At 67.4% G+C, this 55,039-nt stretch carries 55 protein-coding genes; 33 read left to right on the forward strand and 22 right to left on the reverse strand.

Annotated elements, in window-relative coordinates; all coding sequences use genetic code 11:
- Window positions 1-40: 40 nt before the first annotated feature.
- The 6 genes from ACXJJ8_RS14880 (at window position 41) to ACXJJ8_RS14905 (ending at window position 6,678) form a co-directional block, all read left to right on the forward strand.
- The gene (locus tag ACXJJ8_RS14880) at window positions 41-754 is read left to right on the forward strand and encodes a response regulator transcription factor (RefSeq protein ID WP_499031629.1); all 714 of its coding nucleotides are present in this window, start codon (window positions 41-43) and stop codon (window positions 752-754) included.
- Window positions 755-761: 7 nt separating this feature from the next.
- Window positions 762-2,036, forward strand: a complete 1,275-nt coding sequence (locus ACXJJ8_RS14885; protein ID WP_499031631.1) for a sensor histidine kinase — start codon at window positions 762-764, stop codon at window positions 2,034-2,036.
- Window positions 2,037-2,130: 94 nt separating this feature from the next.
- Window positions 2,131-3,669, forward strand: a complete 1,539-nt coding sequence (locus ACXJJ8_RS14890; protein WP_499031634.1) for an efflux RND transporter periplasmic adaptor subunit — start codon at window positions 2,131-2,133, stop codon at window positions 3,667-3,669.
- A complete protein-coding gene (locus tag ACXJJ8_RS14895) occupies window positions 3,666-4,382 on the forward strand; it encodes an ABC transporter ATP-binding protein (RefSeq protein WP_499031637.1) in 717 nt (238 codons plus the stop codon). Before ACXJJ8_RS14890 ends, ACXJJ8_RS14895 begins: the two co-directional genes overlap by 4 nt.
- The gene (locus tag ACXJJ8_RS14900; RefSeq protein WP_499031639.1) at window positions 4,379-5,614 is read left to right on the forward strand and encodes an ABC transporter permease; all 1,236 of its coding nucleotides are present in this window, start codon (window positions 4,379-4,381) and stop codon (window positions 5,612-5,614) included. The genes ACXJJ8_RS14895 and ACXJJ8_RS14900 overlap by 4 nt, the downstream gene beginning before the upstream one ends.
- 35 nt (window positions 5,615-5,649) lie before the next feature.
- Window positions 5,650-6,678: an isoaspartyl peptidase/L-asparaginase family protein gene (locus ACXJJ8_RS14905; protein ID WP_499031643.1), complete on the forward strand. Its 1,029-nt coding sequence runs from the start codon at window positions 5,650-5,652 to the stop codon at window positions 6,676-6,678.
- A 13-nt stretch (window positions 6,679-6,691) separates the two neighbouring features.
- On the opposite strand, the gene ACXJJ8_RS14910 is transcribed toward ACXJJ8_RS14905, so the two are convergent.
- On the reverse strand, window positions 6,692-7,189 hold the full coding sequence (locus ACXJJ8_RS14910) for a VOC family protein (protein WP_499031646.1): 498 nt from the start codon (window positions 7,187-7,189) through the stop codon (window positions 6,692-6,694).
- A gap of 142 nt (window positions 7,190-7,331) precedes the next feature.
- On the opposite strand from ACXJJ8_RS14910, the gene ACXJJ8_RS14915 reads away from it, so the two are divergent.
- From ACXJJ8_RS14915 to ACXJJ8_RS14950, 8 genes are all read left to right on the forward strand, one after another.
- Entirely contained in the window at window positions 7,332-7,712 is a 381-nt protein-coding gene (locus ACXJJ8_RS14915) for a diacylglycerol kinase (protein WP_499031649.1), read from the forward strand.
- A 32-nt stretch (window positions 7,713-7,744) separates the two neighbouring features.
- On the forward strand, window positions 7,745-8,479 hold the full coding sequence (locus ACXJJ8_RS14920) for a TerC family protein (RefSeq protein ID WP_499031651.1): 735 nt from the start codon (window positions 7,745-7,747) through the stop codon (window positions 8,477-8,479).
- A 153-nt stretch (window positions 8,480-8,632) separates the two neighbouring features.
- On the forward strand, window positions 8,633-9,226 hold the full coding sequence (locus ACXJJ8_RS14925; protein WP_499031819.1) for a LemA family protein: 594 nt from the start codon (window positions 8,633-8,635) through the stop codon (window positions 9,224-9,226).
- 13 nt (window positions 9,227-9,239) lie between these two features.
- Entirely contained in the window at window positions 9,240-10,124 is an 885-nt protein-coding gene (locus tag ACXJJ8_RS14930) for a TPM domain-containing protein (RefSeq protein WP_499031654.1), read from the forward strand.
- A 5-nt stretch (window positions 10,125-10,129) separates the two neighbouring features.
- Entirely contained in the window at window positions 10,130-10,615 is a 486-nt protein-coding gene (locus ACXJJ8_RS14935) for a TPM domain-containing protein (RefSeq protein WP_499031656.1), read from the forward strand.
- Between the two features lie 57 nt (window positions 10,616-10,672).
- Window positions 10,673-11,542, forward strand: a complete 870-nt coding sequence (lgt, locus tag ACXJJ8_RS14940; protein WP_499031821.1) for a prolipoprotein diacylglyceryl transferase — start codon at window positions 10,673-10,675, stop codon at window positions 11,540-11,542.
- Window positions 11,543-11,557: 15 nt separating this feature from the next.
- A complete protein-coding gene (gene thyA, locus ACXJJ8_RS14945) occupies window positions 11,558-12,391 on the forward strand; it encodes a thymidylate synthase (RefSeq protein WP_499031658.1) in 834 nt (277 codons plus the stop codon).
- 81 nt (window positions 12,392-12,472) lie between these two features.
- Window positions 12,473-13,108 (forward strand): response regulator, encoded by a 636-nt coding sequence (locus tag ACXJJ8_RS14950; RefSeq protein WP_499031660.1) that lies wholly within the window; start codon window positions 12,473-12,475, stop codon window positions 13,106-13,108.
- Here ACXJJ8_RS14950 and ACXJJ8_RS14955 read toward each other — a convergent pair.
- Entirely contained in the window at window positions 13,087-13,770 is a 684-nt protein-coding gene (locus ACXJJ8_RS14955) for a response regulator (protein ID WP_499031663.1), read from the reverse strand. The two genes, ACXJJ8_RS14950 and ACXJJ8_RS14955, sit on opposite strands and share 22 nt — an antisense overlap.
- A 189-nt stretch (window positions 13,771-13,959) precedes the next feature.
- On the opposite strand from ACXJJ8_RS14955, the gene ACXJJ8_RS14960 reads away from it, so the two are divergent.
- Both ACXJJ8_RS14960 and ACXJJ8_RS14965 read left to right on the forward strand, forming a co-directional pair.
- A complete protein-coding gene (locus tag ACXJJ8_RS14960; RefSeq protein ID WP_499031666.1) occupies window positions 13,960-14,625 on the forward strand; it encodes a response regulator transcription factor in 666 nt (221 codons plus the stop codon).
- Between the two features lie 120 nt (window positions 14,626-14,745).
- Window positions 14,746-15,381: a response regulator gene (locus ACXJJ8_RS14965; RefSeq protein WP_499031668.1), complete on the forward strand. Its 636-nt coding sequence runs from the start codon at window positions 14,746-14,748 to the stop codon at window positions 15,379-15,381.
- On the opposite strand, the gene ACXJJ8_RS14970 is transcribed toward ACXJJ8_RS14965, so the two are convergent.
- Window positions 15,382-17,100 carry a PAS domain-containing sensor histidine kinase gene (locus ACXJJ8_RS14970; protein ID WP_499031671.1) on the reverse strand — a complete coding sequence of 573 codons (1,719 nt, stop codon included), beginning with the start codon at window positions 17,098-17,100 and terminating at the stop codon, window positions 15,382-15,384.
- Window positions 17,101-17,263: 163 nt separating this feature from the next.
- Between ACXJJ8_RS14970 and ACXJJ8_RS14975 the strand changes: the two genes are divergently transcribed.
- The 4 genes from ACXJJ8_RS14975 (at window position 17,264) to ACXJJ8_RS14990 (ending at window position 21,385) form a co-directional block, all read left to right on the forward strand.
- A complete protein-coding gene (locus tag ACXJJ8_RS14975; protein WP_499031673.1) occupies window positions 17,264-18,010 on the forward strand; it encodes a hypothetical protein in 747 nt (248 codons plus the stop codon).
- Window positions 18,011-18,020: 10 nt separating this feature from the next.
- On the forward strand, window positions 18,021-18,530 hold the full coding sequence (locus ACXJJ8_RS14980; protein ID WP_499031674.1) for a glycine zipper family protein: 510 nt from the start codon (window positions 18,021-18,023) through the stop codon (window positions 18,528-18,530).
- A gap of 77 nt (window positions 18,531-18,607) precedes the next feature.
- The gene (locus tag ACXJJ8_RS14985; protein ID WP_499031676.1) at window positions 18,608-20,887 is read left to right on the forward strand and encodes a patatin-like phospholipase family protein; all 2,280 of its coding nucleotides are present in this window, start codon (window positions 18,608-18,610) and stop codon (window positions 20,885-20,887) included.
- Window positions 20,888-20,905: 18 nt separating this feature from the next.
- Window positions 20,906-21,385 carry a dihydrofolate reductase gene (locus ACXJJ8_RS14990; protein WP_499031679.1) on the forward strand — a complete coding sequence of 160 codons (480 nt, stop codon included), beginning with the start codon at window positions 20,906-20,908 and terminating at the stop codon, window positions 21,383-21,385.
- Here ACXJJ8_RS14990 and ACXJJ8_RS14995 read toward each other — a convergent pair.
- The 6 genes from ACXJJ8_RS14995 to lptD are packed head-to-tail and all read right to left on the reverse strand — an operon-like array spanning window position 21,370 to window position 28,251.
- Complete coding sequence (locus ACXJJ8_RS14995) at window positions 21,370-22,260, reverse strand: symmetrical bis(5'-nucleosyl)-tetraphosphatase (protein ID WP_499031681.1); 891 nt, start codon at window positions 22,258-22,260, stop codon at window positions 21,370-21,372. The two genes, ACXJJ8_RS14990 and ACXJJ8_RS14995, sit on opposite strands and share 16 nt — an antisense overlap.
- 24 nt (window positions 22,261-22,284) lie before the next feature.
- Window positions 22,285-22,668: a Co2+/Mg2+ efflux facilitator ApaG/CorD gene (gene apaG / locus ACXJJ8_RS15000; RefSeq protein WP_499031684.1), complete on the reverse strand. Its 384-nt coding sequence runs from the start codon at window positions 22,666-22,668 to the stop codon at window positions 22,285-22,287.
- A gap of 31 nt (window positions 22,669-22,699) precedes the next feature.
- Entirely contained in the window at window positions 22,700-23,494 is a 795-nt protein-coding gene (rsmA, locus tag ACXJJ8_RS15005; protein ID WP_499031687.1) for a 16S rRNA (adenine(1518)-N(6)/adenine(1519)-N(6))-dimethyltransferase RsmA, read from the reverse strand.
- Complete coding sequence (gene pdxA / locus ACXJJ8_RS15010; RefSeq protein WP_499031689.1) at window positions 23,491-24,471, reverse strand: 4-hydroxythreonine-4-phosphate dehydrogenase PdxA; 981 nt, start codon at window positions 24,469-24,471, stop codon at window positions 23,491-23,493. Before pdxA ends, rsmA begins: the two co-directional genes overlap by 4 nt.
- A 1-nt stretch (window position 24,472) precedes the next feature.
- The gene (locus ACXJJ8_RS15015) at window positions 24,473-25,891 is read right to left on the reverse strand and encodes a peptidylprolyl isomerase (RefSeq protein ID WP_499031692.1); all 1,419 of its coding nucleotides are present in this window, start codon (window positions 25,889-25,891) and stop codon (window positions 24,473-24,475) included.
- Window positions 25,888-28,251: an LPS-assembly protein LptD gene (lptD, locus tag ACXJJ8_RS15020; protein WP_499031824.1), complete on the reverse strand. Its 2,364-nt coding sequence runs from the start codon at window positions 28,249-28,251 to the stop codon at window positions 25,888-25,890. Before lptD ends, ACXJJ8_RS15015 begins: the two co-directional genes overlap by 4 nt.
- A 209-nt stretch (window positions 28,252-28,460) precedes the next feature.
- Here lptD and msrB point away from each other — a divergent pair, with 209 nt between their 5' ends.
- Entirely contained in the window at window positions 28,461-28,892 is a 432-nt protein-coding gene (gene msrB, locus ACXJJ8_RS15025; protein WP_499031695.1) for a peptide-methionine (R)-S-oxide reductase MsrB, read from the forward strand.
- On the opposite strand, the gene ACXJJ8_RS15030 is transcribed toward msrB, so the two are convergent.
- From ACXJJ8_RS15030 to ACXJJ8_RS15040, 3 genes are read right to left on the reverse strand one after another with little or no spacing between them, the layout of a single operon-like run.
- Window positions 28,889-29,812 carry a histone deacetylase family protein gene (locus ACXJJ8_RS15030; RefSeq protein ID WP_499031826.1) on the reverse strand — a complete coding sequence of 308 codons (924 nt, stop codon included), beginning with the start codon at window positions 29,810-29,812 and terminating at the stop codon, window positions 28,889-28,891. The genes msrB and ACXJJ8_RS15030 overlap by 4 nt on opposite strands.
- Window positions 29,812-30,375, reverse strand: a complete 564-nt coding sequence (locus ACXJJ8_RS15035; protein ID WP_499031697.1) for a cob(I)yrinic acid a,c-diamide adenosyltransferase — start codon at window positions 30,373-30,375, stop codon at window positions 29,812-29,814. Before ACXJJ8_RS15035 ends, ACXJJ8_RS15030 begins: the two co-directional genes overlap by 1 nt.
- A gap of 21 nt (window positions 30,376-30,396) precedes the next feature.
- A complete protein-coding gene (locus ACXJJ8_RS15040) occupies window positions 30,397-30,984 on the reverse strand; it encodes a DUF6580 family putative transport protein (protein WP_499031699.1) in 588 nt (195 codons plus the stop codon).
- A 68-nt stretch (window positions 30,985-31,052) separates the two neighbouring features.
- Between ACXJJ8_RS15040 and ubiH the strand changes: the two genes are divergently transcribed.
- Both ubiH and ACXJJ8_RS15050 read left to right on the forward strand, forming a co-directional pair.
- Window positions 31,053-32,261 (forward strand): 2-octaprenyl-6-methoxyphenyl hydroxylase, encoded by a 1,209-nt coding sequence (gene ubiH, locus ACXJJ8_RS15045; protein ID WP_499031701.1) that lies wholly within the window; start codon window positions 31,053-31,055, stop codon window positions 32,259-32,261.
- Complete coding sequence (locus tag ACXJJ8_RS15050) at window positions 32,258-33,451, forward strand: FAD-dependent oxidoreductase (protein ID WP_499031704.1); 1,194 nt, start codon at window positions 32,258-32,260, stop codon at window positions 33,449-33,451. The genes ubiH and ACXJJ8_RS15050 overlap by 4 nt, the downstream gene beginning before the upstream one ends.
- 57 nt (window positions 33,452-33,508) lie before the next feature.
- On the opposite strand, the gene ACXJJ8_RS15055 is transcribed toward ACXJJ8_RS15050, so the two are convergent.
- From ACXJJ8_RS15055 to ACXJJ8_RS15075, 5 genes are all read right to left on the reverse strand, one after another.
- Window positions 33,509-34,042 carry an EF-hand domain-containing protein gene (locus ACXJJ8_RS15055; RefSeq protein ID WP_499031706.1) on the reverse strand — a complete coding sequence of 178 codons (534 nt, stop codon included), beginning with the start codon at window positions 34,040-34,042 and terminating at the stop codon, window positions 33,509-33,511.
- A gap of 88 nt (window positions 34,043-34,130) precedes the next feature.
- Window positions 34,131-35,195, reverse strand: coding sequence for a 23S rRNA (cytidine(2498)-2'-O)-methyltransferase RlmM (gene rlmM, locus ACXJJ8_RS15060; RefSeq protein WP_499031709.1), 1,065 nt, complete (start codon window positions 35,193-35,195; stop codon window positions 34,131-34,133).
- A 2-nt stretch (window positions 35,196-35,197) separates the two neighbouring features.
- Window positions 35,198-35,773: a nucleoside deaminase gene (locus ACXJJ8_RS15065; protein WP_499031711.1), complete on the reverse strand. Its 576-nt coding sequence runs from the start codon at window positions 35,771-35,773 to the stop codon at window positions 35,198-35,200.
- On the reverse strand, window positions 35,773-36,093 hold the full coding sequence (locus ACXJJ8_RS15070; protein ID WP_499031713.1) for a hypothetical protein: 321 nt from the start codon (window positions 36,091-36,093) through the stop codon (window positions 35,773-35,775). The genes ACXJJ8_RS15065 and ACXJJ8_RS15070 overlap by 1 nt, the downstream gene beginning before the upstream one ends.
- On the reverse strand, window positions 36,090-37,844 hold the full coding sequence (locus tag ACXJJ8_RS15075; RefSeq protein ID WP_499031715.1) for a glutamine--tRNA ligase/YqeY domain fusion protein: 1,755 nt from the start codon (window positions 37,842-37,844) through the stop codon (window positions 36,090-36,092). Before ACXJJ8_RS15075 ends, ACXJJ8_RS15070 begins: the two co-directional genes overlap by 4 nt.
- A gap of 139 nt (window positions 37,845-37,983) precedes the next feature.
- Here ACXJJ8_RS15075 and ACXJJ8_RS15080 point away from each other — a divergent pair, with 139 nt between their 5' ends.
- The 4 genes from ACXJJ8_RS15080 to ACXJJ8_RS15095 all read left to right on the forward strand — a co-directional run bounded on the left by ACXJJ8_RS15080 (window position 37,984) and on the right by ACXJJ8_RS15095 (window position 42,020).
- The gene (locus ACXJJ8_RS15080; RefSeq protein WP_499031717.1) at window positions 37,984-38,250 is read left to right on the forward strand and encodes a putative signal transducing protein; all 267 of its coding nucleotides are present in this window, start codon (window positions 37,984-37,986) and stop codon (window positions 38,248-38,250) included.
- A 101-nt stretch (window positions 38,251-38,351) separates the two neighbouring features.
- Window positions 38,352-40,424 (forward strand): diguanylate cyclase, encoded by a 2,073-nt coding sequence (locus ACXJJ8_RS15085; protein ID WP_499031720.1) that lies wholly within the window; start codon window positions 38,352-38,354, stop codon window positions 40,422-40,424.
- A 37-nt stretch (window positions 40,425-40,461) separates the two neighbouring features.
- The gene (locus ACXJJ8_RS15090; protein WP_499031722.1) at window positions 40,462-41,118 is read left to right on the forward strand and encodes a glutathione S-transferase family protein; all 657 of its coding nucleotides are present in this window, start codon (window positions 40,462-40,464) and stop codon (window positions 41,116-41,118) included.
- Window positions 41,115-42,020, forward strand: coding sequence for a DMT family transporter (locus tag ACXJJ8_RS15095; RefSeq protein ID WP_499031724.1), 906 nt, complete (start codon window positions 41,115-41,117; stop codon window positions 42,018-42,020). Before ACXJJ8_RS15090 ends, ACXJJ8_RS15095 begins: the two co-directional genes overlap by 4 nt.
- 4 nt (window positions 42,021-42,024) lie before the next feature.
- Here ACXJJ8_RS15095 and ACXJJ8_RS15100 read toward each other — a convergent pair whose 3' ends face one another.
- Together ACXJJ8_RS15100 and oxyR are read right to left on the reverse strand one after the other, a co-directional pair.
- Complete coding sequence (locus tag ACXJJ8_RS15100) at window positions 42,025-42,657, reverse strand: hypothetical protein (protein WP_499031726.1); 633 nt, start codon at window positions 42,655-42,657, stop codon at window positions 42,025-42,027.
- Window positions 42,654-43,616, reverse strand: a complete 963-nt coding sequence (gene oxyR, locus ACXJJ8_RS15105) for a DNA-binding transcriptional regulator OxyR (RefSeq protein ID WP_499031729.1) — start codon at window positions 43,614-43,616, stop codon at window positions 42,654-42,656. Before oxyR ends, ACXJJ8_RS15100 begins: the two co-directional genes overlap by 4 nt.
- Window positions 43,617-43,766: 150 nt before the next feature.
- On the opposite strand from oxyR, the gene ACXJJ8_RS15110 reads away from it, so the two are divergent.
- The 6 genes from ACXJJ8_RS15110 (at window position 43,767) to pip (ending at window position 52,875) form a co-directional block, all read left to right on the forward strand.
- Complete coding sequence (locus tag ACXJJ8_RS15110; RefSeq protein WP_499031731.1) at window positions 43,767-44,303, forward strand: peroxiredoxin; 537 nt, start codon at window positions 43,767-43,769, stop codon at window positions 44,301-44,303.
- Between the two features lie 81 nt (window positions 44,304-44,384).
- A complete protein-coding gene (ahpD, locus tag ACXJJ8_RS15115; RefSeq protein ID WP_499031733.1) occupies window positions 44,385-44,918 on the forward strand; it encodes an alkylhydroperoxidase, AhpD family in 534 nt (177 codons plus the stop codon).
- 166 nt (window positions 44,919-45,084) lie between these two features.
- Window positions 45,085-48,162 carry a TonB-dependent receptor gene (locus ACXJJ8_RS15120; protein WP_499031736.1) on the forward strand — a complete coding sequence of 1,026 codons (3,078 nt, stop codon included), beginning with the start codon at window positions 45,085-45,087 and terminating at the stop codon, window positions 48,160-48,162.
- Window positions 48,163-48,302: 140 nt separating this feature from the next.
- On the forward strand, window positions 48,303-50,996 hold the full coding sequence (locus ACXJJ8_RS15125) for a M1 family metallopeptidase (protein WP_499031738.1): 2,694 nt from the start codon (window positions 48,303-48,305) through the stop codon (window positions 50,994-50,996).
- A gap of 46 nt (window positions 50,997-51,042) precedes the next feature.
- Window positions 51,043-51,891 (forward strand): peptide chain release factor N(5)-glutamine methyltransferase, encoded by an 849-nt coding sequence (prmC, locus tag ACXJJ8_RS15130; RefSeq protein WP_499031741.1) that lies wholly within the window; start codon window positions 51,043-51,045, stop codon window positions 51,889-51,891.
- Window positions 51,892-51,933: 42 nt separating this feature from the next.
- Window positions 51,934-52,875 (forward strand): prolyl aminopeptidase, encoded by a 942-nt coding sequence (gene pip, locus ACXJJ8_RS15135; RefSeq protein WP_499031828.1) that lies wholly within the window; start codon window positions 51,934-51,936, stop codon window positions 52,873-52,875.
- Here pip and ACXJJ8_RS15140 read toward each other — a convergent pair.
- The 3 genes from ACXJJ8_RS15140 to ACXJJ8_RS15150 are packed head-to-tail and all read right to left on the reverse strand — an operon-like array spanning window position 52,872 to window position 54,955.
- On the reverse strand, window positions 52,872-53,429 hold the full coding sequence (locus tag ACXJJ8_RS15140) for an NUDIX hydrolase (RefSeq protein ID WP_499031743.1): 558 nt from the start codon (window positions 53,427-53,429) through the stop codon (window positions 52,872-52,874). The two genes, pip and ACXJJ8_RS15140, sit on opposite strands and share 4 nt — an antisense overlap.
- A 9-nt stretch (window positions 53,430-53,438) precedes the next feature.
- Complete coding sequence (locus ACXJJ8_RS15145) at window positions 53,439-54,365, reverse strand: 5'-3' exonuclease (protein ID WP_499031746.1); 927 nt, start codon at window positions 54,363-54,365, stop codon at window positions 53,439-53,441.
- Window positions 54,362-54,955, reverse strand: coding sequence for a nitroreductase family protein (locus ACXJJ8_RS15150; RefSeq protein ID WP_499031748.1), 594 nt, complete (start codon window positions 54,953-54,955; stop codon window positions 54,362-54,364). The genes ACXJJ8_RS15145 and ACXJJ8_RS15150 overlap by 4 nt, the downstream gene beginning before the upstream one ends.
- Between the last annotated feature and the right edge of the window lie 84 nt (window positions 54,956-55,039).

Here is a 55,039-nt window from a genome sequence, read left to right on the forward strand (position 1 = left end):
CACCTTCACGAACCTGAAGACCCACCCAGGAGCCCCTCCCATGCGCAGCAGTGAAGAACCCGCTGGCCTCGTCCTCATTGTCGAAGACAACCGCAACATTTCGGAAATGGTCGGCGAGTACCTCGAAGGCCGGGGTTTCGAAGTCGACTATGCCTCCGACGGGCTCGACGGCTATCGCCTCGCGGCCGAGAACAGTTACGACGTGATCGTCCTCGACCTGATGCTTCCGCGCCTGGACGGCCTGGAAGTGTGCAAGCGCCTCCGCGAGGAAGCGCGCAAGTCGACGCCGGTCCTGATGCTGACCGCCCGCGACACCCTCGACGAGAAGCTCACGGGCCTCGGCGTCGGCGCCGACGACTACCTCACCAAACCCTTTGCGATCCAGGAACTGGAAGCGCGCCTGCGCGCCCTGATCCGCCGCGAGCGCCGCCAGGTCGGCGCCGAAGTGCTCAAGGTCGCCGACCTCGTGCTCGACCCGGCCTCGCTGCGCGCCACGCGCGCCGGCAGCGAACTGCAACTCTCGCCGATCGGGCTGAAGCTGCTGACCATCCTGATGCGCGAATCGCCGCGCGTGGTGAGCCGCCAGGAAATCGAGCGCGAAATCTGGGGCAATGGCCTGCCCGATTCCGACACGCTCCGCAGCCATCTGTACAACCTCCGCAAGACCATCGACAAGCCGTTCGAGAAGCCCCTGCTGCACACCGTGCAGAGCGCCGGGTACAGGATCGCGGATATCGAACAGCCCCCGGCCTGAGGTTCCAGTGCCCCAAGGGTTGCCACGCAAGATCCGGATCGCCTTTCTTCTCCAGGTGGTGCTGGTCAGCCTCGCGGTCGTGATCGCGGGCTGGCTGGTGTCGCTGGTGATACGGGTCGGATTCGTCCGCTCCGCCTCGGAAGCCGAGGCGGCGGACTTCTTTGCGCAAAAGGCGAACAACTCGGCGTACGCGTTGCCGCACGGGCGCAACTTCAAAAGCTGGTTCGTGCCCGACGGCGACATGCCGGTCGGGTTGCCCGCAGGCATCGCGCAGTTGCCCGTCGGCCACCACGACCTGCGCACGCGCGACCTCCAGGTCCGCGTGGCGAAGGGCGGGGGCGGCACGCTCTACATCGTGTACGACCAGGACCGCATCGACCGGCTGATGTATGCCTACGCGGTGCTGCCGGTCGCTTTGGGGCTGGCCGCCGTGTTCGCGGTGTCGCTACTGACCTATCGCGTGTCCAAACGGTTGGTCACGCCGGTCAACTGGCTCGCGCGCGAAGTGGCGGCCTGGGATCCACGACAACCGAACATCGATGCGCTCGCACCGCATCGCCTGCCGGCGGACATCGGGAGCGGCGAGGCGCGACAACTCGCGAAGGCCCTGCACACGCTGGGCGAACGCGTCGAATCCTTCGTCGCGCGCGAAAGAAACTTCACCAGGGATGCAAGCCATGAGCTGCGCACGCCGCTGACGGTGATCCGCGTGGCTGCGGATCTTCTCGAAGCCGAGCGCGATCTCAGCGCACGCGGCGAGCGATCGCTCCGTCGCATCCAGCGCGCGAGCCGCGACATGGAAGCGGTCATCGACGCCTTCCTGATCCTCGCGCGCGAAGCCGACATCGAACCGCAGTCGGAGCATTTCGTGGTGTCGGACATCATCGACGAGGAAGTCGAGAAGGTGCAGCCGCTGCTCCACGGCAAGCCGGTGGCGCTGAAAGTGATCAAGGACGCCAGCCCGGAATTGCACGCGCCCTCGCGCGTGCTCGCGGTGATGGTCGGCAACCTGCTCAGCAATGCCTGCCAGTACACCGACCAGGGCGACATCGAAGTGCGCATCGGCAAGGACCGCGTGACCGTGCGCGACACGGGCATCGGCATGACGCGCGAAACGCTGCAGCGTGCTTTCGATCCGTTCTATCGCGCCGACCAGGACACGGGCGGCATGGGGCTGGGGTTGTCGGTCGTGCGTCGCCTTGGCGAACGCTTCGGCTGGCCGGTGGTGCTCGAGAGCGTGCCCGGCAGCGGCACGTTGGCGACGATCCAGTTCGTTCCCTGAACCGCGGAACCTTGCGCGTGGCGCGTGGTCAACGCGCCGCGCTACCGTGCGTTCCCGCCGTCGACACCCCTCCCCCCGGATCCAAGCTTTCCGCATGCCTGCTTCCCGTCCCGCGCCCGCCCGCAAGAAGCGTTTCGCCCTCCCGCCGCGCTCCGTGGCGGTGGTCCTGGTCCTCGTTGCGCTCATCACCGTTGGTTGGTGGTGGACCCAGCGCAACGCGCAGGCCGCGCAAGGCGCGTTCCGCACGGCTGCCGTGGAGCGCGGCGACATCCGCGTGGCGATCTCCGCAACGGGCACGCTCAGTGCGATCTCCACGGTCGATGTCGGCAGCCAGATCTCCGGCCAGGTGACCGACGTGCTGGTCGATTACAACGATCGCGTCAGGAAGGACCAGGTGCTCGCGCGCATCGACCCGAGCACGTACCAGGCGCAGATCGCGCAGGGCGCGGCGTCGGTGTCCAGCGCTCGCGCCAATCTCGAAACCGCGCGCGCTTCGCTCGCCAACGCCGAAGCCGATTACACGCGCAAGGCCGGCCTGTCGAAGGATCAGCTCATCGCGCGCAGCGATCTGGACCTCGCCAAATCCGCGCGCGACCAGGCACGCGCCCAGGTCGCCGCCGCGCAGGCGCAGATCACGCAGCAGCAAGCCTCCACGCAGACCTCGCAACTCAACCTGCAGCGCACGGTGATCCGCTCGCCGGTCGACGGCGTGGTGCTGACGCGTTCGATCGAACCGGGCCAGACCGTCGCTGCGAGCCTGCAGGCGCCGGTGTTGTTCCAAATCGCCGAAGACCTCTCGAAGATGGAGATCGTGCTGCAGATCGACGAGGCCGACATCGGCCAGGTGAAGTCGGGCCAGGGCGTGAACTTCACCGTCGATGCGTTCCCCGATCGCGCCTTCCGTGGCACGGTGCAGCAGGTGCGCCTGTCGGCGACCAACACGAGCAACGTGATCACCTATCCGGTGGTCGTGTCGGTGGACAACCGCGACGAAGTGCTGCTGCCCGGCATGACCGCGAACGCGGAGATCGAAGTCAGCCGCCGCGACGACGTGCTGAAACTCCCGAACGCGGCATTGCGCTTCAAGCCTGCGGACGATGCGACGTCCAGCGATGCCACCCCCGGCCAATCGCGCGGCGCGCTGGCCGGCGAACTGCCGAAACTCGCCGCGTCGTTGCGGCTGGATCCCGCGCAACAAGCGGCCTTCGACGGAGCGCTCGAGCAGATGCGCGCTCGCATGGCCGCGCGCCAGGCGCCCGCGGCAACGCAGCAGGGCGGCGGCAGTGCGCTGTTCGGTCGCGGGCCGGGCGGCGGCACCGCGGGCGGCAACAACAACGGTGGTGGCGCGAACCCGGCGATGCGGCAGAAGATGCTGGAGCGCTTCAACCAGCAGTTCGCCACGTTCCGCGCGACGCTCCGCGACCAGCAGCGCACGCAGTGGGATGCGGGTGTCGCGGGCCTGGTCGGTGCGCGTCGCGCGCCGATCTACAAGCTCGTCGACGGCAAGCCGCAGATGGCGATGGTGCGCGTTGGCGTGTCGGATGGGTCGAACACCGAAGTCTCGGGCGACATCGCCGCGGGCGACACGATCATCGTCGGCGCCGAACGTGCTCCGCAGAAGTCCGCGCAATGAAGTCCCTCCTCCGTGATCCGGAGCGCGATGCGTCGGTGATCGAAACCCGGGCGCTCGGCAAGGTCTACGCCGAAGGCAGCGAAGCGGAAGTCGTCGCGCTGCGCGACGTGGACCTGCGCATCGGGCGCGGCGAATTCGTCGCGATCATGGGGCCGTCGGGTTCGGGCAAATCGACCTTGATGAACCTGCTCGGTTGCCTGGACACGCCGAGCAACGGCACCTACCGGTGCGCCGGCGTGGATGTCGCATCACTGGATGCCGAAGGGCGCGCGCGACTGCGGCTGGAGAAGATCGGTTTCGTCTTCCAGGGCTTCAACCTGTTGCCACGGATGGATGCGCTGGAAAACGTCGCGATGCCGATGGGCTACGCGAACGTGCATCGCGACGAGCGACTGCAGCGCGCGCATGAAGCGCTCGAAGCGGTCGGACTCGGCAATCGCGAGCATCACCGCCCGAGCGAGATGTCGGGCGGCCAGCAGCAACGCGTCGCGATCGCACGCGCGCTGATCAATCGTCCGCCGATCCTGCTGGCCGATGAACCCACCGGCGCGCTCGATTCGAAAACCGGCGAGGAAATCCTCGCGCTCTTCAAACGCCTGCAACAGGAAGACCACACGGTGGTGCTGATCACGCACGATCCGGATGTCGCGCACCATTGCGACCGCATCTTCACGATGCGCGACGGCCTGTTGACCGAAGAGGCGCGCGCATGAATCCGATGGAAATCCTGCGCACCGCGTTCTACGCATTGCGCGGCAACTGGATGCGCAGCGCGCTCACTTCGCTCGGCGTGATCATCGGCATCGCGGCGGTGATCGTCATGGTGTCGGTGGGGCAGGGGACGCAGGCGGAGATCGACAAGATGGTGGCGGGGCTCGGTTCCAATCGCCTGGACATCAGCGCCGGTTCGGGCCGCGGGTTCGGTGGCGTGCGCATCGGCAGCGGCAACACGTTCACGCTCACCGAAGACGATGCGCACGCGATCCGCAGCGAGATTCCCGAAGTGCAGTACGTCGCCGGCAGCCTGCGCGGCAGCAGCCAGCTGGTGTACGCGGAGAACAACTGGTCGAGCAGTTGGCAGGGCGTGGAAGCCGACTGGTTCGACATCAACGGGTGGAAGATCGCCAGTGGAGCCGGGTTCGATGCGCGCGCGTACACGGGTGCGGCGAAGGACGTGATCCTCGGCGAAACGGTGCGGCGCCAATTGTTCGGCGAAGACGATCCGCTCGGGCAGACGATCCGCATCGGGCGCGTGCCGTTCACCGTGGTCGGCACCTTGAAGCCGAAGGGACAGGGAGGCTTCGGGCAGGACCAGGACGATGTCGTGGTCGTGCCGCTGCAAACCGCGCGCCGCCGCCTGATGGGCGCGAACGGCCTGCCGCCCGGCGCGGTGATGCAGATCGCCCTCGGCGTGGCGAATGCGAACGACCTGGATTACGTGCAGGGCGAAGTGGAAGGCTTGTTGCGGCAGCGGCACAAGATCCAGCCGGGCGCCGACGACGACTTCAACGTGCGCAACATCGCCGAGATCATCAGCACGCGCACGGCCACCACCAATCTGATGTCGAAGCTGCTCGGTGCGGTGGCGACGATCTGCCTGGTCATCGGCGGCATCGGGATCATGAACATCATGCTGGTGTCGGTGACCGAGCGTATCCGCGAAATCGGTTTGCGCATGGCGGTCGGCGCGGGACCGCGCGATGTGCGCAGGCAGTTCCTCGCCGAAGCGATGCTGATCTCGATGATCGGCGGCGTCATCGGCATCGCCATCGGGATTGCAGGCGCACTGCTGGTGGGCAAGTTCAGCGACCTGCCGGTGCAGGTGAACGCGAACGTCGTGGGCCTGGCGGCGGCGTTTTCGATCGCGACCGGGTTGTTCTTCGGCTACTACCCGGCGCGCAAGGCCTCGCTGCTGGATCCCATCGAAGCGCTGCGACAACAGTAGCGCTATGCTCCGGCGCATGCCTTCCGGAGAACGACATGCGCCGCCACTCACTGCTTGCCCTGGCCCTGCTGTCCTGCGCCTTCGCGACGACCGTGCACGCTGAAGCGTCCGCCAAACCGAAGACCGCACTCGTCATCCACGGCGGCGCGGGCGTGATCGAACGCGGCTCGATGTCGAAGGAAGAAGAAGCGCAGGTCCGTGCCGCGCTCGGCAAGGCGCTCGACGCGGGCAACGCGGTCCTCTCCGGGGGCGGCAGCGCGCTCGATGCGGTCGTCGCCACCATCCGCGTGCTCGAGGAAGACCCGCACTTCAACGCGGGCAAGGGCGCGGTGTTCAACGCCGACGGGAAGCACGAACTCGACGCCTCGCTGATGGAAGGGCATACGCAGCGCGCCGGTGCGGTCGCAGGTGTGACGACGGTGCGCAGCCCGATCAATCTCGCGCGCGCGGTGATGGAACATTCCAGTCACGTGATGCTCGCGGGCGCGGGCGCGGAAAAGTTCGCCGATTCGCAGCCGGACATCGAACGCGTGCCGAACGCCTGGTTCGACACCGACAACCGGCGCAAGCAACTCGAAGACGCGCAGGCCGCTGAGAAAGCCAACAAGCAAGCCGGTGTCGATTTTCCGGGCACGCATTTCGGCACCGTTGGGGCAGTGGCGCTGGACGCACAGGGCCACATCGCCGCGGGCACGAGCACCGGTGGCATGACCAACAAGCGCTACGGTCGCGTGGGCGATTCGCCGATCATCGGCGCGGGCACGTGGGCCGATGCACGCTGCGGCGTATCGGGCACGGGCTGGGGCGAGTTCTACATCCGCGCGGCGGTCGCGCACGACATCTGCGCGCGCGTGGCCTACAAAGGCGATTCGCTGGCGGTGGCCGCCGAAGAAGTGGTCGACAAGATCGTGCCCGCGATGGGCGGCGACGGCGGCGCGATCGCACTCGATGCGCAGGGCAACATCGCGATGCCGTTCAACACTGCGGGCATGTATCGCGCGTGGATCAAGCCGGATGGTTCGCGCGGCGTCGCGATCTATCGCGACGAAGCTTCGAAGCACTGATCAAGCGCATGCGTCAGGGAATGTCGGCCTGCGCGGATTGCGCCTTCGACCATTCCTTCATGCGCGAAGCGAGTTCCTCGGGGGAGACATCTTCCTTGTGCGTGCCCAGCGTCCACTTGTGGCCGAAGGGGTCGATCACCGTGCCCATGCGGTCGCCCCAGAACTGATCGGCGAGCGGTTTGTCCATCGAGGCACCGGCCTTGACCGCCTGGTCGTAGGCCGCGTCGCAGTCCGGCCCGTAGATGACGAAGCTCGTCGTCGCGCCGCCGCGGCGTTTCGGGCCGAGCGCACCCATGTCCGGCCACTCGTCGCAGAGCATCAGGTTGGTGTCGCCGATGCGGATCTCGGCGTGGCCGATTCGTTCGGCGCCGTCGGGGCCTGGGACGGGCAGTCGGTAGAGTTCCTTCGCCCCGAATGCGGCCGTGTAGAAATCGATGGCCCGCGCCGCGTCATCCACGATGAGGTAGGCATTCACGGTGTGATAGCCCTCGGGAATGGGGCTGACGGCCATGGCGGCACCTCCGGCTGGGAAGCGCGCACCGTGCGCCGGCAAACGTTACGGGTCGGTGACCGGGACCTTTCGCGGTCGCCGTGGCCCGCGTCGACGTGGCAGAATCCCGGCTTCTTGCGGTTCGCCGCGTCCGATGATCGTCATGGCCGACCAATTCGGGCATATGCCCCGCGGTCCCGGAAGGATCCTGAAGGCGGCGACGTGGTCGATGCAGGGCCTGCGGGCGGCGTGGCTCCACGAGTCGTCGTTCCGGCTCGAGGTCTGCCTCTTCGCCGTGCTCGGCCCGCTCGGGCTTTGGCTCGGGCAGTCGGGCGTCGAGCGCGCGCTGCTGGTCGGCAGCGGGTTGCTGGTGATGGGCGTGGAATTGTTGAACTCGTCCATCGAAGCGGTGATCGAACGTTATGGCCCGGAGTTCCATGAACTGGCCGGGCGCGCGAAGGACATGGGCTCGGCGGCGGTGTTCGTGCTGATGCTCAACTTCCTGCTGGTGTGGGGCCTGATCCTGGGTCCGCGGTACTTCTGACGACGCTGTAACCGAATACGTAGAGGAATCCGATGTTCGATTGGTTGGCCGACCCACAGGCCTGGCTCACCTTGTTCACCCTGAGTGCGATCGAGATCGTGCTCGGCATCGACAATCTCGTGTTCATTTCGATCGCAGTCAGCAAGCTGCCGCACGAGAAGCGCGAGAAGGCGCGCAAGTTCGGCATCGCGGTCGCGTGCATCACCCGCATCCTGCTGCTGCTCACGCTTGCGTGGCTCGCGGGCCTCACGTCCGACCTGTTCTCGCTGTTCGGCCAGGGCATTTCGATGCGCGACCTGGTGCTGATCCTCGGCGGCGTGTTCCTGGTGGTGAAGGGCATCATGGAGATCCGCGACCTCGTGGCCGGCGAGGACGAAGCGGAAGACATCCACACCAAGCCATTGGCGTCCTTCGGCATGGTGATCGCGCAGATCGCGATCATCGACATCGTCTTCTCGCTCGACTCGGTCATCGCCGCGGTCGGCATGGCCAACCACACGACGATCATGGTCGGCGCGATCCTGCTGGCGGTCGCCGTGATGCTGCTGGCGGCCACGCCGCTGGGCCACTTCATCGAGCGCCACCCGACGATCAAGATGCTGGCGCTCGCCTTCATCGTGCTGGTGGGTGCGTACCTGGTCCTCGACGGCTTCGAAATGCACATCCCGAAGGGCTACCTCTACGGCGCGATGGGCTTCTCGGCCCTGGTCGAATGCCTGAACCTCTGGGCCCGGCACCGATCCGCCCGGCGGAGCCTGGCGCCCTGACCGGCCCGCACCCCCGACGGGGTGCGGCGCCGTCTTGATTGCGGCGACACACCGCCGGTGATGGAATGCCGCGTCCCCCACGCGGAGCTCCCTGCCATGCGATCGATGTCCCTGCGCCCCACGTCGAACGTTTCGACGGGCCTGCGCGCCCTGATGCTCGTGTTCGTGCTGACGCTCCTCTCGGGCTGCGGCTACAACCAGATCCAGTCGAAGGACGAGGCGACCAAGGCCGCCTGGTCTGAAGTGCTGAACCAGTACAAGCGCCGCGCCGACCTCATCCCCAACCTGGTCAACACCGTGAAGGGCTATGCCGCGCAAGAGCGCGAGGTCCTCATCCGCGTGACCGAAGCGCGCGCGAAAGTCGGCCAGATCAACGTCAACGCCGAGGACGCCGCTTCGCTGGCGGCATTCCAGAAGGCGCAGGGCGATCTGTCCCAGGCGCTCTCCCGCCTGATGGTGGTGACCGAGAACTACCCGAACCTCAAGTCCGACCAGTCCTTCCGCGACCTGCAGGCGCAACTGGAAGGCACGGAAAACCGCATCACGGTCGCGCGCGGCCGCTACATTTCGTCCGTGCAGGACTACAACACCTACATCCGGCAGTTCCCGCAGAACTTCACGGCGAAGATGTTCGGGCACAAGGAAAAGCCGAACTTCACCGTCGAGAACGAAGCGGCGATCTCCAATGCGCCCAGCGTCGACTTCGGCGCGGCGAACCCTGCGCCGCCGGCCGCGTCGACGCGTTGATGCCTTCGTGCTGATGCGTCGTTTCCTCGCCACGTGGCTGGCGTGCCTGCTGTTCGCATGCGCGCCGGCCTTCGCGCAGCAGCTCGCCGCGATCCCCGCGCTCGACAAGCCGGTGATCGACACGACGGGCACGCTCGATTCCACGCAGGTATCCGCGCTGGATGCGCAGGCGCGCGCGCTGCGGCAGCGCAAGGGGTCGCAACTGCAGATCCTGCTGGTGCCGACCACGCAGCCGGAAACCATCGAGCAGTACACCGTGCGCGCGTTCGAGCAGTTCAAGCTCGGGCGCAAGGGCGTGGACGATGGCGTGCTGATCGTCGTGGCGAAGGAAGACCGCCGCGTGCGCATCGAACCGGGCTACGGGCTCGAGGGCGCGATTCCCGATGCGATCGCCAACCGCGTGATCCAGGAATACTTCGTGCCGAAATTCCGCGCCAACGACTACGGCGGCGGATTGATCGACGGGAGCGCGGCGCTGGTGAAACTGATCGACGGCGAACCCCTGCCCGCGCCGATGGCGGACAACGCCCCCGCGCGCGATGGCGGCGGCGGCCACAACTTCCTGTTCGCCTTGTTCGCCGCATTCCTCGTTGCCCAGGTGGCCCGCGGGATATTCGGCTTCCTGCCGGCGGGCATTCGCGGGATCGTCGGCGGCGGGGTGGCGGGCGGCATCGCCTGGCTGATCGCGGCCAGCCTGGTCGCCGGTGGCCTCGGCGGCGTCATCGGCTTGTTCATCGGGCTCGCCGGCAATGGTCCGCGCGGCCGCTTCGCGCGCCACGGCGGTTGGGGCGGCATGGGCGGCGGCGGCTTCGGCGGTGGCGGCTTCGGCGGTGGCGGCGGTGGCTGGTCGGGCGGCGGCGGCATGAGCGGGGGCGGCGGCGCCTCCGGGAGCTGGTGATCGCCATGCGCCTGCTTCGTCATCTGTTCGCACCCTCCGCCCAGGCCTGGCTGCCGGCCGACGCGATGGCGCGCATCACCGCGGCCATCGACGCCAGCGAGCTGCAACATTCGGGCGAAATCTGCTTCGCAGTCGAACCGGCGCTGCACTGGCGCCACGTGTTGCGCGGCACCGATCCGCGCGAACGCGCCGAGCAGGCCTTCGCCAAGCTGCGCGTGTGGGATACCGAGGCCAACACCGGCGTCCTGCTCTACGTCCTGCTGGCCGACCACCGGCTGGAGATCGTCGCCGACCGCGGGTTGCGCGGCGTCGATCCGGCGGCGTGGCGCGCGGTCTGCGCCACGATCGAAGCAGGGCTGCGCTCCGACGATCCGGCCACTGCGATCGTGCGCGGGATCCAGGCCATCTCCGGCCTGTTGGCCGAACATGCGCCGCGCATCGCCGGGCGCGAAGACCGCGACGAGCTCCCCAACAAACCGCGCTTCCTCTAACGCGCGATGTTGCACAATTGGGCGACGCCCGCCGACGGATTTCCCGCCTTGCACGACTTGACGTACCTGCTCCAGGCCGATCCGATCGCCTTCGCGATCGGCCCGCTCAAGATCCACTGGTACGGCTTGATGTACCTGCTCGGTTTCGCCGTCGCCTGGTGGCTCGGCAACCGCCGAGTGCGCGCCGGCCGCCTGCCGGGCGTGGATTCGCAGGGCTTCGGCGACCTGATGTTCTACGCGATGGTCGGCGTCGTGCTCGGTGGGCGCCTGGGTTACATCCTCTTCTACGACCTCCAGACGTACATCGCGCATCCCCTGCAGATGCTCAAGGTGTGGGAAGGCGGCATGAGTTTCCACGGCGGTTTGCTGGGCGTGGTCGTCGCGGTGTGGTGGTGGTCGCGCAAGCACGCGTTGCACGTGGTGGACACGCTGGAGTTCGTCGCGCCGCTGGTGCCGCCCGGCCTGGGGTTCGGGCGCCTGGGCAACTTCATCAACGGTGAGTTGTGGGGCAAGGAAACGGGCGCGGGTTGGGGCGTCGTGTTTCCTTCCTCGCTCGAAGCGAAGTACCGCGCCCTGTCGCCCGACGCATTGCGCGGGCTGTTCGACAGCGGCGCGCTGAATGCCTTTGCGCGCCATCCCTCGCAGCTGTACCAGGCCTTCCTCGAAGGGCTCGTGTTGTTCACCGTGCTGTGGGTGTATTCGCGCAAGCCGCGGCCCCGTTATGCGGTGGCCGGCCTGTTCGTGCTGCTGTACGGCGTGTTCCGTTTCCTCGTCGAATTCGTGCGCGTGCCCGATGCGCAACTGCAATACCTCGCCTTCGGCTGGGTCACGATGGGCCAGGTGCTGAGCCTGCCGCTGATCGTCCTCGGCCTGGTGTGGTTGTGGATGTCGCGCCGCGCGCCGACGCTGCAGCCGCGCGTCGCCTGATTTCCGGAGCTTGAGATGCGCCAGTACCTCGACCTGATGCGCGAAATCCTCGAACACGGCACGCCCAAGGGCGATCGCACGGGCACGGGCACGCTGAGCGTGTTCGGGCGGATGATGCGGTTCGACCTACGCGAGGGCTTCCCGCTGGTCACGACCAAGAAGCTGCATCTGAAATCCGTGATCCACGAGCTGCTGTGGTTCCTGCAGGGCGACACGAACGTGCGCTCCCTGCAGGAGCGCGGCGTCACGATCTGGGACGAATGGGCGGCCGAGGACGGCAGCCTGGGCCCGCTGTACGGCGCGCAATGGCGAAGTTGGCCCACGCGCGATGGCGGGACGATCGACCAGATCACCGCGCTGATCGACGGCCTCCGGAAGAAACCGAACTCCCGCCGCCACATCGTCAGCGCCTGGAACGTCGAATATCTTCCCGACGAATCGCGCAGCCCGCAGGACAACGTGCGCGACGGACGCATGGCGCTGGCCGCGTGCCACACCCTGTTCCAGTTCTACGTCGCCGATGGGCGCCTGTCGTGCATGTTGATGGCGCGCAGCCAGGACTTCCTGCTCGGCACGCCGTTCAACATCGCCAGCTATGCGTTGCTGGTGCACATGGTGGCGCAGCAGTGCGACCTGGAGGTCGGTGAATTCGTCTGGGTCGGTGGCGACGTCCACCTGTACAACAACCATCTCGAACAAGCGCGCCTGCAACTCACGCGCGAGCCCCGTCCGCTGCCGAAACTGGCGATCCTGCGGAAACCGGCGTCGATCTTCGACTACGTATTCGACGACTTCGAGATCCGCGACTACACCCCGCACGCGGCGATCAAGGCCCCGATCGCGGTGTGAAGCGTCCTTGCCCTTAAGGGAGCCTTTGACCCGTCATCCGGCGGGCGTATGCTCGCCGCGCCAGGGTTTCAGGGCTCGCGCATGCGCATTCTGGTTGCAGACGATCACCCCATCATCTGTGTCGCGCTCGGCGAAATGTTGCGCGTGGCCTTCCCCTCGACGCTCGAGGGCGTCGATATCGTCGTCGACAGCGATGCGCTGCTCACGCACCTGGGCAGCGACGTGCCGTGTGCCTTGCTCGTGCTCGACCTGTTCATGCCCGGCGCCGTCGGCAGCATCCCGTTGCTCGAACACGTCGTCGCGCTGCGGCCCGGCCTGCGCGTGGTGACCTACACCGGCGCCAACCAGCCGATGCTTGCGCAGCAGGCGCTGTCCGCCGGTGCGCGGGCCTTCGTGTCGAAGGCGAGCGGGCCGGAAGTCGCGCTCGATGCGATCCGCGCCGTGCTCGACGGGCACGTGTTCGTCGACCCGCGTATCGACCTGGACGTCGCGCGCAAACATCCCTGGCACATGCTGACACCGGGCGAACGCGGGGTCATCGTCGCGCTCGCCAGCGGCCACCATCTGCACGGCATCGCGCTGGACAGCGACCGCAGTTACAAGACGGTCACCGCGCACAAGTACAACGCGCTGCGCAAACTGCAGCTCGACTCCAAGACCGATCTCAAGCACTACCTTTCGCAGATCGGACTGGGTTATCTGCTCGGCTCGCATTGAAGCGCCGATGATGCGGCGTCGAGCTGGGCTTGGACGAGGTCGAGCGCGGCTTCGAGTGCTGCGTTGCTCCACTCCTCGCAACCGGCTTCGCCGCGCGCGCACGCGGCCGCGACGTCGTTCTCGCCGAGCATCATCGCCGCGCCCTTGATGCGATGGAACATCGCGCGCAATCGCACGAGGTTGCCATCGCGCAAGGATGCACGCGCCTCGCGAAGATCCTGCTGCGAGGTGCCGACGAACAGATCCCACTGCACCACGTTGCGTGCGTGCGTCGGCTGCGCCGGCGCGCGGGCGCGCAACAAGGTGCCAAGCAACGTGTCGAGCGTGGACAGCGGAATCGGCATGGGCAGGCAGGCGCGCATGCCGGTCTGCATCGACAGCGGTGTATCGAGCGCGGCGTCGTTGCTGTAGCCGACGATGGGACAGGCATCGAGGCCGCGCGCGATGGCGAGATCGTTCATGCGCGCGGCGAGCGAGAAGCCATCGGTGCCCGGCATGCGGCACGCGGCGACGACGAGGTCGAACCGGGCGGCGTCGAGCAGTGCGAGCGCCTGTTCCGCATCGTCCACGCACAGCGGCGCATGGCCGAGGGTGGCGAGTTGTTCGGCGACGACGAGGCGATTGAGCGGATGCGCGTCGACGACGAGGATTCGATGCGGCATGCGAACTCCGGTTGCTGGAACAGCGAGCCCAGCATCGTGGCGGATTTACGTCCCTGCAAGGCGGCCGAATCGTGCATCGGGGAAAACCTCAGGGAATTCGGGGAAGTTTCCCAATAGCTGTTTCCACCTAATCGCGCGTAGTTTGGAACTGTCGTCACCTCTGGGACGAATCGGCAGGGAGACAGGGCAATGAATGGGCTCGCGGATTTCGAAAAAAGCGTCAACGCGATGGCAATGAACGAAGGGCTGGTCCACGTGGTGGACGAGGATGCATCGGTGCGCGAGACCTTGCGGCGGATGCTGGAAGCGGATGGTTTCGCGGTGCGCTGCCATGCGAGCGCAGGCGGTTTCCTTGCGGCGTGGCCGTCGGCGCCGGGCTGCGTGCTGCTCGACGTGCGCATGCCGGGGCCGGACGCGTTCGACCTGCAACTGGCCCTGGCGTATCGCCACGACGCGCTGCCGGTGGTCTTCATGGGCGCCTACGGCGACCTGCCGATGAGCGTGCTCGCGCTCAAGCGCGGCACGGTGCATTTCGTCGCCGAGCCGATCCAGCGCGAGGCCTTGCTCGTCGCCGTGGGCAAGGCGGTCGAGCGCAGCCAGGCGCAGCGGGAGCTCGACTGCCGCCGCCGCGCGATGCGGGAACGCTTCCTGACGCTCACCGTGCGCGAGCGCGCAGTGTTCGAACAGGTGACCGCAGGGCGCCTGAACAAGCAGATCGCAGCGACCCTGTGCACCTGCGAGCGCACGGTGAAGGCGCATCGCGCCAACATGATGCAGAAGTTGCAGGCGCATTCGGTGGCCGAGTTGGTGCGCATCGCCATCCACATCGAAGCGGACGCAGAAGTCGCCGCCTGAACTCGCGCCGTTTTCGTTTCACCGCGGTTACGCGATGCCGCACATGTCGGTTGTTCCGCATCCCGCGCCGCTGGCACGCTGGGTTCGCGCGCAAGACCGCGCGCGCTTCCCCGAACGGCCATGCACCGACTCATCGTCGCCGACGACCATCCCATCGTCTTCCGCGCGGTGCGCGACGCGCTGCCGTCCGGCGGATTCCGCATCGTCGCCGAGTGCACCGATGCGGCAGCCGCATTCGCGGCGGTGCACGCGCATACGACCGCCACGCATCCGGTCACGCTGGTCCTGGACCTGCAGTTGCCCGGTAGCGGCGTCGCCGTGTTGCGACGCCTGCGCGCGCAACAGGTGCCCGCGCGCGTGCTGGTGCTGTCGGGCGAAGAGGAACGCGCCGGCGGCCTGCGTGCATTGCGCGCAGGCGCCGATGGTTACGTTCCGAAGACCGATTCGCTGGCCGATCTTTCGCTGGCCATCGATCTGGTCGCGCGCGGCAAACGTTTCTTCCGACCCGTGGTCACGGCCGGCACCAGCCACGGCGCGCAGGATGACGACACCTTGCTCGGCAGCCTGAGCGATCGCGAATACGGCGTCCTCAAGGGACTCGCCGAAGGCCGCACCAACGGCGAGATCGCCTTCGACCTCGCATTGACACCGAAGAGCGTCAGTGCGTGCCGCAACAAACTGATGCGCAAGCTCGCCCTGGACAACCTGCCGGCATTGATCGCATTCGCGCGCCTGAACCACGTGACGCACGACTAGTCATTCCACGCGCACCACGAGCCCGGCGAGCGCCGCGGCCAGTTTGTCCACCTGGAAGGGCTTGGCGAGGTACGCATCCATCCCGGCGGCGAGGCAGCGCTCCCGCTCGCCCTGCATGGCATTCGCAGTGAGGGCGAGAATCGGGAGGCGCGTGCGCTTGCGCGCTGCTTCCTGCGCGCGAACGCGTTCGACCAGGCCGTAACCATCCAGGCGCGGCATGTGGCAATCGGTGATCAGCGCCGCATAGCGTGCGGCGAGGCCCGCATCGGACAACACGGCCCACGCGGCTTCGCCATCTTCGGCCATGTCGCATTCCCAGCCGAGTTTGGCCAGTTGCCCGGCGATCACTTCGCGATTGACCGGATGATCTTCCGCCAGCAGCGCGCGCAGGCCGCGCGGCGGACGAACCGCCATTGCCACGGGCGCATTGCGCGCCGGCATGGCCGCGGCCACCAGCGGCAGCGTCACCGTGAAGCAACTGCCCGCACCGGGCGCGCTCTGGCAGGTGACCGTGCCGCCCATCAATTCGGCCAGCCGCTTCACGATGCTCAGTCCCAGGCCGGTCCCGCCGAACCGCCGCGTGGTGGCCGCATCGGCTTGCTCGAAAGGCCGGAACAACTGCGCCATCGCCTCGGGCGTCATGCCGATCCCGGTGTCGCGCACGCACAGTTGCAGCGCGCTGCTGTCGACGCACGCCTCCACCGTCACGCGACCGCCGGCGGTGAACTTGACCGCGTTTCCCGCAAGGTTGAGCAGGATTTGCCGCAGGCGCACGGGGTCGCCGACGATGGCCGGCGGGACGTCCGCGTGCAGCTGCACGTCGATGCGCACCTTGCGCGCCTTCGCCTGCGGCGCGAGGGAGGCGCACACTTCGTCGATCAGCGGACGCAGCGCCACCGGCACGTGTTCGAGATCGAGCTTGCCGGCTTCGATCTTCGAGAAGTCCAGGATGTCGTCCAGGATGGTGAGCAGGGCGACGGACGACGCGCGGCAACTGTCGAGCAGGCGTTGCTGCGCGGGCTGCAAGGGCGTATCGCCGAGCAGGTCGATCATGCCGAGGACGCCGTTCATCGGCGTGCGGATCTCGTGGCTCATCATCGCCAGGAAGCGGCTCTTCGCCGCCGCGGCCGCACGCGCTTCTTCGACGGCATGCGCGAGTTGCTGCTGCACGCGCCGCTCCTCGGTGAGGTCGATGGCGATGCCGACGATGCCGATCGCGCGCCCCCGGGCATCGAACACCGGCTTCTTCCGCGCGCGCACGTCGCGCAATTCGCCGTTGATGCGCATGCGCTCGTCGAAGCTGCGTGCCTCGCTGGAAGCCAGCAGTTGCCGATCCTGCGAGACGAAGCGATCGTGCAGGCGCTTGCCGAACAGCTCGCGGTCGTTGCGGCCGGTGATGGCATCCACGTCGCGTTCGAACGTGGTTGCGAAGGCGCGGTTCACGCGGCGATAGCGCAGCGTCGTGTCCTTGAAGAACAGGATGTCGGGCACGGCGTCCAGGATCGATTGCAGCGTGCGTTCGTTCGCGTTGTGGCGACGACGCCGGCGAAGGTCGGCGACCGACAGCACGGCGAGCGCCCCCATGCCGAGCAGCGTGAACGCGCGCTCGTGCCAATGGTGCGAGACGAACCAGAGCGCGGTGCCCATTGCGCAGATGAGCAGCGGCGTGGCGAGGCCGGCGTCGAGCTGGCGACGGAGGCGATGGCGCAGGGTTGGCATGCGCCGAGCATAGGCGCGTCGATTGCGGCACGCGGCGCCAAAAGTGCAAGCGCGAAATCTCGCGCTCCATTGCGCCGGATTCGGCCGCTCGTTGCCCTTTGGGCCAATGTCGCGCATGGGCGGCGTTCGAAAGAATCGGCTTCCACCCGACAGGAATCACGGCATGGACCGGTTGTTGCGCTCACGTGTTGCAGGCCTGCTGTTGTGCTTCACGCCCTTCGCAGCCAGCGCAGCGGCCCCCGATGGCGCGTGGGACTGGGTCGTCGCGCCCTACGCCTGGTCGGCGAGCATCGGCACGGACGTCAGCACGCACGCGCCGCCGACCGGGGCCAGCACGGACACCGCGTTCCCGGATGTCGTCGACATCCTCGATGGCGTGTTCGAAGTGCGCGGCGAAGGCCAGGGCGATGCCTTCGGCGCGTTCGCGGACTTCACCTACTTCGGGCTCGCCGACGAAAACCAGCGTCGGTTCCAGCGCACCGAGTCGGACATCGACATGCGGCTGTTCGAAATCGCCGCGGTGTGGAGCCCGGGTGAAACGCGTTTCACCGGGTTCGAGAGCTTCGCCGGCGCGCGCGTGATCGACCTGGATTACACGCTGCAATTCCTGCCGGACAATCCAGCCTTCGCGCCGCACGTGATCGATCGGGGCGAGACGTTCTACGACTTCATGGTCGGCGCACGCTATACGTGGGTGTTTTCGGACCACTGGTCCCTCACGCTGCGCGGCGATGGATCGTGGGGCGACACGGAGGGCACCTGGAACGCGAGCGTGCTCGGTCAGTACCGCACCCGCCACGGCAGTTGGGCCTTGGGCTACCGCTATCTCGACGTCGACCTCGAGGACGCGGGCGACACGCTGAGCGTGACGCTCGACGGCCCCGTGATTGGTTACGCCTTCCGCTTCTGAGGAGTCTCCCATGCGCGCATTCCTGACATCGTTCACCGTCGTGTTGTTCGCCGTCGCCGTCCTTCCGGCGTCGGCGCAGAAACCTTCGGCCTATCCCGCCAAGGGCCAGTCGGCCGACCAGAAATCGCAGGACGATGCAGCCTGCGCGTCTTGGGCGAAGCAGGACACGGGCATCGATCCCGCCGCCACGGCAGCAACGCCGACCACGGCCACCGGCCCGCAGGGCGAGCGCGCGCGGGGCGCCGTGCGCGGCGCCGCCGCGGGCGCGGTGATCGGCGAAGTGCACAACGGCGACTCCTCCGACGGGGCGAAGATCGGCGCGACCGCGGGCGTGGTCGCCGGAGGCCGCGCCGCACGCCGCAACCAGGCGGCGCGCAGCAAGCGCAACAGGCACAGACCGACGCGTCCGCCAAGTATTGGAACGCGTGGGGTGCGTGCATGTCGGGCAAGGGATATTCCGTCAGCTGACACGCGTCCGCGGGCATCGGCACAGGGCATCCTCCTGCACCGGCTCCAGTAAAAGTACGCTCGACAAGCCGACCGGGTCGGGCGATACCATCGGCCCAACCTCGGCGGGCCCTGGGCGAAGGAGGCCGGATGCAAATGCTGCGCGCGGGATGGATCGCAGTGCTGTTGGCGGCGTGGTCGGTCGGAAGTCCCGCATTCGCTCAGCAAACGCCCGCGCAGCCGGCGGTGCCGGTGGCGACTTCGGCGATGCCTGCCAAGGCCTCGTGCGGCGCGCGCGAGCCCGGCGACACGCGGCCGCGCATCGGCCTGGCCCTCGGCGGCGGCGGGGCGCGCGGCGTCGCGCACATCAGCGTGCTCAAAGAGCTCGAAGCACTGCACATCCCGGTCGATTGCATCGCAGGCACGAGCATGGGGGCCCTGGTCGGCGGGCTGTATGCATCGGGCCGCTCGACGCAGGACATGGAGCAACTGATCCTCTCCACCGACTGGAAGCGCCTGTTCGACGACACCGTGCCGCGCGAGGAACGCTCGTATCGCCGCAAGCACGACGACCGCGACGGGCTGGCCACCGTTGGCGTCGGCATCAGTGGCGGGCGCGTGCGCGTCTCGCCGGGCCTGTTGCAGGGCGAACGCATCCTGTCGATGTTCGAACGCGAAACGCTCGGCGTGAGCGAGATCGACGATTTCGACAAACTCCCGATTCCCTTCCGCGCCGTGGGCACCGACCTCAACACCGGCCAGCCGGTCGTGCTGGACTCGGGCAGCCTGCCGATGGCGATGCGCGCGAGCATGTCGTTGCCGGGCATCTTCCAGCCGATGCAGATCGACGGAAAAGTGCTCATCGACGGTGGCGTCGCCAACCAGGTGCCGATCGACATCGTGCGCGCGATGGGCGCCGACATCGTCATCGCCGTGGACGTCGGCACGCCGCTGGAAACACTCGACCGCAACGCCAGCCTGTTGCAGGTGGTCTCGCAGATGAGCGGCATGCTCACGGTCGGCAACACGCAGCGCATGCTCGCGACGCTGGGCGATGGCGATGTGCTGATCGTGCCGAAGCTGGGCGCGGACGTGAAAACCGGCGACTTCGAAAAGGCGGCCCGTGCGCTCGAAATCGGCGACGACGCGGCCATCGCCGCACGCCCGCAACTGGCGCATCTCTCCGTCGCGCCGGACGCGTATCTCGCATGGCAGCAACACCGCCCCGTGCCGGCGGCGTCACCGCCCGTGATCGCTTTCGTGACGCTCGACAACGAGACGCCGTATTCCGACGCCTTCCTGCTCTCGCAGCTCGACATCGACGTCGGCAAGCCGCTCGACACGCAACGCATGGAAGACAAACTGATCCGCGTCTACAGCCTCGGCACGCTCGCGAGCATCACCTACGATGTCGTGCGCGAAGACGGGAGGACCGGCTTGCGCGTGCATGCGCGGCAGAAGCCGCAGGGGCCGAACTACCTCCAGCTCGGTTTCACCCTGAGCAGCGACTTCAAGGGCACGTTCGAAACGTCGCTGCGCGCTGCGATCCTCGTCACACCCTTGTCGGAAAACGGCGCGGAAGGGCGTGTGACCGCGACGGTGGGCACCGAGCCGTCGCTGATGGGCGAGTACTACCATCCCTTCGGCAAGACGAATCGGTGGATGACCTACACCCGCGCCGGTTACTTCAACCCGAACTACCATGTCTTCGACGCCGAGGGGAACGACGTCGCCGAGTACGACGTGCGCACCTTCCTCGTCGACTTCCAGTTCGGCCGCGAGTTCGGCAACTACGGTGCAGCCGGTCTCGGCATCCAGCGCGGCACGGGCCGCGCGGAAGTGGAAACCGGCGATCCGACGTCGCCGAGCTTCGATTTCGATTCCGGCCGCGCCTATGCATTCGTCAGCGTCGATCGCGCGGACAGCCTGTATTTCCCGCGCAAGGGTTACTGGGGGAATCTGTCGTACACCGTCGCGCGCGAAGGCCTGGGCAGCGACACCGACTACGACTCGATCGATTTCGACGTCATCGGGGCCAAGCCGTTCGATCGACACGCGATGCAATTCGGCGCGTCTTACCACGCCACCCTCGACGGCGAGCTGCCCATCCAGGACCGCTATCGCCTCGGCGGGCGCGGCAAGCTCGCGGGTTTCCGCACGAACGAACTCACCGGGCAGGACTACGCGCTGGTGTTCGTCGGGTACACGTACCAGTTGGCGGAGGTGTTCGGGCGCTCGGCGCTGGTGGGCGGCACGATCGAATACGGGAACGCCTGGGAGAACCGTTCGGACATGGCGTGGAACGACGGCATCCTCAACGCGAGCGCCTACCTGGGCTTCGACTCCTGGTTCGGGCCGATGCTCTTCGGCTACGGCTGGCGCGAAGGCGGCGACGGCGTGTTGTTCCTGGAGATCGGCCGCACGTTTTGAGCAGGCATACTGGGTGGCATGAAGCTCTCGCTCATCGCCGCACTCGACGATCGCCGCGCGATCGGCAGGGGCAATGCCTTGCCGTGGCACCTGCCCGCGGACCTCAAACGTTTCAAGGCGCTCACCCTCGGCAAGCCCGTGCTGATGGGGCGCAAGACGGCCGAGTCGATCGGTCGCGCGTTGCCCGGTCGACGCAACCTCGTACTCACGCGCAGCGGGCGCGTGCCCTTCGACGGGATGGAAGCGGTGGGATCGGTCGAAGCGGCCATCGCCACCGCGGACGAGGTGTGCGTAATCGGCGGAGGCGAGGTCTATGCGCTGGCGTTGCCGATGGCCACGCACCTGCACCTGACGCATGTCGACACGGTGGTCGAAGGCGCGGATGCGTTCTTTCCGGCGTTCGATGCGAACGATTGGCGCGTCGTGTCGCGGGAAGGGCATCGGATCGACGACAAGCATGCGCTCGCATTCGAGTTCGTGGACTACGAGCGGGCCTGATCCTTGCGGCGATCGCCGGCGTGATACGGCGGCCTGGCATTCGGCGGTGATGCGGGCACATCGCGGCCGGCGACCTGCGCCAGGCGCAGTTCGTCGGTGTCCAGTTGCAACGCCGTAAGTTTGCCGCCCCACACCGCACCGGTGTCGATCGCATGCACGCCGTGGCCGATGAACAACCCAAGCGTCGACCAGTGGCCGCACACGATCTTCAGGTCGCGCTGCGCACGGCCCGGCACTTCGTACCAGGGATACAACCCGGGCTGCTGCGTGCCCGGGGCGCCCTTTTCCTCGAAGGCGATGCGCCCGCGCGGCGAGCAATAGCGCAGGCGCGTGAACACGTTGATGATCGCGCGGTCGCGTTCCATGCCGGTCAGGCGCGGCGACCAGGCGGGGCGGTCGCCGTACATGTTCTTGAGCAATTTGCGGAACTCGTCGCCGCGCAGTTTGTGCTCGATTTCGTTGGCGTGCTTCTGCGCGAGTTGCGTCGTCCATTTCGGCGCGAGGCCCGCGTGCACCATCATCCAGCCCAGGTCGCGGTCGGCGTGCACCAGCGGTTGCATGCGCAACCAGTCGAGCATTTCGCGCGCGTCTTCGGCGAACAGCACGCGCTGCAAATCCGCATTGACCTTGCGCTGTTCCTCCGGGCGTCGCTCACCGATCGCGAGCAAGGACAGGTCGTGGTTGCCGAGTACGACGACGCTCTGCGCGCGCAGCGAATGCACCAGTCGCAGGGTTTCAAGCGATTGCCCGCCGCGGTTCACCAGATCGCCGCAGAACCACAGGCGATCGGCCGCGGGATCGAACTTGATGCGTTCGAGCAGGCGTTGCAGCGGGTCGTAACACCCCTGCAGGTCGCCGATGGCCCAGGTCGTCATTGGCGTCGCATCCGTGCGTCCGCGTCAGTGCAGCGTGCGCGGCGTGGTGAGCGTGAAGACGGGGATCGGCGCCGCGAAGCGCGTCCCGTCGTCGGCCAGCATGTCGTAACTGCCACGCATCGTGCCCAGGCTCGTTTCCAGCACCGCGCCGGAGGTGTATTCGAAATCTTCGCCGGGGCGCAGCCAGGGCTGTTCGCCCACCACGCCTTCGCCCGTCACTTCCTCGATCTTGCCGTTCGCATCGGTGATCACCCAATGACGGCCGAGCAGCCGCGCGGGCACCTTGCCGCGATTGCGGATGTGGATGGTGTACGCGAAAACGAAGCGGCCCTCGTCGGGAGCGGATTCCTCGTCGAGGAATCGGGTGGCGACATCGATGTCGAAGGCGTAATCGGTGGTGCTCGTCATGCCCACAGTTTAGCCCGAGCGGTGCTGAATGCTAGGCGGCGGGCAGGTTCGCCAGGCGGACGAAGCCGGCCACGTCCACTTGTTCGGCGCGTGCATCCGGGCGCAGCCCGGCCGCTTCGATCATCGCCGAATCCGCCACGCCATTCAGTGCATTGCGCAGTGTCTTGCGGCGTTGGCCGAAGGCGGCGCGCACCACGTTCGCGAACCGCTTGCGATCGTGCACCGCGATGTCTTCACGCGGCAGCGGCACCATCCGCACGACGGCCGAGTCGACCTTCGGCGGCGGCTTGAACGCACCCGGCGGCACCTTGAACAGCGGCGTGACACGGCAGTACGCCTGGAGCATCACGCTCAGGCGGCCGTAGATCTTGCTCCCAGGCCCGGCGGCCATGCGGTCGACCACTTCCTTCTGCAGCATGAAGTGCATGTCGCGGATGACCGCGGCGTGGTCGAGTGCGTGGAAGAGGATCGGCGAGGACAGGTTGTAGGGCAGGTTGCCCACCAATCGAATCTGCGAGTCGCCCGCGAGCGCCGTGAAATCCACCGTGAGCACGTCGCCCTGCACGATGGTCAACGCGCCGTGCGGCTGCGCCGCTTCGGTCAGCGGTGCGATGAGGTCCCGATCGAATTCGATGACGGTCAGCGTGCCGTGGCGATCGAGCAAGGGGAAGGTGATCGCCCCCTGGCCCGGGCCGATCTCGACGAGGCGATCGCCGGGTTTGGGATCCACCGCCTGCACGATCTTCGCGATGATCCCTTTCTCGTGCAGGAAGTGCTGCCCGAGGTGTTTCTTCGCCTCGCGCTGGAACGTCGGCTTCTCGCTCATGCAATCACCTTCGCACGCGCGAGGCGCGCACAGGTGTCGACCGCGGCGAGGAGACTCGACGGATCGGCGATGCCGCGGCCCGCGAGATCCAGGGCCGTGCCGTGGTCGACTGCCACGCGCGGATAGGGCAGGCCGAGGGTGAGGTTCACCGCCTGTTCGAAGCCGCTGAATTTCAGCACCGGCAATCCCTGGTCGTGATACATCGCCAACACCGCGTCGCAATCGCGCAGCTTCGCGGGCAGGAACGCGGTGTCGGCAGGCAACGGGCCGTCGAGCGCCATGCCTTGCGCACGCAAGGCTTCCAGGACCGGTGCGATCGTGTCGATTTCTTCGCGCCCCAGATGCCCGTCTTCGCCCGCGTGCGGATTCAGGCCGAGCACGGCGATGCGCGGGTGTTCGATACCGAAGTCGCGGCGCATCGCGCGGTGCAGGGTGCGCAGCGTGCGTTCCAGGCCATCGCGCGTGATCGCGCCGGGAACCGCGCGCAACGGCAGGTGGGTGGTGGCGAGCGCGACGCGCACGGTCGGGTTGGCGAGCATCATCACCACTTCGCAACCGGCTTGCCGCGCGAGCAGCTCGGTCGTGCCCGTGTACGGGATGCCGCCGGCGTTGATCGTCGCCTTGTGCACCGGCCCGGTGACCAGGCCGTCGAGGGTCCCGTCCAGGCAATGCTGCGCGGCCACGTGGAGCGCTTCGATCACGGCGCGCGCGTTGCGTGGATCGGCGTGGCCGAAAACGACGGGCGCGAGGTTGGGGACCGGGTGGACGACCACGTCGCCGGGCTGTTCGGCGCGCGCGCCAGGCGCGAGCACGCGCAGCGGGAGATCGAGTGCATCGGCGGCCGCCCGCAGGGCGGCCGGATCGGCGAAAACGGCAAGCGTGCAATCCGTCCGCGGCCCCTGCGCGACTCGCACGCAGAGTTCGGGGCCGATGCCGGCCGGCTCGCCCGGCACCAGCGCCAGCCGCGGCAGCGTCACGTCAACCGCCGTTGGCGGGCGGGATCGCCGGCGCCGGGGCGGGCGTCGCTTCGACAGGGGCCGCTTGCGCAGGCGCGGTCCCCGTCGCCGGCGGCTGCGCCGGCTGGTCGCCGGCTGCCGCAGGGGACAGGCGCAGCTCGACGAACGCTTCGCCGCGCAATTCGCGCAGGAAGCGGTTGTATTCGTCCTCGAGCTTGCGGCGGCCGATGGCCTCGCGCATCTGCGAGCGCTGTGTCTGGTTGGTGGTGCCCTGGCGCGTGCCGATGCGCTGGACGATGTGGTAACCGGCATCGGTGCGGAACGGCTTGGACACGCCGCCATCGGCAAGCGCGGCGATCTGGCTGCCGAAGGTCGCCCCGAAACGATCGGACGGGAACCAGCCGAGGTCGCCGCCTTGGGACTGGGTGGTCTCGTCTTCCGAATCGCTCTTGGCCAGTGCTTCGAAGTCCGCGCCACCGACCAGGCGCGCCGACAGCGTTTCGATCTTCTGGCGTGCGGCGGATTCGGGATGCGTGTCGTCGATGCGCGCGAGGATGTGGCGCGCATGGAATTCGGTGACGGGCGTTGCCGCGGCCGCCGCGTCGCGCTGCTCGACCAGCTTCACGAGCTGGAAGCCGCTGGGGCCGCGGACCGGGCCGATGACCTGGCCGGCTTGCATCGTGCGGATGACGTTGGCGAAGGTCGGCGGGATTTCATCCAGCCCGCGCCAGCCCAGGTCGCCGCCTTCCAGCGCGTTGGGCGCGTCGGAATAGCGCACCGTCGCCGCGGCGAAATCCATCTCGCCCTTGTCGATCAGGGCCTTGATGCCTTCGATCTTTTTCTGCCCCGTCGCGATCTGCTCGGCGGTCGCGCCGTCGGGGATCGCCACCAGCAGGTTGGCCAGGTGGTACTGCGTGTTGTTGGCCTGCGCGGCGACCGCGGCGTCGACTTCGGCTTCGCTGACCGACACGCGGCCCTGCGCGAAGCTCTGGCGCAACTGCTGGATCATGATTTCGTCGCGGACGGAGCGGCGGAACTCCTCCCACGTCTGCCCCTGCGTCACCTGCGCGCGCAGCTGGTCGACGGTGAGGTTGTTGCCTTCGGCGATGCGGCCCAGGGCGCTGTCGATGTCCTGGTCGGACACCTTGATGCCCGAGTCCGTCGCGCGCTTGGTCTGCAGCTTGTTGAGGATCAGGCGCTCCAGGACCTGGCGTTCGAGAACGTCCTGCGGCGGCAGCTGGTCGGGGCGCTCGGTGTACTGGCTCTTGATGTTGGCCACCGCGTGGTCGAGCTCGCTGCGCAGCACGACGTCTTCCTCGACGACGGCGACCGGGCGGTCGATGGGGACCAGCGATTGCGCGTAAGCGATGGGCGCCAGCGCGAGAACGACGGCGAAGACACCCGCCAGACGGCGGCCGGCGGAACGAAACGATTGGGTCATGGCGTGGGATCCGGGTCCTCAGGGGGCTGGCCCACGGCGGTTTCCGGCGGGACCAGGTACAGATCGCCGCGATTGTAGCCAAGGATGGCCCTGCGCAGCGTTTTACGTGTGTCCTGGCCGGCCGAGCCGAGGCCTTTCAGTTCGATCTCCAGCAGGATGCCGCGGCTGAGCTCGCCTTCGCGATTGTGCACGTAACGCCGCCCGACCAACCGAACGGCGATGCAACAGCTGTCCCACTGGACGCCGAGGATCTGTTCCAGCGGCTTGCTGTCGGCGATGGAGTAGTAGTGGCGGCCCACGACGCTCCAGGTGGGGTTGATCGGGTACAGGAAGGAGAAGTCCGCCTGTTCGGAGACGTCGCGGCGGAAGCGGTAGGACAGGTTGACGATGCCGTCGTCGGGCAGCATGTAGCGGCCGCGGACGCTCACCAGGTCCTTCTGGCCTTCCTTCGGGTTCCACTGGTACGACGCACCGAGGTTCCAGCGGTCGCTCGGCGCCCAGCCCACGTCGGCGACCCACGCCGAGCGGCCCTTCTGGATCGGCAGCTCCCGGGGCAGCACGACGCGCGAGTCGTCGAAATACTTGATCTGGCCGATGCTCGCCGACAACCGCTCCTTGCCGTCGGACTCGCGCAGCAAGCGCGTGGTGAGCGCGATCGTGAGCTGGTTCGCATCGGCCTGGCGGTCGGCACCGGAGTAGCGGTTGTCGCGGAACAGCTGGCCCCAGCTGAAGGTGAGCGCGCCGGTGTCGAAGACCGGCAGGTCGTCCTGGTTGCGGTAGGGCGCGTTCAAGTAGTACAGGCGCGGCTCGAGCGTCTGCAGGTAGGGCTTGCCGTCGAGCGTGGCGGCGCGGTCGAAGTACAGCCCGGCATCGATGCTGCCGATCGGCACGCTCCGCGTGGGCGATTGCGCGACGCGCGTGGCCTGCGCGTAGTCGGCGTCGACCTGGTAGGCCGTGTAGCGCCACGCCAGCGTGGGCTTGAAGAACCAGCTCGCGCCTTCCAGCGGCAGCGAGATGTAGGGCTTGATGTCCAGGCGCGAGCCGCCGCCCGAACCGAAGACACGCGGCACGCCCGGGCGTGCCGGCTGCGAGACGAAGGCGGCGTCCTTTTCGAAGCGCACGGCTTCGGCGTCGACGCCGATGTCGAAGAGCGTGTCGCGCCACTGGTAGGACGCGTAGGCGCGCGGGAGGCGATCGAAGGGCAGGCTGGATTCGCTCAGCGTGTAGTCGGCGAGCTGGTAACGGTCGGCCATGATGCCGGCCGTCCAGTTGCGGCCGCGGCCGTACAGGCCGACGTCGCTGTGCGCGTTGTAGGCCGCGATGCCCTGGATCGAGTTGTTGAAATCCTCGAAATAGCGCGGATCGCTGATGTGCATGATGTTGGCGCGCGTCTGCCAGTTGAGCGACAGGTTGCGATAGCCGTTGACCGCGAAATACCCGCGCGAACCGAAGCCCGGTTCGTCTTCGCGCAGTTTGTCGTTGGGCATGTAGGCGCCGGAAATCGTCGCCATGCCGTCTTCGTGCAGGTAGCGGAACTCCGCGCCCAACATCGCCCCGCGGTCGGTCATGATCCGCGGGTACAAGGTCATGTCGTAGTTCGGCGCCAGGTTGATGTAGATCGGCTGCTTGTAATCCAGGCCGTTGCGGTCGGAGTTGGACAGCGACGGGAACAGCAGGCCTGTGCGGCGACGGTCGTCGATCGGGAACATGAACCACGGCACGTACAGCACCGGCACCTTGCCCACGTGCAGGATCGCGTTGTGCGCGGTGGCGAAGCCCTCGGCCGAATCGACGTCGATGCGCTTGGCGCGCAGTTCCCAGTGGCGGTCGTTGGGATCGCAGGTCGAATACGTGGAGTCGCGCAGGACGGCCTGCTGGCCGTGGAGGTCGATCTCCGCGGATTCGCCGTTGCCGCGGCGCGAGACCAGCTGGTACTTCAGGTCCTCGATCTTGTGTTCGTCGGTCGCCTGGTTGCCTTCGGCGCGCTGCGCGGTCAGCCGCATCGCGGTGTCCTGGTAGCGGATGTTGCCTTCGGCGATGTAGCGCTCGGTGTCGGTGTCGTATTGCAGGCGGTCGGCGCCGAGGAATTGGTCGCCACGGCGCAAGGCGACGTTGCCTTCGAATTGCGGCATGACCGTGGTGCCCGAGAGCGTGTCGCCCTCCACGCGGGTCGGCTGCGTGGCGCGGGTGCCGATGTTGATGCCCGTGGCGGGCACGTCGTCGAACGGCGCGATCGAATCGCGCACCGGGCAGAGCGAGAAGTCGAGCGGCATGTCCTCCATCGACTGCGCCCGGGCCTGCGCGGAGAGCGAGAGGCCGATGCACAGGGCGAGGGTGGTCGGACGGAGGCTGGGTCGCACGGACATCCCGGTCGTTGCGTAGAGTCGGCGGGCAGGATGCCGCATGGTTCGGGAACGGGCAATGCACGCATCCATTCGCGCCATCGGTGCGTATCTCTCCCTGCAGGCCAAAAAAGCCTCCGCACCGTTTCACTTCCCCTGAACACCCCGCGACCGCGCAGACGCCAAACTCTGCGCGAGCCGCCCCTGTACCTGCGAGGAGCCTCCAGATGGACAAGACCGCCCGGCAACCCAACACCCCGACCCTGAGCGACGCGCAGTGGCGCGAGCAGCTCACGCCGGAGCAGTACGCCGTGTGCCGTTGCTCGGGCACCGAGCGCGCCTTCACCGGCAAGTACTGGGACCACAAGGCCGACGGCGTCTATACCTGCGTGGCCTGCGGGACGCCCTTGTTCCTGTCCGATGCCAAGTACGACTCCGGCAGCGGATGGCCGAGCTATTTCGAACCGGTTTCGCCGAGCGCGGTGACCGAACATGTCGACGAAGGCCACGGCATGCGCCGCGTCGAAGTGCGCTGCGCGAGCTGCGATTCGCACCTGGGCCACGTCTTCCCCGACGGCCCGCCACCGACCGGCCTGCGCTACTGCATTAACTCGGCGGCGCTGGATTTCCACCCCGTCGCCGAGGTCGGAGGCGGTTAGGCGGGCGCAAGACCCGACAGCGCCGCCACGTGCGCGACGCTGCATTCGGCGAGCGCCTGCAGGTCGTATCCGCCTTCGAGCATCGAGACCATCCGGCCGCCCGCGTGGCGGCCGGCAATGGCTGCCAGTTCAACGGTGAGCCAGGCGTAATCGTCGGCCTGCAGTTGCAGTTGCGCCAGCGGGTCGCGCCAATGGGCGTCGAAGCCGGCCGACACGATCACCAGCTGCGGCCGGAAATCCTCGAGCGCGGGCAACAAGCGCTCGCGCCACGCCGCACGAAAGCCCTCGCCGCCCGAACCCGGCGGCAGCGGCGCGTTGAAGATGTTCCCCTCGCCGCGTTCTTCGACGTAGCCGGTGTCGGGATACAGCGGCGACTGATGGGAACTCAGGTACAGCACGCGCGGGTCACGCTCGAAGATCGCCTGCGTGCCGTTGCCGTGGTGCACGTCGAAATCGATGATCGCCACGCGTTCGAGCTTGCCGTGTTCGATCGCATGCGCGGCGGCGACGGCCGCGCTGTTGAAGAGGCAGAAGCCCATCGCGACCTCGCCGGTCGCGTGATGGCCGGGCGGACGCACCGCGCAGAACGCACGTGTGGCATCACCCTGCAGGACCGCATCGGTCGCGGCGACGGCGGCACCGGCCGCGCGCAATGCGGCTTCGGCCGAAGCCGGGGAAAGCACGGTGTCGGGATCCAGGTGCACGCGCGCTTTCGGCTGCGTGTCGAGCACGGTCGCGATCAGTTCCGGTGTATGCACGCGCAGCAACTGGCCGCGCGAGGCGCGCGGCGCTTGATGCCAATCGAGCGTGGGAAATGCAGCCTGCAACGCGTCGAGCACGGCACGCAGGCGTTCAGGGCGTTCGGCGTGACCCGGGCCGGTGTCGTGCGCCAGGCACGCCGGGTGCGTCCACGCCTGCATCACGTGCGGCGCTCGTGTTTCCACAGCACTTCGCCGTGCCCCGAATCGCGCGCCAGCACGCGCGCGACCACGAACAGCAGGTCGGAGAGGCGATTGAGGTAGCGGATCGCCTCGCCGCGCACGGCGTCGTGCCGCGCGAGGGTGACGGTTTCGCGTTCGGCGCGGCGCACGATGGTGCGTGCCAGATGGCAGCGCGCCGCCGCCTCGCCGCCGCCGGGCAGGATGAAATCCTTCAGCGGCGGGAGCGGATCGTTGAAGGCGTCCAGGTGGCGTTCGAGCGCATCGATGTCGCTTTCCTGGATCGCGGCGTGCCCCGGGATGCACAGCTCGCCGCCGAGGTCGAACAACTGGTGCTGGACCGTCGTCAGCAACGCGGCGATGGCCTCGCACTGCGGGCCCGGCATGGGCGCGGCGAGCAGCAGGCCGATCGCGGAGTTGGCTTCATCGACGGTGCCGTAGGCCGCGACGCGCGCCGAATCCTTGGCAACGCGCGTACCGTCGCCGAGACCGGTCGTCCCGTCGTCGCCGGTCTTCGTGTAGATCTTGCTGAGGCGATTGCCCATCGACGCGCGTCGGCGGGGCGATCAGACCGTCTGCGCGCGCAGCGCCGGCACGTGGCGGCGCAACAGTGCGAAGCCGCCGAACAGGACCGCCGAGTAGAACAGCGTGCCGAGCACGGTCCACTGGAAGAACGGCAGCGCCTGCGCATAGCAGGGCACGATGCCCGTGGTGCACGCCGGGTAGCCCGGCACCATCTGCGCGGTGAGCCACACGCCGAAGTTGCTCACCAGGAAGAACAGCACGGAGCCGGCCAGCGAATAGCCCAGCACGCGCGCGCCGCTCACCTTGCCACGCAGGCCGAAGCCCATCAGCGTGGTCAGCGCGATGCACGCGTAGACGATCCAGAAGCTGGGCGTCGAGAAATATTCGGCGTAGGAGCCGCCCATGCGCTGCGCGAGCACCAGGTCGGACACCAACATGCCGGCCAGCGGCACCAGCAGCGCCCATTTGCGCGCGGCGAAGTAGGCACCGCCGAACAGGGCGATGGCCTCGACCGGCGAGAAATTCGGCGGATGCGGCAACAGGCGCGTCAGCGCGGCGATCAGGATCAGGCCGGCCAGGGCGATGGGACCGGGCGCGATGGCAGCGGAAGACGAAGGCTCGCGATTCATGCGTTGACGGGCGATGGAGCGGATGGACCGTTAGCATACTCCACCCGCTCCACGGACCTCCCACCCCCATGCCCACCACCGGTTTCGATGTGGCGATCGTCGGCGGCGGACTCGTGGGCGCAAGCCTTGCCATTGCACTGGACCGCATCGGCCGCAGCGTGGCGCTGGTGGAGGCCGCGCCGCCCGGCGCGCCGCCGGCGGTGTTCGACGAGCGCAACCTGAGCTTCGCCGAGGCGACCGTCCACGGTCTGCGCGCGCTGGGCGTACTGCAACACCTGCGTGCGCCCGCGGGCCTGATCCGCCGCATCCACGTCACCCGCGTCGGCGACTTCGGCCGCGTGGTGCTCGATGCCGCGGAACACGGCCGCGAAGCCTTCGGCCAGGTCGTCGTCGCCCGCGACTTCGGCCTCGCGCTCGAAGCACGACTGAACGCATGCACGCACGTCACCCGTTTTCGGCCGATACGGTTCGAAGGCACGTCGATGGGCGAGGGCGCGCGCGTCCTGCAGTTGCGCGACGGCGATGGCGGCGCGCATGCCATCCGGGCGCGTTTGCTCGTCGGCGCCGACGGCACGCGCAGCGGCGTGCGCGAGGCCTTGCACATCGGCGCGGACGAACATGATTTCCGGCAGACCTTGTTCGTCGCGCGCGTGCGCGCCGAGCAGGCGCCGGATGGCACGGCGTACGAACGCTTCGGTCCGGACGGGCCGACGGCGTTGTTGCCGCGCGGCGACGGCCATTTCGGCGTCGTCCACGGCGTGCCGCGCGATGACGCCGATGCCGTCGCGGCGCTCTCCGAATCGGCGTGGCTCGAACGCTTGCAAGCGGCCTTCGGCTGGCGGGTCGGGCGATTGCTGTCGAGCGGGCCGCGCAGTGCGTATCCGATCGTGCAGGTCGTCGCGCGCGCGGTGATCGCGCAGTGCGCGGTGATCGTCGGCAACGCGGCGCAGACCCTGCATCCGATCGGTGCGCAGGGGTTCAACCTGGGCCTGCGGGACGCACTGACGCTCGCGGAATTGATCGAAGAAGGCGGCGACCCGGGCGATGCTGCGTTGCTCGCCGAGCACGCGCGGCGCCGCGCGGACGATCGCGCGCAAACGCTGCAATTCTCCGGTGGCCTGGCGCGCCTGACGTCCAACGATGGCGCCGCGATGCGTCCCCTGCGCAGCCTCGGGTTCGGCGCGATGCAACATCTGCCGGCGCTGCGCGCGCAACTGATCGGAGGCGCGCTGGGTTATCGCGGCGACGTGCCGCGTTTGTGCAGGGAGCAGGCATGAGCCGTCGCGGTCGCCTGGATGCGGTCATCGTCGGCGGTGGCGTCGTGGGTTGCGCCGCCGCGCTTGCACTGGCGAAACAGGGCCTCGACGTCGCATTGCTCGAAGCGCACGTGCCCTCCGCCTGGTCGTCGGCCAGGCGCGACCTGCGGGTGTACGCATTCGCGCCCGACAACGCCGCGTTGCTCGACACGCTCGGCGTGTGGCGCGGGGTGCGCGAAGCCCGCCTGCAACCGTATCGCCGCATGCGCGTGTGGGACGCGGCGGGCGGTGGCGCGTTCGCATTCGATGCGGACACGCTTGCGCGCGCCGAGCTCGGCTGGATCGTCGAACACAATCTCCTCGTCGACCGCTTGTGGAACGCGTTGCCCGCAGCCGGCGTGCGCGTGCTTGCCCCGGCGCGCGCGGAAGCGATCGAATCGCACGACGAAGGCGTGCGCGTGCGCCTGGACGATGGCGTGACGCTCGACGCGCGCGTGTTGCTGGCCGCCGACGGCGCGGATTCGGCCGTGCGTGCGATGGCCGGCTTCGAAACCGACCGCCACGACTACGCGCAGAAGGGCGTCGTTGCCTACGTCGCGAGTGAACGCCCGCATGAAGACACCGCGTGGCAACGTTTCCTGCCCGGCGGCCCGCTCGCGCTGCTGCCCTGCACGCGCGGCGAACAGGGCGAGCACCTGAGTTCGATCGTGTGGACCTTGCCCAGCGCCGACGCCGAACGTTTGCTCGCGCTGGATGCCGAGGCATTCGGCATCGAACTCACCAACGCATTCGAACATCGCCTCGGCGCACTCAAGCTGCACGGCAATCGCGCCGCCTTTCCGCTTCGCCGCCAACTCGCGCACGACTACGCGAAAGGACGCGTGCTGCTGCTGGGCGATGCCGCGCACGTCGTGCATCCGCTGGCGGGCCAGGGCGTGAACCTGGGGTTGCGCGACGTTACGGCATTGGCGCAATCGATCCAGGACGCCAACGCGCGAGGCACCCACTGGAGCGCCCCGCACCGCATCGCGCGCTGGGCGCGCGCGCGTCGCAGCGAGAACGCGACCAACGCGCACGCGTTCAGCGCGATCAATGCGCTGTTTTCGAACGACGACATGGCAACCACGTTGCTACGCGGCCCCTTGTTGGGACTGGCCGGGAAAGTCCCCCCGCTGGCCCACGCGCTGTGGCGGCACGCGGCGGGGGTCTGAACGCACAAAAACGCCGGCATTCCGCCGGCGTTTTCGTTCCCGGGTCGCAACACGCGATTACTGCAACCAGCCCTTCATTTCTTGCTTGGACAGGCGTCCGTTGTGGTTGCCGTCGACCACGTGGAATTCACGCATCAAATCGTCGTTGCCGCTGGCGCGCACTTCCGAACGGCTGACGTTGCCATCGCCGTTCTTGTCGAGCGCACCGAAGTCGACCTTGTAGTTCGACGAGATCGAATCCGGCGCGTGCGCATGCACGCTGGCCGGCGCACCGGGCGGCGGGGGCGGTGCATCCGGCGCAGGCGGTGCGGGTGCGGGCGGCATCGGCGCGCCCGGCGGCGGCGGCGGCGGCGTCGGYGGTGCAGGCGTGCCGGGCGGCGGCATGGGCGCCGCGGGCGGCATCGGCGGTTGGTCCGTCGGCGGCATCGGGGGCATTGGTGGTGTCGGCGGCGGGGGTGGCGTCGGTGGCATCGGCGGCGTCGGCTGCGTCTGCGGATCCGTCGGCGTCGGCGTCGTGGTGGTCTGCGCGGAGGCCGGCGCGATCGCCAGCGCAGCAAGCAAACCTAGGAACAACGGGGTCTTCCGGGTCATTGCGGGCACTCCCTGCATTGGACCCGGCGACCGTAGGAGCGCCGGGATCAAACGCCCGTCAATTCACACTGCCGCTTGTCGCCGCCGTTCAGCTGCCGCGCGCCATCGCGAAGACCGTGATCTCTTCGCGGTCGTGATAGAGCTGTTTGGCGCGGATGCGCAACGGGCGTTGGCTCTGCTGTTCGAACAAGGCCAGGCATTCGCGCGTTTCGTCCCAGCGCTTCTTCATCGGCAACTTCAGGTTGAACACCGCGTGCTTGCACCAGCCTTCGCGGAACCATTGCGCCATGCGCGCGGCGACGCGCTTGGGCGACTCGACCATGTCGCACACCATCCAGTCCAGCGGCTTGGGCGGTTGCCATTGGAATCCATCGGCGCGCAGGTGTTCGACCAGGCCGCTGTCGAGCACGTGTTGACGCAGCGGCCCGTTGTCGATGGCAGTGACACGCACGCCGTGCCGCGTGAGCACCCACGTCCAGCCACCCGGTGCGGCGCCCAGATCGGCCGCGCGCATGCCCGATTGCAACCAACGCGCGCGTTCGTCGGGTTCGAGCAGGACGAAGAAGGCTTCGTCGAGCTTCGACGCCGAGCGCGACGGCGCGTCCTGCAGCGTCCGCAAACGGGGGATACCCAGCGGCCACGGCGAGGAATCGCGCGGATGTCCGCTCGCAAGCAGCACGTGGTCGCCGGTGAGGAAGCAAACGTGGAGGCTCGGCAGCGCCGCATCGGCCTGCGCCGTCAACAGGCCCGCCTTGCGCAAGGCCGGTCGCAAGGCATTGCCGAAGCTGCGCGCCAGGCCCGCGAGTTGCCGCGCCTCGTCGGCGTCGGGATGTTCGACGATGAGATCGCCGAAGGCCGCGCGTTCGAACAGGGCCGCCACGATGGGCGTGACGCGGTCCTTCGGGTCGAGCCCGCGCAGGTCCGCGAGCAGGCGCAATTTCTGGCGCGCGAAGATGATGTCGCGCAGGGGCAACGCCTGCGCAAGTGCGTGGCCCTGCGTGCTGAAGAACTGCACGAAACCGGTGTTGCGTTCGGCACGGGCCCAGCCGGCATCGCCCGCTTGTGCCGCGCGTTCCCCGAGTTCGGCCGCCAGCTCCGGTTCGAAACCGGGGCGGCAATAGCAGAGCAGGCCGTTGGCGGGTTGCGCTTCCACGCTCAGTAGAGCGCGCCGCCGGCGGCACCGTAGCGGCGCAGCACGTCGCACGCGGCGTCGCGATGCAGGTCGCGGGTGACGGCGATGCCGCGGCGCTCGAGTTCGCCGATCCAGTCTGCCGGCAACGGGCCTTCGTCGAATTCGGTCAGGCGCATGACGTCTTCCGAACGCGCGCCGATCAGCAGGGCATCGATGCCGGCCCAGAAGGTCGCGCCGTAGCACTGGCAGCAGGGTTGCGCGGAGGTCGCGAGCACGATCGGGCCGGCGCCTTCGCCCGGCGCGGATTCCTTGAGGCGGCTGCGCTGCAGGCGTTGCTGCGCGAGCATGTACGCCATGATTTCGGCATGTGCGACCGAACACGCGTGCGGCTCCACGCGATTCACGCCGACGGCGATGATGCGGTCGTCGGGCCCGAAGACCGCGGCACCGAACGGCCCGCCGGTGCGCGCATCGACGTTATGCCCCGACAGTTCGATCGCGAGCGCGACCTTGTCTTCATCGCGCGCATAGGTGCGGGTGGTGTCGACCGCGTCGTGCACCCAGGCCGGCAGCGTGAGGTGGACCTGCGCGTACAGCATCAGCGCACCGAGGAAGCGGGCGCCGGATCGATGACCGGATCGAGCGCGTCGCGCCTGGCGATGCACTTGTCCTGCACGCAGCGGCATTGCGTGCCGACGCATTTGGGTTTCGCATCGCAATCCGCATCGACCTTGCACGACATCTCGACTCTCTGCTGCGGCGGCAACGGGCCACCGGTGCGCGGCATCGACTTGTGCCGCGGCACGGCGGTGGAGGCCGCGGCCGGCGCCTGCTGTTGCGACGGATCCTGCGCCGCGGGTGCCGCGCATGCCGCGAGCGCCATGCACGCGCACATCACGAGCAGGCGCATTGCGTTCATGCCTTCGTGGTCCAGGTATCGCGCAGCGTGACGCTGCGATTGAACACGGGCGCGTCGCTGCGGTGGTCGCGGCGATCGGCGACGAAATAACCGAGGCGTTCGAACTGGTAGTTCTGTTCCGGCGTCGCGAGTGCGGCGGCCGGCTCGACGTAGGCACGCACCACGGTGCGCGATTCGGGATTCAGGTGATCGCGATACGTCTTGCCGTCGGTGTCGTCGTCGGGATCGGGCACGTTGAACAGGCGGTCGTAAAGCCGGACTTCCGCTTCGATGGCGTGCCGTGCGCTGACCCAGTGGATGGTGCCCTTCACCTTGCGGTCGGCGCCGGCCATGCCGGGGCGCGATTCGGGATCGAGCCAGCCGCGCAATTCGACGATGTTGCCGTCGGCATCCTTGATCACTTCATCGACACGCGCGATGCCCGCGCCACGCAGGCGGATTTCACCGCCGGGCACCAGGCGCTTCCAACCTTTCGGCGGGACTTCGGCGAAGTCGTCCCGTTCGATCCACAACGCGCGGGAGAACGGAATCTCGCGTTCGCCCTGCGACGCATCCTTGGGGTGATTCGAAAAACGCAGCGTCTCTTCGTGGCCTTCCGGCAGGTTGGCCAGCACGAACTTCAGCGGCGCGAGCACCGCCATGCGGCGCGGTGCATGCGCGTCGAGGTCTTCGCGCAGCGTGTTCTCGAGCACCGAGAAATCGATCAGCGAGTTCTGCTTCGACAGGCCCAGGCGCGAAACGAACAGCTTCAGCGCCGAAGCGGTGTAACCACGACGGCGGATGCCCTGCAGGCTCGGCATGCGCGGGTCGTCCCAGCTTTCGACCAGCCCGTCCTGCACGAGCGCCATGAGCTTGCGCTTGCTCATGACCGTGTAGTTGAGGTTGAGGCGCGAGAATTCGATCTGCCGCGGTTTGCTTGCTTCGAAGGGCAGGCCCTTGCCGGTCAGCGGCGCGACGAGTTCGGGATGGTGCGCGAGATCGACCTTGTCCACGCACCAGTCGTACAGCGGGCGATGGTCTTCGAACTCGAGCGTGCACAACGAGTGCGTGATGCCTTCGACGGCGTCGCTGAGCGAGTGCGCGTAGTCGTACATCGGGTAGATCGGCCAGGTGTTGCCGGTCTGGTGGTGTTCGGCGTGCTTGATGCGATACAGCGCAGGGTCGCGCAGGTTGATGTTGCCGGCCGACATGTCGATCTTCGCGCGCAGCGTGCGTGCGCCATCGGGGAATTCGCCGGCGCGCATGCGGCGGAACAGGTCGAGGTTCTCTTCGACGCTGCGGTCGCGATACGGGGAATTGCGGCCGGGCTCGGTCAGCGAGCCGCGGTATTCGCGCACCTGTTCGGCGGTGAGATCACACACGAAGGCATCGCCCTGCGCGATCAGTTTTTCGCCGGCCAGGTACAGGACTTCGAAGTAGTCCGAGGCGTGGCGCAGGTCGTGCCATTCGTAGCCCAGCCAGCGCACGTCGTCCTTGATGGCCTCCACGTACACCGGGTCTTCCTTCACCGGGTTGGTGTCGTCCAGGCGCAGGTTGCATGCGCCGCCGAATTCGGCCGCGATGCCGAAGTCGGTCCAGATGGCGCGCGCGTGGCCGATGTGCAGGAACCCGTTGGGCTCCGGCGGGAAGCGGGTCCGGATCGACCCATGGCGGCCGGTGGCAATGTCCTCGCGGACGATCTGCCGGATGAAATCGGTGGGGCGGGGGGCGTCGGCGGCTTCGGCGGCCGGGGGGGCGGGGGCTGTGGACACGATGGGTTCTGGGGGCGGGCCCGGCGAACCAGGCGTAATGTGACGGGCAGCGAGTTTAGCCGACGGCCTGTCCGGGCATCGGTTCGCGTTGTATGGCATGAAAGTTGCGACACAGTTCTCCAACCGGGGGTGACCGCATATGCGGGTCGTGTATGAAGCAGCGCACGTGATCGATGCCCACCTGGTGCGCCACGCACTGGAAGCTGCGGGGCTGCCGGTCTTCGTGCGCGGCGAGGCACTGCTCGGCGGGCTCGGGGAACTCGGGATCTTCGGATTGGTGCAGGTCTGCGTGCCGGAGGCGGCCTGGGCACAGGCGCGGGCGGTGGTCGAAGGGCTCGCCCTGGCGGCGGCCCCCGGCGACGTGCCGGAGGTGCCCCCACTTCCCTTGCCGGGATTGGCCACCTGAACGCGCGGCCGACCATCGGGGGAAGGTCGGCCAGGGCAAACGCCTTCGGCGAAGGGCGGGCGGCCGCGTTCTGCGCGTTCGCCTGGGTGTTGGCGTGGGGCTTGTCGATCTGCGCCACCGATGCCGCCGCGGTCGCCCATCGTCCGGCCGTCACGCGCGTGGTCGAAGGCGACAGCGTGCGCGTACCCCCGTCCGAAACACCGGTCCGCATTCCGCTGCGCCTGGACCGCGAGGACGGGAACATCGACCGGCTGTGGATCCAGCGGACCATGGTCGATGAGGTCTGGCTGGAACGCCGCGCACCGGGGCATCGCACGTGGCGCTCGCCCGTGCAGTCGTTCTTCCGCCCCGAAAATGACGGGCCTTCGTTTCCCACCGGTTTCGTGTTCGAACTTCCGCCGGGCGAGGAAGACGTCGACCTGATGGTGTCCACGCACGCGCCCGTGCGCCTGCGGCCGACCTCGCAGACGGCCACGTCGGTCGCGGAAATGCAACAGCGCGGCAGCGCACTGGCCGGCGCGAATTACGCCAGCCTCGCAGTGCTCGCCTTCATGGCGCTGTCGTTGTTCGCAGCCGTCCGCGATCGCATCTACCTGGCGTTGTTGGCCTTGTCGGCCACGGCCTTCGCCTGGTTCGTCGCGTCCAACGGACATCTGTACGCGTGGCCCGGCGTGCGCTGGTTCGCGCTGTGGGGCGCGCAGGGCGTGTGGGCCTTGCAGTTGTTGCATTGCGCGGCCGCGACGTGGCTCGCGCAGCGGTATGCGGAACTGGAAGTGGCGCAGCGCAGGCTCGATCGCGCCGGCGATCTCCTGCGTTACGTCGCGCTCGGGCTGGCCGCGCTCGCGCTGTTGCGCCTGGAGTTGCTGTCGGTGCCGATGGCCTGGGCCGCCGCCCTGATTGGTGGCGCCACCCTGGCCTTCATCGTGTCCACCGCTGTCGTCGCCGTGCGGCGCCGCATCTGGAACAGTCTGTCGGTCCTCACGGTCGTGCTGGTCGTGGCCGGCGCCTTCGCGTTGCGCGCTTTCATGCCCTTCGGCGTCCACGGCTTCTGGGTGCGCTACGGACCGCAGCTCGCGCTGACGGTATGCGTGCTGTTGGTGGCGGTCGGCATGATCGGGCGGATCGCGCACGTACGCGACGAACGCGATCGCGAGCGCCTCGCGCGCGGCGACAGCGAACGCCGCCTGGAACGCGAGGCCGCGCGCGTCGACCTCGTGCAGCAACTGCAGCGCCGCCTCCGCGAGTTGCCCGCGGGCGACCTGGAATGGGCGGCGTTCCGCAGCGTGTTCGAACGCCTTCTGCCCCTGCTGCGATTGGAATCGGCGGCGCTCGTCGCTTACGGCTTCCACGGCTTCGACCTGTTGCTCGCCGAGCCGATTTCCAGCAAACCGCATTACACCGACCTGCTCGCCACGCGCATGGGCATGATGAAGGGCCTGGCGCGCACGCAGGCGCCGGTGCAGTTGCAGCTCGGAAATGGCGATGCGCTGCACCTGCTGCACGGTGTCGTGCCGCTGCCGATCCGCACGCCGTCGTGGGGCGTGTTGCTGCTGCAGCGTAGCGACGGATCGAGCTTCACCGACGAGGAGCTCGCGCTCGCGAGCGACTTCGGCCGCCTGGCCGTGCAACACGCCGACGAAGCGGCGGCGGCGTTGAGCATGCGCCGTTCGGCCGAGCTCGACGCGCTGACCGGGACGTTCAATCGCCGCACGATCGACCTGTGGCTGTCGCGCTCCTTCTCCGAAGCGCATCGCGAAGACCAGTTGCTGTCGGTGTTGTTCGTCGACATCGACCACTTCAAGTCGATCAACGACTCGCACGGCCATGCGGCGGGCGACGCGGTGTTGCGCCAGGTCTCCGACGTGTTGCGCAAGGAACTGCAACCGACCGACCTGCTCGGCCGCTACGGCGGCGAGGAATTCGTCATCGTGTTGCCGGGGCGCAACGGCGACGACGCGCGCCAACTGGGCGAACGCATCCGGTCGGCGATCGAGCTGGTGCGCCTGGAATACGACGGCAAGCCGATCCGCATCACCGTCAGCGTCGGCGTGGCCACGCGCCTGCCGCGCGAAAACGAACCGGCGGCGGCCGTCGCGCGCGCCGACCAGGCGCTGTATGCGGCCAAGCGCGGTGGACGCAACCGCGTGAGCGTGGCGCCGGCCGTCTTCACCTAGCTACGATAGGCGCCTTCCCGCGTCACGGCCCCTTCGAATGCTCACGCTTGTCATCGGCAACAAGAACTACTCCTCGTGGTCGCTTCGTCCCTTCCTGTTGCTGCGCACCTTCGGCGTGGCGTTCGATGAAGTGCGGATCCTGCTCGACACGCCGCACTTCCAGCAGGACGTCGCCAAATGGGCCCCCAACCGCCGCGTGCCGGCGTTGCACGACGACGGCCTGGTGATCTGGGATTCGCTGGCGATCTGCGAATACGTCAACGAGCGCTACCTCGACGGCAAGGGCTGGCCGCGCGACGTGGCGGCGCGTGCGCAGGCGCGTTCGGCGGCTGCCGAAATGCACTCGGGGTTCACGGCGTTGCGCAAGCAATGCCCGATGAACATGCGGCGCACGCCGGACAACTATCGCTGGAACGAAGAAGCCGAGCGCGAAATCCAGCGCATCCAGGCGTTGTGGCGCGAGTTGAAGCAGGCGCACGGGCAGGGTGGTCCGTTCCTGTGCGGCGGGTTTTCGATCGTCGATGCGATGTATGCGCCGGTCGTTTCGCGTTTCCTGTCCTATGGCGTCGCGATGGACGAGACCGCGCGCGCCTTCAGCGATGCGATCCAGTCGTTGCCCGCGTGGCAGGAATGGCGCGAGGCCGGTTTGGCCGAAGTCGAATATCTCGAAGACACCGAAAAGTTCCGCGCATGACCGTTGCCGCACCGCGCGGCGCGCTCGCGACGATGCTGCTCGGCGCGGTACTGATCAGCACCTCGGCGGTGTTCGTGCGGTGGGTGGAAATGGGGCCGACGGCCTCGGCGTTCTGGCGCATGGCGCTCGCGGCGGGGATGTTGTTGCCGCTGCTCGCGATCGCCGTGCGACGCGATGGTTCGGCGTTCGCGCCGACGCCGCGGGTACTCGGCCTGGTCGCCATCGCGGCCGTGTTTTTCGCGCTGGATTTGTGGATGTGGCACCGGAGCATCCTGTACGTCGGCGTCGGCATGGCGACGTTGCTCGGCAACTTCCAGGTCTTCGCGCTCGCCACGTATGGCGCACTGGTGCTCGGCGAACACGGCGGCTGGCGGCTGTGGGCCGGCTTGTCGCTCGCGATCGCGGGCCTGGCGCTGATGCTGGTGCCCGGATGGGCGGGGTTCGACGCACGCTTCCACCTCGGCGTGGGGTTTGGCCTGGGGACGGCGGCGGCCTATGCGGGATTCCTGATCGCATTCCGCAAGGCGCAGGGCACGCGTGGCGCGGCCTCGAACGAATCCCTGCTGTGGTGGATGTGCCTGTGCACGGCGTTGTTGTTGCTGCCGATGACGCTCGCCGGTGGCGAGGCTCTGTTGCCGCGCAAGGCTGGCGATTGGGGTTCGTTGTTCGCCTACGCATTCATCGCGCAGGTGTGCGGCTGGCTGGTGATCGGCAAGGCGATGCCGAAACTGTCGGCCGGCGTGCTGGGCCTGTGCCTGTTGTTGCAGCCGCTGATGGCCTACGTGTGGGATGCGGCGCTGTTCGGCACGCGACTGGATGCGTTGGGCCTGGCGGGGCTCGGTTTGTCGCTGGCGGGCATCTTCCTCGGCCTGACGCGCGGCACGCGCGCTGCACCGGCGTGATCGGTCACTCCCGCGCGATCGAACACACGTAGACGACTTCGCACGCGCCGTTGCCGCTGTCTTCGCGCGTCATCGAACTGCGCCAATGCCATCCGTCGGGCGCGTCGGCCTGGACGAGCCAGCCATCGATGCGGACGTTGTCGCCTGCGCGCACCTGCGACAAGGCGCGCGCGGCATTCGCGTTGGCCGGGATCATGTGCATGTTCGCGCTGGAACGGATGATTTCGCGCGTGGGAATCGGCGGCGCGCCCTGCCACCGATAGTGGTACCACCGATTCGATTGGTCGATGGACAAGTGCGACAACACCGCGTCTTCGCGCATGCGGCCCCAACCGAGTGCGAGATCGGTGGGGGAGAGATCGGCTTCGCGGCCGAGCGCGTAGTCCTCGCGCGAAAGCACGCGTGCATCGATGCTGAAACCTGCGAGCGGCTGCAACTTCGCCGGCTGCAGGCGGATGTCGCCGAAACCGTCCGGCACCGGGCTCTGCAACGGCGCCTCACCGTCGAGCACGCGCGGTGGTGCCGGGCAGGTGATGGAGGCGCCGGCCGCTGCCGCAGGCGCCGCGGGCGTGCGATGCCACCACCACCAGGCGATGGCGACCACGAGGACCACCACCGTCCACTTGCGCAGGCTCATGCGCGCTTGCCTTTCGCAGCGGCCGAGCGCTTGGCCGGCGGTGGCGCGAGATTCGACGTCGGCGTGAACAATTCGGGCGGCAGCGTGCGGAAGATCTCGGCCAGGCGTTCGAGGAATGCACCCATGGCCGAACTCTTGCGCCACACCATCGCGATGCGCCGGCTCGGTTGCGTGTCGCGGAAGGGAATCAGGTGGATGTCGTTGGAACGCGCGACGGGCGGCTTCACCGCCAGCGTGGGCAGCAGCGTGACGCCGACATTCGCGGCGACCATCTGCCGCAGCGTTTCCAGGCTCGTCGCCTGGAAGTCGCGCATTTCGCCCGCGCCGGCGAGTTGGCAAACGTCGAGCGCCTGGTCGCGCAGGCAATGGCCATCTTCGAGCAGCAACAGGCGTTCGTCGGCGAGATCGGCCAGCGCCAGGTCGCGGCGTTTGGCGAGCGGATGCGTTTCGGGCACGGCGAGCAGGAAGGGCTCCTCGAACAGGAATTGCACGTGCAACTGGTCATCGTGCACCGGCAATGCGAGCAGGCCGGCATCGAGCCTGCCGTCGCGCAGGCGCGAGAGGATGACGTCGCTCTTTTCTTCGACCAGCAGCAATTCGAGTTTGGGGAACCGCGCGCGGATGCGCGGCACGACATGCGGCAGCAAGTAAGGCCCGAGCGTCGGAAACAAGCCCAGCCGCACGGTGCCCGCTTCGGGGTCGCGGCTGCGGCGCGCGGCTTCGCGCATCTGTTCGACCTCGGCGACGATGCGGCGCGCGCGATCGGCGATATCGCGCCCCGCAGGCGTGAGCATCACCTTGCGCGGCGCACGCTCGACCAGCGAGACGCCCAGTTCCTCCTCCAGCTTGCGGATCTGCGTGGACAGCGTGGGTTGGCTGACGAAGCTGGCTTCGGCCGCGCGGCCGAAGTGCTTGTGGTCGGCAAGGGCCACCAGGTAGCGCAGATCGCGGAGGTTCATTGGCGATAGCCTATACCTATCGACCGCATCCAAACAATTGACTTGCCGAATGGGYCGACGAGCGGCAGACTGCCTGTTCTTCGCCGGGGTCCACATCCGGCGGCTCCCAACGACTGCCTTTTCCCCCTGCCCCACCAGGAGCACCACTGCATGCTGACCGTCGGCGACAAGTTCCCCCAGTTCAACCTCAAGGCCACTGTTTCCAACGACCTGAACAACGCGTTCGTGGACATCACCAACGACACGTACAAGGGCAAGTGGCTGGTCGTGTTCTTCTACCCGAAGGACTTCACCTTCGTGTGCCCGACCGAGATCACCGGCTTCGCCAAGCTCGACCAGGCGTTCAAGGACCGTGACGCGCAGCTGCTGACCGGTTCGACCGACAGCGAGTTCGTGCACCACGCCTGGCGCACGCACCACAAGGACCTCAACAGCCTGCCGTTCCCGATGCTGGCCGACATCAAGCGCGAGCTCACCTCGTCGCTGGGCATCCTGGGGTCCGACGGCGTGGCGCAGCGCGCGACGTTCATCGTCGACCCGAACGGCGAGATCCAGTTCGTGTACGTGACCGCCGGTTCGGTCGGCCGCAACCCGGAAGAAGTGCTGCGCGTGCTCGACGCGCTGCAGACCGACGAACTCTGCCCGTGCAACTGGAAGCAGGGCGAAGAGACGCTGAAGGTCGCTTGATTTAGGTACCGCCTCCCCCTCGATGCGGATCCAACGTGGCCGGGCGACCCCCGGCCACGGTTTTTTCAGGAGCACGAAACCATGAATTTGCAGGACTTGCGCAACACGATCCCCGATTACGCCAAGGATCTGAAACTCAACCTCGATTCGGTACTGAGCGAAACCGGCGCCGCCGGCCTTGACGCCAAGCGCATCCGCGTGATCGCGCTCGCCTGCGCGATCGCCGCGCGCCACCGCCCGCTGGTCGATGCCATCGAGGCCTTCGCCGCCGAGCAGCTCTCGCCCGAAGAATTGAACGGCGCACGCTCGGCCGCGGCGATCATGGCGATGAACAACATCTACTACCGCGCCACGCACCTGATCCACAACGACGAATACGGCACGATGCGCGCGGGCCTGCGCATGAACGTCATGGCGAATCCGGGCGTGGACAAGATGACCTTCGAACTCGCCTCGCTCGCCGTGTCGGCCATCAACGGCTGCGGCGCGTGCCTGGATTCGCATGAACGCACGCTGCGCATGCACGACATCGACGCGCAGGGCGTGCAGAGCGCGCTGAAGATTGCGGCGGTGGTGCATGCGGTGGCGGTGACGTTGGAGCAGTCCGAGGCCTGATCCACAGGATCGCGCTCATCCGAAATTTCTCCTTGATCCGTTGAAGTCTCGGCGCAACGTCGAGGCGTTCGCCGCTGCCTGCAAATCATTTCGAAACGTAACGTCCGGTGACCGTTAAGAGGGCCTTAACCCTCGCGGTTTCATCTACGACCGGAGTACGCAAGGAATGAACCAACGTCATCCCGCTTCCCGCCGCGCCGTGTCGCGCCAGCTCCAGCGCACGGCGCTCGCCGCTGCCTTCGGCCTCTGCTTCGCGACGGGTCTCCACGCACAGAGTTCGGTGGGGTCGATCTTCGGCGACACCAGCGCAAACGCGCCCGTTCAAATCCAGAACATCGACACCGGCACGAGCCGCGAAATCACGGCCGACGCGCAGGGCCGCTTCACCTTCCCGCAGTTGGCCCCGGGCCGTTATCGCGTCATGTCCGGCGGCACGACCAAGGATGTGCAGGTCAAGGTCGGCACGGGCAGTGAAGTGGACTTCACGCGCGCGGCCAACGAACTGGCGACCGTCGTCGTGCAGGGCGCCGGCACGTTCAATCCCGTGGACGTCTCGTCGGTGGAGTCCACGACGGTCTTCACCGCCGAGCAGCTCGAGCAACTGCCCATCTCGCGCAACGTGACCAGCGTGGCGTTGCTGGCGCCCGGCACCGTGCGCGGCGACACGGGCCTGGGCAACGGAAACCTGGCGTCCTTCGGTGGTGCGTCGGTTGCCGAGAACGGGTATTACATCAACGGGTTCGACGTCACCAACATCCGCAACTTCCTGTCGTTCGCCGAATTGCCGTTCGACGCGATCGCCGAACAGCAGGTCAAGACAGGCGGCTACGGCGCCGAGTACGGTCGTTCCCTCGGTGGCGTGATCGGCTTGGTCACCAAGCGCGGCACGAACGAATGGAAAAGCGGGGCAAGCATGTACTGGCGCCCGGGGTCCCTCGCCGAGAACGGGACCGACGTGGTGACTCGTGATCCGGCACGCATCGCGAAAAACGATCCGCTGTACGTCTATCGTTCCGACAACACGTCCGATCGCCTGAGCTACAACGTCTGGGGCGGGGGCGCGCTGATCAAGGACAAGCTGTTCATGTTCGGCCTGGTGGAAGGCCAGGACGACACCGATGACATCTACGCGAGGGACATCAGCGAACATCGCGAAAACAACTCGCCCAGTGCGTTGCTCAAACTCGACTGGAACATCACCGACAGCCACATCGTCGAATTCACCGGCATCTACAACAAGTCCGAGCAGGAGACGCGCCACTACGCCAATCCCACCGGCGTGCTCAACTCGGGCCAGCACGGCACCTTCCTCAATACCTCCACGCTGGAAAACGGCGGCGAGGTCTACATCGCGAAATACACCGGCTATCTCACCGATTCGTTCACCGTTTCCGCGCAGTACGGTTACCTCAACAACGTCAACAACTTCCAGTCGGAGTTGCCGGGCGCCGACTGTCCGGCGATCTACGACAGCCGCGCACCCGGACTTCCGCTCAAGAAGGTAGGTTGCTGGACGGAAGCGCAGTTCACGGTTCGCGATGCCGCCTTCGGTGGCCAGCCTGACGAGGACACGCGCAATGCCTGGCGCCTCGACGCAGAATGGCAGGTGGGCGACCATCGCCTGCGCTTCGGCGTGGACCACGAAAAGTTCGAGTCGACCCACGCCGGCACCACGTACAGCGGTGGCAACTACTACCGCTATTTCCGCGCGTCCGACATTTTCGGCGCCGGGGCGGCGGGCGACGTCGTCCGCCACCGTACGACGTATTCGGAAAGCGGCGCGTACAACGTCGTCAACAACGCGGCGTACGTGGAAGACAACTGGCAGGTCAACGACAAGTGGATGGTGTACGCCGGCCTGCGCGCGGAAACGTTCGAGAACAACAATGCGCAGGGGCAGACGTTCATCGAATCGGACACGCTGTTTGCCCCGCGCCTGGGCTTTTCCTGGGACGCATTCGGCGATTCGAGCTTCAAGGTGTTCGGCAACGCGGGCCGGTATTACATCCCGGTGGCGAGCAACACCAACATCCGCGCCTCGGCGACCGAGTACTCGACCGAAACCTGGTACGCGCTCGACGGCGTGAACGCCGATGGCACGCCGATCTTCGGTGCCGTCGTCGACCCCACTGCCGCCAACGGCTCGCTGTTGCCACCCGATCCGCGCACCGTGGCCGCGACGAACCTGGATCCGATGTACCAGGACGAATACATCCTCGGCTTCCAGAAGCAGCTCACGCCGAACTGGATGTTGGGCATGCGCGCAATCCACCGCGACGTGAAGGCGGGCATGGACGACATCTGCTCGAAAAACGGCTTCAACCAATGGGCGGCGGATAACGGCTTCAACCCGACCTTCGCAGCGGACGAATTGGGCATCGACATGCCGAACTGCTTCATCGCCAATCCGGGCAAGGACGTCACGATTGCCCTGGATCCGACGAACTCGGGCGCGCTCCAGCTCTACACCGTGCCAGCGCATTACCTCGGCCTGCCGGAATACCAGCGGACCTACAGCGCGGTCGAATTCTTCTGGGAGCGTTCGAAGGCCGATAACTGGTACATGCAGGGCTCCTACACGTTCGCGAAGAGCCGCGGCAACGCCGAGGGTTACGTCAATTCCACGCTCGAGCAGGAAGACGCAGGCCTGACGCAGGACTTCGACTTCGCGGCCTTCGAGCAGGGTGCCTACGGCTACTTGCCCAACGATCGCCGGCACTCGCTGAAGTTGTTCGGTTCCTACGACCTGAGCGACGAATGGGTGGTGAGTGCGAACCTGCTGATCCAATCGGGCCGCCCGGTGAGCTGTTACGGGTTCATCCCGACCGAGGCCCTCAATGTCGGCGCGCCCGACGAGGACACGCTCGGTCTGTACAGTGCGTCGAGTTTCTATTGCCCCGACGCGAACGGCCAGTTCGCGGTCGCCGACGCGGGCCCCGACGGCGTCGTCGGCACGGCGGACGATTTCGAACGTCGCTATCGCCTCGGCAATCGCGGTGACCAGGGGCGCACGCCGTGGACGCAGACGCTGGACCTGGGGGTGTCGTACACGCCGACCTGGGCACAGCAGAAGCTAACGTTGCAGATGACCGTGCTGAACGTGCTGAATGCGCAGACGGCGACGGAGTGGAATGAAACATCGCAGGCCACGCGCCTGGATGCTTCGACGCGCCCGGACTACCTCAACGATGTGAACTACCAGACGCCGCGTTCGGTGGAGTTCGTGGCCCGTTACCGCTTCTGACGATGTCGGAGGACGGCCGCGTCTGCGGCCGTCCTCCATTCGCCGGCGAGACGTGACCCCCGCTCACTAGGACTTTCGTCATGGGCCCTTGCGGTCCCCCCGACGTACTCTCGGCGGCTTCGCCCCTGGAGCCACCCTCGATGCCCTTGCTTCGCCGCAGTCTCCTCGCCACCGCGCTGGTCGCCTCGCTCGGCATCGCGCATGCCGCCGACAACAGCGGCGTGCCCCAAGGTCCGCTCCCGCGCACCGTCGTGCCCTCGCTGGTCTCGCTCGAACTCAAGCTCGACCCGAAGCAGGCCAACTTCACCGGCACCACGCGCATCGAAGCGCAGGTGTCCGAGGCCACCGATGCGTTCTGGATGCACGGCCGCGACCTGAAGATTTCGAAGGCCGAGGCGATCGTCGGCAAGCAGCGCATCGCGCTGACCGCGACGCCCGCCGATGTTTCCGGCGTGCTGAAGATGCAGGCCGCGCAAAAGATCCCGGCCGGCAAGGTCGTCATCGAAATCGCGTACGAGGCACCGTTCGGCGAATTGCAGGGCGCCTATCGCGTCAAGCCCGATGGCAACGATTACGTCGTGACGCAGATGGAACCCATCGGCGCGCGCAATACGTTCCCGTCGTTCGACGAACCCTCGTTCAAGCAGCCCTGGGACATCACGCTGATCGTTCCGGAAAACGACGCCGCGATCGCCAACAGCGCGGAAGCGAAGACCGAAAAGCTGCCGGGTGGTTGGAAGAAGGTCACCTTCAATCGCACGGAGGCATTGCCGAGCTATCTGATTTCGTTCGCCGTCGGCCCGTGGGATGTGCCGGCCGGCCCGGACATCGGCCCGAATGGCGAGCGCACCACGCCGATCAAGTTGCGTGGCGTCGCGGCGAAGGGGCAGGGCGGTCGCATGCAGTATTCGCTGGCGAACACGCCGGTGATCGTGCAGGCGCTCGAAACCTATTTCGGCACGCCGTATCCGTTCGACAAGCTCGACAACGTCGCGGCGCCCGACTTCTGGGCCGGCGCGATGGAGAACGCGGGCATGATCGTGTACCGCGACAGCCTGATGTTCCCCGACGAGAAGTCCTCGGTGTCGCAGCGCCAGTCGTTCTGGGGCGTTAGCGCCCACGAACTTGCGCACCAGTGGTTCGGCGACCTCGTGACCATGCGCTGGTGGGACGACCTGTGGCTCAACGAAGCCTTCGCCACCTGGATGGGCAACAAGATCCACGGCCAGTTGCGCCCCGAGGCGCACACCGACCGCGGCCTGCTCGAAGGCGCGATCGGTGCGATGGGCGCCGACAGCCTGTCCAGCACGCGCCGCATCCACGAGCCGATCCACGACTTCACGCAGATCCAGTCGGCCTTCGACGGCATCACCTACCAGAAGGGCGGCGCGGTGCTCGGCATGTTCGAGCGCTACATCGGCGAGGACCAGTTCCGCACCGGCATCCGCAACTACCTGCACGAGCACGCGCGCGGTAACGCGACGAGCGCCGACCTGATCGCAGCCGTTGCGAAGCAGAGCGACGATCCGGCCGCCGTCGATGCGGCGTTCAAGAGCTTCATCGACCAGCCGGGCGTGCCCTTCGTGAAGGTCGCCGTCGAATGCGGCGCGGGCAAGCCGGCGCTGGTCGTGACGCAGCAGCGTTACCTGCCGCTCGGTTCGTCGGCCAGCGCGAATGCGACGTGGGGCATCCCGCTGAGTGTGCGCTATGCGGACAACGGCACGATCCGCGAACAGAAGGGCATCGTCACGGGCCAGTCGGCGCGCGTCGAACTCAAGGACGCGACGTCGTGCCCGCAGTGGGTCATGCCGAACGCGCACGGCGCGGGCTATTACCGTTTCGCGCTGGAGCCGAAGTACCAGAAGTCCTTGTCGGATGCCTTCGCCAGGCTCGACGAGCGCGAACAGCGCGTCTACGCCGACTCGGTGACGTCCGCTTATGGCGCAGGCCAACTCTCGCCGAAGGAACTGCTCGCCGCGTTGCCGCAGTTCACCACCGCGCAGGTGCGCCAGACGGTCACCGCCGGCATGGGCGCGATCGGCTGGATGGACGAGCAACTGCTCACCAGTGAAGCCGAGCGCACCGCGTTCCGCGCGAAGGCTGCCGAGATCTATCGCCCGCGCCTGGCGGGGCTCGGCCTGTCGCCGAAGGACGGCGAGTCGGACGACGATCGTTTGCTGCGTGCTTCGCTCGTGAACTTCTTCGCCGATACCCTGAAGGACCCGCAGGTCCGTGCGGAAATGGGCAAGCAGGGCCGCGCGGTCCTCGGCCTGGGGAGTGATGGCCAGTTGCACGCCGATGCGGTGCCGAAGGATTTGCGCGCGGTCGCGCTGGAAGTCGCGGTCCAGGAAGGCGGCAGTGCAGCGTTCGATGCCGCTGAAAAGCATTTCCGCGCCAGCCAGGATCCGACGATCCGTTCGCAGATGCTCTCGGCCATGGGCTCGACGCAGGACGCCAGGCTGACCGAACGCGCGCGGGCCCTGGTCTTCGAGAAGGGCCTGCTCCGCCGCAACGAGATCTTCCCGATTGTCGGCGGCCAGACGGGCGACGAGAAGACGCGTCCGGCGCTGCGCCAGTGGGTGGATTCGCACTTCAGCGAACTCGAGGCGCGCCTGGCGCCGGCCGGTGCGGCGCTGGTCGGCCTGTATTCGGCGGGCATGTGCAGCGAGCCGGAGGCGGCGGATGTCGAGTCGCGCTTCGCCGATCGCATGAAGTCGATCGAAGGCGGCCCGCTGGAGCTCAAGCAGACCGTCGAAGCGATCCGCCTGTGCTCGGCGCAGAAGACGGCCCGCAAGGGCATGCCGCTGGCCTTCGAGGTTCCGAAGAAGAAGTAACGCAGGCACGCGCGGCCCGGGGCGCATCGCGGTTAGGATGCGCCCCATGGCCGAGACTTCCCCCGTTCGCGTCGACGACCTGCTGAAGGACGCACGCGCGAAGGTCGAACACGCCGACGCCGAATGGCTCCTCGCCTTCGTGCTCGGCAAATCGCGAAGCTGGTTGTACGCACGCGGCGACGATCCCGTCGCCGACGATGCCGCGCAACGCTATGCCGCGCTGCTCGCGCGCCGTATCGCCGGCGAGCCGCTCGCCTATCTCACCGGTCGCAAGGGCTTCTGGCGTTTCGAACTCCAGGTCACGCCCGACACGCTCGTGCCGCGCCCGGAAACCGAACTGCTGGTCGAACTCGCGCTCGCGCATCTCTCGCGCGAAGCCCCCATCCGCGTCGCCGATCTCGGCACGGGCAGCGGCGCGATCGCGCTCGCGATCGCCTATGAACGGCCGCGCGCTGAAATCATCGCCGTCGACGACAGTGCAGCCGCGCTCGAAGTCGCGCAGTCGAACGCACGCGCACTGCGCCTGACCAATGTCGAGTTCCGCAACGGTCATTGGTGCGAACCGCTGGGCGAAGGTTTGTTCGACGCCATCGCGAGCAACCCGCCCTACATCGCGCTCGGCGACCTGCACCTGGATGCGCTGCGTTACGAACCGGCATCGGCCTTGTCCTCGGGACACGACGGGCTCGATGCGATCCGCGACATCGTGCGCACCGCGCCCGCGCACCTCAAACCCGGCGGCGCGTTGCTCATCGAACACGGACGCGACCAGGGCGCGGCGGTACGCGCGTTGTTCACGCAAGCCGGTTTCATCGACATCGACACGGGCCTGGACATGGAACGCCGTGAACGCGTGACCTCGGGCGTCAAACCGGGTGGACCGTCGCTGGGCTAGACTGCCCGGCGTCCATTGGCATCACGGCGGAGGCCGATCATGTTGCGCGAACTCTATCCCGACCTCCAGCCGTACGACACCGGCACGCTGAAGCTCGACGCGCGCCACACGATGTACTACGAGCAGTGCGGCAACCCCGATGGCAAGCCCGTCGTGATGCTGCACGGTGGCCCGGGCGGCGGTTGCAGCGACAAGATGCGTCGCTTCCACGATCCGAAGAAGTATCGAATCATCCTGTACGACCAGCGGGGCAGCGGGCGTTCGACGCCGCATGCGGACCTCGTCGACAACACCACGTGGCACCTGGTCGCCGACATCGAAACGCTGCGCGAAAAGTTGCGCATTGACCGCTGGCAGGTCTTCGGTGGTTCGTGGGGTTCGACGCTCGCGCTTGCGTACGCGGAGAAGCATCCCGAGCGCGTGACCGAGTTGGTGCTGCGCGGCATCTTCATGCTGCGCCGCTGGGAACTGGAGTGGTTCTACCAGGACGGTGCGTCGCGCCTGTTCCCCGATGTGTGGGAACACTACCTCGCCGCGATTCCCCCGGTGGAACGCCATGACATGATGAGCGCGTATCACCGTCGACTGACGAGCGACGACGAAGCGACGCGGCTGGCCGCGGCGCGCGCGTGGAGCGTGTGGGAAGGCGCGACGAGTTTCCTGCGCATGGACCCGGACTTCATCAGCGGCCACGACGAGGCGGAATTCGCGCTCGCCTTCGCACGCATCGAGAACCATTACTTCGTCAACGGCGGCTTCTTCGAGGAAGAGGACCAGTTGTTGCGCGACGTGCACCGCATCGGCTCGATCCCCGGCGTGATCGTGCACGGCCGTTACGACGTGGTGTGCCCGATCAAGAGTGCGTGGGAACTCAAGCGCGCATGGCCGGGCGCGGAGTTGGTGATCACGCCGACCTCGGGCCATTCGGCGTTCGAACCCGAAAATACCGATGCGTTGGTGCGCGCGACGGACAAGTTCGCTTAAGGCTGGTGCGGTGAACCATCCGGATTGCGTTCCAGCATCCAGAGCCCGGCCCACAACTTCAGGTCGAGCTCGAAGCCTTCGCGCGATTTCTGCATGAGCCAGGCCGCGGCATTCGCCCGCGGCACGGCGTGCACGATGATGTCTTCGCCATCGACGCCACCGCCCTCGCCCGTGCGTACCAGGCCTTCTGCGCGCACGAACGCGATGCGCTCGTTGCTCATGCCAGCCGACGTCGGACCGACCAGCAACACCTCCACGTGTGAAGGACGCCAACCGGTTTCTTCCTCGAGTTCGCGCGTCGCGGCCAGTTCGAGGGTGTCGTCGCCGGACTGATCGCCCACCAGGCCCGCCGGCATTTCGATCGTCTTGGAACCGAGCGGCACGCGATATTGCTCGACGAACAACACCTCGTCGTGCGGCGTGGCCGCGACGATGATCACCGCCATGCCGTCGCCGTGGGTGCGCTCGCACGATTCCCAATGGCCGCGTTTCACCAGGCGGAGCCACTGGCCTTCGCAGAGGGTGGTCTTTTCTTCGTTCGTCGGGCGGTCCATGCCCCGATGCTATCCCGCGACGGTGACCGTCGTCTTTACGCCGGAGGCTTCCTGCAGGCGGCGACGGGTCAGCGGGCCGAAGCGCAGCGATTCGCACAGCCCGATCAATGCCGCGCCATCGGCCTGGCCACGATGGAAGACCTCGTGCGACAGCGGCGCATCGAGCGCGATGGTCGTCAGTTGGCGCCAGAGCAGTGCCTGTTCCTTGTTCGCGCGCAATTTCACGGCGACTTGCGCCGCGCCGCGGATCCGCAGGAAGGGCACTTCGTCCAGGCGCGCGAGCAACGCATCGAGGCTGCCGAAATGCGCGAGCAGGATGGCCGCCGTCTTCGGGCCCACGCCGGGCACGCCGGGAATGTTGTCGACCGAATCGCCGGTGAGCGCGAGATAGTCCGCGATCTGGTGCGCTTCGACACCGTGCCGGTCCTTCACGCCCGCCATGGTCCAGCGCACGTTCTTTGCATAGTCCCATTGCTCGTCCATGCCGGCGAGCAACTGCGAGAGGTCCTTGTCGGCCGAGACGATCACCGCGCGATGCCCGCCTGCGCGTCCGCGATGGACCGCGGTGCCGATCAGGTCGTCCGCCTCGTAATCGGCGTGCGCGAGCACCGCCAGGCCAAGGGCGCTGCACAACGCCTTGCAATGCGCGAACTGGCGGCGGAGTTCTTCCGGCGCGGATTCGCGGTTGGCCTTGTAGGCCGGGTAGAGCGCGTTGCGGAAGCAACTGTCGAGTGCTTCGTCGAAGGCGATCGCGATGTGGTGCGGGCGCTCGCGTTCGAGCAGCTCAAGGAGGAAGCGCGCAAAACCGTGCACGGCGTTGGTCGGCCAGCCCTCGGTGTCGTGGAATTCGTTCGGCATCGAGTGCCAGGCGCGGAACACGTACATGCTCGCGTCGACGAGGTAGAGCGGTGGCTGCATGGCGGCCGGTGCGTTCATGCGGGGCTCCAGTCGGTGAGCAGTGCTTGCGGATCGGGGCGATCGCGCTCCGGGGCGTCGAGCTTCGGCGTTCCGATGTGGATGAAGCCAGCGACGTGTTCATCTTCGGCAAGGCCGAACACCCGCGCCATGGCTGGATCGTAAGCCGGCCAACCCGTCAGCCATTGCGCGCCGAAGCCCGTCGCCTGCGCCGCCTGCAGCAACGCGAAGCACACGCAGGCCGCGGTGCTGAAGCGTTCGGAGGCGGGGATCTTTTCGTCGGGGCCTTGCTTGGCGACGACGATCAACACGACGGGCGCATGCGCGAATCGGTTGCGATCCTTTTCGATGGCGCCGTCCCCGGCCTGTGGATCGCGCTCGAGCGTGCGCGCGGCGAGGCGTTCGCCCAGCGCATGGCGCGCATCCCCGGCGACGCGAATGAAGCGGAAGGGAACGCGCTTGCCGTGGTCGGGCACGCGCACCGCGGCGCCCAGGATCCGCGCAAACGTGTCTGCGTCAGGGCCTGGTTCCCCCAATTGCTTGGCCGGGACCGACCGCCGTGCGTTCAGGAAATGCAGTTCGTCGGACGGATTGGGGTCAACTGGGGACATGGGTCACAGAACCGGAATTTCGAAGGTGAGTTGACACAACGCGACACTATCCTGCCCCTCAGTGTCGCAATTGGTCACATGGTG

The sequence above is a fragment of the Lysobacter sp. P5_C4 genome, from assembly GCF_054049695.1.

What these genes read in the sequence shown, in the direction of transcription:
- ACXJJ8_RS14880 (WP_499031629.1), top strand. Translation starts at nt 41, where the DNA reads ATGCGCAGCAGTGAAGAACCCGCTGGCCTCGTCCTCATTGTCGAAGAC.
- ACXJJ8_RS14890 (WP_499031634.1), top strand. Translation starts at nt 2,131, where the DNA reads ATGCCTGCTTCCCGTCCCGCGCCCGCCCGCAAGAAGCGTTTCGCCCTC.
- ACXJJ8_RS14895 (WP_499031637.1), top strand. Translation starts at nt 3,666, where the DNA reads ATGAAGTCCCTCCTCCGTGATCCGGAGCGCGATGCGTCGGTGATCGAA.
- ACXJJ8_RS14900 (WP_499031639.1), top strand. Translation starts at nt 4,379, where the DNA reads ATGAATCCGATGGAAATCCTGCGCACCGCGTTCTACGCATTGCGCGGC.
- ACXJJ8_RS14905 (WP_499031643.1), top strand. Translation starts at nt 5,650, where the DNA reads ATGCGCCGCCACTCACTGCTTGCCCTGGCCCTGCTGTCCTGCGCCTTC.
- ACXJJ8_RS14910 (WP_499031646.1), bottom strand. Translation starts at nt 7,189, where the DNA reads ATGGCCGTCAGCCCCATTCCCGAGGGCTATCACACCGTGAATGCCTAC.
- ACXJJ8_RS14915 (WP_499031649.1), top strand. Translation starts at nt 7,332, where the DNA reads ATGGCCGACCAATTCGGGCATATGCCCCGCGGTCCCGGAAGGATCCTG.
- ACXJJ8_RS14920 (WP_499031651.1), top strand. Translation starts at nt 7,745, where the DNA reads ATGTTCGATTGGTTGGCCGACCCACAGGCCTGGCTCACCTTGTTCACC.
- ACXJJ8_RS14925 (WP_499031819.1), top strand. Translation starts at nt 8,633, where the DNA reads ATGCTCGTGTTCGTGCTGACGCTCCTCTCGGGCTGCGGCTACAACCAG.
- ACXJJ8_RS14930 (WP_499031654.1), top strand. Translation starts at nt 9,240, where the DNA reads ATGCGTCGTTTCCTCGCCACGTGGCTGGCGTGCCTGCTGTTCGCATGC.
- ACXJJ8_RS14935 (WP_499031656.1), top strand. Translation starts at nt 10,130, where the DNA reads ATGCGCCTGCTTCGTCATCTGTTCGCACCCTCCGCCCAGGCCTGGCTG.
- thyA (WP_499031658.1), top strand. Translation starts at nt 11,558, where the DNA reads ATGCGCCAGTACCTCGACCTGATGCGCGAAATCCTCGAACACGGCACG.
- ACXJJ8_RS14950 (WP_499031660.1), top strand. Translation starts at nt 12,473, where the DNA reads ATGCGCATTCTGGTTGCAGACGATCACCCCATCATCTGTGTCGCGCTC.
- ACXJJ8_RS14955 (WP_499031663.1), bottom strand. Translation starts at nt 13,770, where the DNA reads ATGCCGCATCGAATCCTCGTCGTCGACGCGCATCCGCTCAATCGCCTC.
- ACXJJ8_RS14960 (WP_499031666.1), top strand. Translation starts at nt 13,960, where the DNA reads ATGAATGGGCTCGCGGATTTCGAAAAAAGCGTCAACGCGATGGCAATG.
- ACXJJ8_RS14965 (WP_499031668.1), top strand. Translation starts at nt 14,746, where the DNA reads ATGCACCGACTCATCGTCGCCGACGACCATCCCATCGTCTTCCGCGCG.
- ACXJJ8_RS14970 (WP_499031671.1), bottom strand. Translation starts at nt 17,100, where the DNA reads ATGCCAACCCTGCGCCATCGCCTCCGTCGCCAGCTCGACGCCGGCCTC.
- ACXJJ8_RS14975 (WP_499031673.1), top strand. Translation starts at nt 17,264, where the DNA reads ATGGACCGGTTGTTGCGCTCACGTGTTGCAGGCCTGCTGTTGTGCTTC.
- ACXJJ8_RS14980 (WP_499031674.1), top strand. Translation starts at nt 18,021, where the DNA reads ATGCGCGCATTCCTGACATCGTTCACCGTCGTGTTGTTCGCCGTCGCC.
- ACXJJ8_RS14985 (WP_499031676.1), top strand. Translation starts at nt 18,608, where the DNA reads ATGCAAATGCTGCGCGCGGGATGGATCGCAGTGCTGTTGGCGGCGTGG.
- ACXJJ8_RS14990 (WP_499031679.1), top strand. Translation starts at nt 20,906, where the DNA reads ATGAAGCTCTCGCTCATCGCCGCACTCGACGATCGCCGCGCGATCGGC.
- ACXJJ8_RS14995 (WP_499031681.1), bottom strand. Translation starts at nt 22,260, where the DNA reads ATGACGACCTGGGCCATCGGCGACCTGCAGGGGTGTTACGACCCGCTG.
- apaG (WP_499031684.1), bottom strand. Translation starts at nt 22,668, where the DNA reads ATGACGAGCACCACCGATTACGCCTTCGACATCGATGTCGCCACCCGA.
- rsmA (WP_499031687.1), bottom strand. Translation starts at nt 23,494, where the DNA reads ATGAGCGAGAAGCCGACGTTCCAGCGCGAGGCGAAGAAACACCTCGGG.
- ACXJJ8_RS15015 (WP_499031692.1), bottom strand. Translation starts at nt 25,891, where the DNA reads ATGACCCAATCGTTTCGTTCCGCCGGCCGCCGTCTGGCGGGTGTCTTC.
- msrB (WP_499031695.1), top strand. Translation starts at nt 28,461, where the DNA reads ATGGACAAGACCGCCCGGCAACCCAACACCCCGACCCTGAGCGACGCG.
- ACXJJ8_RS15030 (WP_499031826.1), bottom strand. Translation starts at nt 29,812, where the DNA reads ATGCAGGCGTGGACGCACCCGGCGTGCCTGGCGCACGACACCGGCCCG.
- ACXJJ8_RS15035 (WP_499031697.1), bottom strand. Translation starts at nt 30,375, where the DNA reads ATGGGCAATCGCCTCAGCAAGATCTACACGAAGACCGGCGACGACGGG.
- ACXJJ8_RS15040 (WP_499031699.1), bottom strand. Translation starts at nt 30,984, where the DNA reads ATGAATCGCGAGCCTTCGTCTTCCGCTGCCATCGCGCCCGGTCCCATC.
- ubiH (WP_499031701.1), top strand. Translation starts at nt 31,053, where the DNA reads ATGCCCACCACCGGTTTCGATGTGGCGATCGTCGGCGGCGGACTCGTG.
- ACXJJ8_RS15050 (WP_499031704.1), top strand. Translation starts at nt 32,258, where the DNA reads ATGAGCCGTCGCGGTCGCCTGGATGCGGTCATCGTCGGCGGTGGCGTC.
- ACXJJ8_RS15065 (WP_499031711.1), bottom strand. Translation starts at nt 35,773, where the DNA reads ATGCTGTACGCGCAGGTCCACCTCACGCTGCCGGCCTGGGTGCACGAC.
- ACXJJ8_RS15070 (WP_499031713.1), bottom strand. Translation starts at nt 36,093, where the DNA reads ATGAACGCAATGCGCCTGCTCGTGATGTGCGCGTGCATGGCGCTCGCG.
- ACXJJ8_RS15080 (WP_499031717.1), top strand. Translation starts at nt 37,984, where the DNA reads ATGCGGGTCGTGTATGAAGCAGCGCACGTGATCGATGCCCACCTGGTG.
- ACXJJ8_RS15090 (WP_499031722.1), top strand. Translation starts at nt 40,462, where the DNA reads ATGCTCACGCTTGTCATCGGCAACAAGAACTACTCCTCGTGGTCGCTT.
- ACXJJ8_RS15095 (WP_499031724.1), top strand. Translation starts at nt 41,115, where the DNA reads ATGACCGTTGCCGCACCGCGCGGCGCGCTCGCGACGATGCTGCTCGGC.
- ACXJJ8_RS15100 (WP_499031726.1), bottom strand. Translation starts at nt 42,657, where the DNA reads ATGAGCCTGCGCAAGTGGACGGTGGTGGTCCTCGTGGTCGCCATCGCC.
- oxyR (WP_499031729.1), bottom strand. Translation starts at nt 43,616, where the DNA reads ATGAACCTCCGCGATCTGCGCTACCTGGTGGCCCTTGCCGACCACAAG.
- ACXJJ8_RS15110 (WP_499031731.1), top strand. Translation starts at nt 43,767, where the DNA reads ATGCTGACCGTCGGCGACAAGTTCCCCCAGTTCAACCTCAAGGCCACT.
- ahpD (WP_499031733.1), top strand. Translation starts at nt 44,385, where the DNA reads ATGAATTTGCAGGACTTGCGCAACACGATCCCCGATTACGCCAAGGAT.
- ACXJJ8_RS15120 (WP_499031736.1), top strand. Translation starts at nt 45,085, where the DNA reads ATGAACCAACGTCATCCCGCTTCCCGCCGCGCCGTGTCGCGCCAGCTC.
- ACXJJ8_RS15125 (WP_499031738.1), top strand. Translation starts at nt 48,303, where the DNA reads ATGCCCTTGCTTCGCCGCAGTCTCCTCGCCACCGCGCTGGTCGCCTCG.
- prmC (WP_499031741.1), top strand. Translation starts at nt 51,043, where the DNA reads ATGGCCGAGACTTCCCCCGTTCGCGTCGACGACCTGCTGAAGGACGCA.
- ACXJJ8_RS15140 (WP_499031743.1), bottom strand. Translation starts at nt 53,429, where the DNA reads ATGGACCGCCCGACGAACGAAGAAAAGACCACCCTCTGCGAAGGCCAG.
- ACXJJ8_RS15145 (WP_499031746.1), bottom strand. Translation starts at nt 54,365, where the DNA reads ATGAACGCACCGGCCGCCATGCAGCCACCGCTCTACCTCGTCGACGCG.
- ACXJJ8_RS15150 (WP_499031748.1), bottom strand. Translation starts at nt 54,955, where the DNA reads ATGTCCCCAGTTGACCCCAATCCGTCCGACGAACTGCATTTCCTGAAC.